The sequence below is a fragment of the Epilithonimonas lactis genome (assembly GCF_900110605.1).
GTDB lineage: Bacteria > Bacteroidota > Bacteroidia > Flavobacteriales > Weeksellaceae > Epilithonimonas > Epilithonimonas lactis.
Genome location: NZ_FOFI01000001.1, coordinates 173,015 through 230,685, shown reverse-complemented (window position 1 = coordinate 230,685; position 57,671 = coordinate 173,015). Strand labels below are relative to the sequence as shown.

At 37.2% G+C, this 57,671-nt stretch carries 54 protein-coding genes (2 of these 54 running past the window's edge); 29 read left to right on the top strand and 25 right to left on the bottom strand.

Annotation, left to right across the window (positions count from 1 at the left end; translation table 11 throughout):
- Positions 1–58 carry the 5' end (the start) of a helix-turn-helix domain-containing protein gene (locus tag BMW39_RS01075; protein WP_034976529.1) on the bottom strand. The gene continues 872 nt to the left of window position 1, outside the view, so only the first 58 of its 930 coding nucleotides appear in the window; its start codon is at positions 56–58; the stop codon falls past the left edge of the window.
- 102 nt (positions 59–160) lie between these two features.
- On the opposite strand from BMW39_RS01075, the gene BMW39_RS01070 reads away from it, so the two are divergent.
- The 10 genes from BMW39_RS01070 (at position 161) to BMW39_RS01025 (ending at position 11,020) form a co-directional block, all read left to right on the top strand.
- On the top strand, positions 161–727 hold the full coding sequence (locus tag BMW39_RS01070; RefSeq protein ID WP_034976527.1) for a hypothetical protein: 567 nt from the start codon (positions 161–163) through the stop codon (positions 725–727).
- A 17-nt stretch (positions 728–744) separates the two neighbouring features.
- Complete coding sequence (locus tag BMW39_RS01065) at positions 745–1,344, top strand: CDP-alcohol phosphatidyltransferase family protein (protein ID WP_034976526.1); 600 nt, start codon at positions 745–747, stop codon at positions 1,342–1,344.
- 176 nt (positions 1,345–1,520) lie between these two features.
- On the top strand, positions 1,521–2,969 hold the full coding sequence (gene asnS / locus BMW39_RS01060; protein ID WP_034976524.1) for an asparagine--tRNA ligase: 1,449 nt from the start codon (positions 1,521–1,523) through the stop codon (positions 2,967–2,969).
- Between the two features lie 80 nt (positions 2,970–3,049).
- Complete coding sequence (locus tag BMW39_RS01055) at positions 3,050–3,265, top strand: DUF2683 family protein (RefSeq protein WP_034976522.1); 216 nt, start codon at positions 3,050–3,052, stop codon at positions 3,263–3,265.
- Positions 3,253–3,546 (top strand): type II toxin-antitoxin system RelE/ParE family toxin, encoded by a 294-nt coding sequence (locus BMW39_RS01050; RefSeq protein ID WP_034976520.1) that lies wholly within the window; start codon positions 3,253–3,255, stop codon positions 3,544–3,546. The genes BMW39_RS01055 and BMW39_RS01050 overlap by 13 nt, the downstream gene beginning before the upstream one ends.
- A 105-nt stretch (positions 3,547–3,651) precedes the next feature.
- Positions 3,652–5,733 carry a M13 family metallopeptidase gene (locus BMW39_RS01045; RefSeq protein WP_034976519.1) on the top strand — a complete coding sequence of 694 codons (2,082 nt, stop codon included), beginning with the start codon at positions 3,652–3,654 and terminating at the stop codon, positions 5,731–5,733.
- 145 nt (positions 5,734–5,878) lie between these two features.
- Positions 5,879–7,345, top strand: a complete 1,467-nt coding sequence (gene rpoN, locus BMW39_RS01040) for an RNA polymerase factor sigma-54 (RefSeq protein ID WP_034976517.1) — start codon at positions 5,879–5,881, stop codon at positions 7,343–7,345.
- A 193-nt stretch (positions 7,346–7,538) separates the two neighbouring features.
- Positions 7,539–8,198, top strand: a complete 660-nt coding sequence (locus BMW39_RS01035; RefSeq protein WP_034976515.1) for a succinate dehydrogenase cytochrome b subunit — start codon at positions 7,539–7,541, stop codon at positions 8,196–8,198.
- A gap of 14 nt (positions 8,199–8,212) precedes the next feature.
- Positions 8,213–10,222: a fumarate reductase/succinate dehydrogenase flavoprotein subunit gene (locus tag BMW39_RS01030; protein ID WP_034976513.1), complete on the top strand. Its 2,010-nt coding sequence runs from the start codon at positions 8,213–8,215 to the stop codon at positions 10,220–10,222.
- 24 nt (positions 10,223–10,246) lie between these two features.
- On the top strand, positions 10,247–11,020 hold the full coding sequence (locus tag BMW39_RS01025; protein ID WP_034976511.1) for a succinate dehydrogenase/fumarate reductase iron-sulfur subunit: 774 nt from the start codon (positions 10,247–10,249) through the stop codon (positions 11,018–11,020).
- 357 nt (positions 11,021–11,377) lie between these two features.
- Here the strand turns inward: BMW39_RS01025 and BMW39_RS01020 are convergent, their stop codons facing one another.
- The 6 genes from BMW39_RS01020 to BMW39_RS00995 form a co-directional block, all read right to left on the bottom strand.
- Positions 11,378–11,614: a hypothetical protein gene (locus BMW39_RS01020; protein WP_034969986.1), complete on the bottom strand. Its 237-nt coding sequence runs from the start codon at positions 11,612–11,614 to the stop codon at positions 11,378–11,380.
- A gap of 15 nt (positions 11,615–11,629) precedes the next feature.
- On the bottom strand, positions 11,630–12,898 hold the full coding sequence (locus BMW39_RS01015) for a DUF2851 family protein (protein ID WP_034976509.1): 1,269 nt from the start codon (positions 12,896–12,898) through the stop codon (positions 11,630–11,632).
- A gap of 92 nt (positions 12,899–12,990) precedes the next feature.
- The gene (locus BMW39_RS01010) at positions 12,991–13,473 is read right to left on the bottom strand and encodes a hypothetical protein (RefSeq protein WP_034976507.1); all 483 of its coding nucleotides are present in this window, start codon (positions 13,471–13,473) and stop codon (positions 12,991–12,993) included.
- Between the two features lie 11 nt (positions 13,474–13,484).
- The gene (bshA, locus tag BMW39_RS01005) at positions 13,485–14,642 is read right to left on the bottom strand and encodes an N-acetyl-alpha-D-glucosaminyl L-malate synthase BshA (protein WP_034976505.1); all 1,158 of its coding nucleotides are present in this window, start codon (positions 14,640–14,642) and stop codon (positions 13,485–13,487) included.
- A 71-nt stretch (positions 14,643–14,713) separates the two neighbouring features.
- Positions 14,714–15,250, bottom strand: coding sequence for a hypothetical protein (locus BMW39_RS01000; protein WP_034976503.1), 537 nt, complete (start codon positions 15,248–15,250; stop codon positions 14,714–14,716).
- A gap of 12 nt (positions 15,251–15,262) precedes the next feature.
- Entirely contained in the window at positions 15,263–17,014 is a 1,752-nt protein-coding gene (locus BMW39_RS00995; RefSeq protein WP_083391862.1) for a glycoside hydrolase family 3 protein, read from the bottom strand.
- A 116-nt stretch (positions 17,015–17,130) separates the two neighbouring features.
- Between BMW39_RS00995 and BMW39_RS00990 the strand changes: the two genes are divergently transcribed.
- Both BMW39_RS00990 and BMW39_RS00985 read left to right on the top strand, forming a co-directional pair.
- Complete coding sequence (locus BMW39_RS00990) at positions 17,131–17,643, top strand: hypothetical protein (RefSeq protein ID WP_051879964.1); 513 nt, start codon at positions 17,131–17,133, stop codon at positions 17,641–17,643.
- 143 nt (positions 17,644–17,786) lie between these two features.
- Entirely contained in the window at positions 17,787–18,422 is a 636-nt protein-coding gene (locus BMW39_RS00985) for a peroxiredoxin (RefSeq protein ID WP_034976501.1), read from the top strand.
- A gap of 72 nt (positions 18,423–18,494) precedes the next feature.
- On the opposite strand, the gene BMW39_RS00980 is transcribed toward BMW39_RS00985, so the two are convergent.
- The 4 genes from BMW39_RS00980 to BMW39_RS00965 are packed head-to-tail and all read right to left on the bottom strand — an operon-like array spanning position 18,495 to position 24,306.
- Positions 18,495–19,292, bottom strand: coding sequence for a hypothetical protein (locus BMW39_RS00980; protein ID WP_034976499.1), 798 nt, complete (start codon positions 19,290–19,292; stop codon positions 18,495–18,497).
- Positions 19,293–19,332: 40 nt separating this feature from the next.
- Positions 19,333–22,296 carry a T9SS type A sorting domain-containing protein gene (locus BMW39_RS00975; protein ID WP_034976497.1) on the bottom strand — a complete coding sequence of 988 codons (2,964 nt, stop codon included), beginning with the start codon at positions 22,294–22,296 and terminating at the stop codon, positions 19,333–19,335.
- 17 nt (positions 22,297–22,313) lie between these two features.
- Positions 22,314–23,396 carry a putative type IX sorting system protein PorV2 gene (locus BMW39_RS00970; protein WP_051879963.1) on the bottom strand — a complete coding sequence of 361 codons (1,083 nt, stop codon included), beginning with the start codon at positions 23,394–23,396 and terminating at the stop codon, positions 22,314–22,316.
- Positions 23,397–23,406: 10 nt separating this feature from the next.
- Complete coding sequence (locus BMW39_RS00965; RefSeq protein WP_034976495.1) at positions 23,407–24,306, bottom strand: DMT family transporter; 900 nt, start codon at positions 24,304–24,306, stop codon at positions 23,407–23,409.
- Between the two features lie 293 nt (positions 24,307–24,599).
- On the opposite strand from BMW39_RS00965, the gene BMW39_RS00960 reads away from it, so the two are divergent.
- From BMW39_RS00960 to BMW39_RS00940, 5 genes are all read left to right on the top strand, one after another.
- Positions 24,600–26,228 (top strand): acyl-CoA carboxylase subunit beta, encoded by a 1,629-nt coding sequence (locus BMW39_RS00960; RefSeq protein ID WP_034977773.1) that lies wholly within the window; start codon positions 24,600–24,602, stop codon positions 26,226–26,228.
- A gap of 37 nt (positions 26,229–26,265) precedes the next feature.
- Positions 26,266–26,964 carry a hypothetical protein gene (locus tag BMW39_RS00955; protein WP_034976493.1) on the top strand — a complete coding sequence of 233 codons (699 nt, stop codon included), beginning with the start codon at positions 26,266–26,268 and terminating at the stop codon, positions 26,962–26,964.
- A gap of 146 nt (positions 26,965–27,110) precedes the next feature.
- Positions 27,111–27,386 (top strand): DUF2089 family protein, encoded by a 276-nt coding sequence (locus BMW39_RS00950; RefSeq protein WP_034976491.1) that lies wholly within the window; start codon positions 27,111–27,113, stop codon positions 27,384–27,386.
- Entirely contained in the window at positions 27,383–27,955 is a 573-nt protein-coding gene (locus BMW39_RS00945; RefSeq protein WP_034976489.1) for a YIP1 family protein, read from the top strand. The genes BMW39_RS00950 and BMW39_RS00945 overlap by 4 nt, the downstream gene beginning before the upstream one ends.
- A gap of 13 nt (positions 27,956–27,968) precedes the next feature.
- Complete coding sequence (locus tag BMW39_RS00940; RefSeq protein WP_051879962.1) at positions 27,969–29,630, top strand: serine hydrolase domain-containing protein; 1,662 nt, start codon at positions 27,969–27,971, stop codon at positions 29,628–29,630.
- A 68-nt stretch (positions 29,631–29,698) separates the two neighbouring features.
- Here BMW39_RS00940 and BMW39_RS00935 read toward each other — a convergent pair whose 3' ends face one another.
- The 6 genes from BMW39_RS00935 to BMW39_RS00910 form a co-directional block, all read right to left on the bottom strand.
- On the bottom strand, positions 29,699–32,599 hold the full coding sequence (locus BMW39_RS00935) for a reprolysin-like metallopeptidase (protein ID WP_034976487.1): 2,901 nt from the start codon (positions 32,597–32,599) through the stop codon (positions 29,699–29,701).
- Between the two features lie 97 nt (positions 32,600–32,696).
- Positions 32,697–34,688, bottom strand: a complete 1,992-nt coding sequence (locus BMW39_RS00930; protein WP_034976486.1) for a beta strand repeat-containing protein — start codon at positions 34,686–34,688, stop codon at positions 32,697–32,699.
- Between the two features lie 109 nt (positions 34,689–34,797).
- A complete protein-coding gene (locus BMW39_RS00925; protein WP_034976483.1) occupies positions 34,798–36,228 on the bottom strand; it encodes a GEVED domain-containing protein in 1,431 nt (476 codons plus the stop codon).
- 156 nt (positions 36,229–36,384) lie between these two features.
- A complete protein-coding gene (locus tag BMW39_RS00920) occupies positions 36,385–37,464 on the bottom strand; it encodes a tetratricopeptide repeat protein (RefSeq protein ID WP_131474330.1) in 1,080 nt (359 codons plus the stop codon).
- Position 37,465: 1 nt separating this feature from the next.
- Positions 37,466–38,950: a helix-turn-helix domain-containing protein gene (locus BMW39_RS00915; protein WP_034976479.1), complete on the bottom strand. Its 1,485-nt coding sequence runs from the start codon at positions 38,948–38,950 to the stop codon at positions 37,466–37,468.
- Positions 38,951–39,035: 85 nt separating this feature from the next.
- A complete protein-coding gene (locus BMW39_RS00910; protein ID WP_034976477.1) occupies positions 39,036–39,386 on the bottom strand; it encodes a winged helix-turn-helix transcriptional regulator in 351 nt (116 codons plus the stop codon).
- Between the two features lie 165 nt (positions 39,387–39,551).
- On the opposite strand from BMW39_RS00910, the gene BMW39_RS00905 reads away from it, so the two are divergent.
- On the top strand, positions 39,552–40,184 hold the full coding sequence (locus tag BMW39_RS00905; protein ID WP_034976475.1) for a nitroreductase family protein: 633 nt from the start codon (positions 39,552–39,554) through the stop codon (positions 40,182–40,184).
- Between the two features lie 67 nt (positions 40,185–40,251).
- Here BMW39_RS00905 and BMW39_RS00900 read toward each other — a convergent pair whose 3' ends face one another.
- On the bottom strand, positions 40,252–41,643 hold the full coding sequence (locus BMW39_RS00900; RefSeq protein ID WP_034976473.1) for a type III PLP-dependent enzyme domain-containing protein: 1,392 nt from the start codon (positions 41,641–41,643) through the stop codon (positions 40,252–40,254).
- 337 nt (positions 41,644–41,980) lie between these two features.
- On the opposite strand from BMW39_RS00900, the gene tssD reads away from it, so the two are divergent.
- The 5 genes from tssD (at position 41,981) to BMW39_RS00875 (ending at position 47,823) form a co-directional block, all read left to right on the top strand.
- Positions 41,981–42,388: a type VI secretion system tube protein TssD gene (gene tssD / locus BMW39_RS00895; protein WP_034976471.1), complete on the top strand. Its 408-nt coding sequence runs from the start codon at positions 41,981–41,983 to the stop codon at positions 42,386–42,388.
- Positions 42,389–42,584: 196 nt separating this feature from the next.
- On the top strand, positions 42,585–44,585 hold the full coding sequence (locus BMW39_RS00890) for a type VI secretion system Vgr family protein (protein WP_245750433.1): 2,001 nt from the start codon (positions 42,585–42,587) through the stop codon (positions 44,583–44,585).
- Position 44,586: 1 nt separating this feature from the next.
- Positions 44,587–45,693: a LysM peptidoglycan-binding domain-containing protein gene (locus BMW39_RS00885; protein ID WP_034976469.1), complete on the top strand. Its 1,107-nt coding sequence runs from the start codon at positions 44,587–44,589 to the stop codon at positions 45,691–45,693.
- Positions 45,674–46,234: a hypothetical protein gene (locus tag BMW39_RS00880; RefSeq protein WP_131474329.1), complete on the top strand. Its 561-nt coding sequence runs from the start codon at positions 45,674–45,676 to the stop codon at positions 46,232–46,234. Before BMW39_RS00885 ends, BMW39_RS00880 begins: the two co-directional genes overlap by 20 nt.
- Positions 46,235–46,470: 236 nt before the next feature.
- On the top strand, positions 46,471–47,823 hold the full coding sequence (locus tag BMW39_RS00875) for a hypothetical protein (protein WP_131474328.1): 1,353 nt from the start codon (positions 46,471–46,473) through the stop codon (positions 47,821–47,823).
- 140 nt (positions 47,824–47,963) lie between these two features.
- On the opposite strand, the gene BMW39_RS00870 is transcribed toward BMW39_RS00875, so the two are convergent.
- Positions 47,964–48,593, bottom strand: coding sequence for a thiamine diphosphokinase (locus BMW39_RS00870; protein WP_034976463.1), 630 nt, complete (start codon positions 48,591–48,593; stop codon positions 47,964–47,966).
- 42 nt (positions 48,594–48,635) lie between these two features.
- On the bottom strand, positions 48,636–49,208 hold the full coding sequence (locus BMW39_RS00865; RefSeq protein WP_034976461.1) for a cob(I)yrinic acid a,c-diamide adenosyltransferase: 573 nt from the start codon (positions 49,206–49,208) through the stop codon (positions 48,636–48,638).
- Positions 49,209–49,457: 249 nt separating this feature from the next.
- Between BMW39_RS00865 and BMW39_RS00860 the strand changes: the two genes are divergently transcribed.
- From BMW39_RS00860 to BMW39_RS00845, 4 genes are read left to right on the top strand one after another with little or no spacing between them, the layout of a single operon-like run.
- Positions 49,458–51,188, top strand: coding sequence for an ABC transporter ATP-binding protein (locus BMW39_RS00860; protein ID WP_051880018.1), 1,731 nt, complete (start codon positions 49,458–49,460; stop codon positions 51,186–51,188).
- On the top strand, positions 51,178–51,597 hold the full coding sequence (locus BMW39_RS00855; protein ID WP_034976457.1) for a peptidoglycan DD-metalloendopeptidase family protein: 420 nt from the start codon (positions 51,178–51,180) through the stop codon (positions 51,595–51,597). The genes BMW39_RS00860 and BMW39_RS00855 overlap by 11 nt, the downstream gene beginning before the upstream one ends.
- Before the next feature lie 10 nt (positions 51,598–51,607).
- Positions 51,608–52,564, top strand: a complete 957-nt coding sequence (locus BMW39_RS00850; RefSeq protein WP_034976455.1) for a helix-turn-helix transcriptional regulator — start codon at positions 51,608–51,610, stop codon at positions 52,562–52,564.
- A gap of 5 nt (positions 52,565–52,569) precedes the next feature.
- On the top strand, positions 52,570–53,670 hold the full coding sequence (locus tag BMW39_RS00845) for a linear amide C-N hydrolase (RefSeq protein WP_083391858.1): 1,101 nt from the start codon (positions 52,570–52,572) through the stop codon (positions 53,668–53,670).
- A gap of 41 nt (positions 53,671–53,711) precedes the next feature.
- Here the strand turns inward: BMW39_RS00845 and BMW39_RS00840 are convergent, their stop codons facing one another.
- The 4 genes from BMW39_RS00840 to lptB form a co-directional block, all read right to left on the bottom strand.
- On the bottom strand, positions 53,712–54,194 hold the full coding sequence (locus BMW39_RS00840; RefSeq protein WP_034976451.1) for a DinB family protein: 483 nt from the start codon (positions 54,192–54,194) through the stop codon (positions 53,712–53,714).
- A 96-nt stretch (positions 54,195–54,290) separates the two neighbouring features.
- Positions 54,291–54,608 carry a hypothetical protein gene (locus BMW39_RS00835; RefSeq protein WP_131474327.1) on the bottom strand — a complete coding sequence of 106 codons (318 nt, stop codon included), beginning with the start codon at positions 54,606–54,608 and terminating at the stop codon, positions 54,291–54,293.
- Between the two features lie 128 nt (positions 54,609–54,736).
- Entirely contained in the window at positions 54,737–55,258 is a 522-nt protein-coding gene (locus BMW39_RS00830; protein ID WP_034976448.1) for a hypothetical protein, read from the bottom strand.
- A 12-nt stretch (positions 55,259–55,270) separates the two neighbouring features.
- Positions 55,271–55,999, bottom strand: coding sequence for an LPS export ABC transporter ATP-binding protein (lptB, locus tag BMW39_RS00825; protein WP_034969887.1), 729 nt, complete (start codon positions 55,997–55,999; stop codon positions 55,271–55,273).
- A gap of 320 nt (positions 56,000–56,319) precedes the next feature.
- Between lptB and BMW39_RS00820 the strand changes: the two genes are divergently transcribed.
- Complete coding sequence (locus BMW39_RS00820; protein WP_034976447.1) at positions 56,320–57,090, top strand: TrmH family RNA methyltransferase; 771 nt, start codon at positions 56,320–56,322, stop codon at positions 57,088–57,090.
- Positions 57,091–57,140: 50 nt separating this feature from the next.
- Here the strand turns inward: BMW39_RS00820 and BMW39_RS00815 are convergent, their stop codons facing one another.
- The gene (locus tag BMW39_RS00815) at positions 57,141–57,356 is read right to left on the bottom strand and encodes a hypothetical protein (RefSeq protein WP_034976446.1); all 216 of its coding nucleotides are present in this window, start codon (positions 57,354–57,356) and stop codon (positions 57,141–57,143) included.
- A 165-nt stretch (positions 57,357–57,521) separates the two neighbouring features.
- On the opposite strand from BMW39_RS00815, the gene BMW39_RS00810 reads away from it, so the two are divergent.
- Positions 57,522–57,671, top strand: partial view of a hypothetical protein gene (locus tag BMW39_RS00810; protein WP_034976445.1) — the 5' portion only. 930 nt of this gene lie beyond the right edge of the window; the window shows 150 of its 1,080 coding nt (coding positions 1–150); it begins with the start codon at positions 57,522–57,524; its stop codon lies off the right edge, out of view.

The window sequence follows — 57,671 nt, the reverse complement described above, 5'->3', positions numbered from 1 at the left end:
TCAGAGATTTGTCTCCAATCTTGCTTCTGATTTGTTTCAATAAAAGTTCCTGATACATCTTTTGCGATTTTCACAAATTTAGAAAAAATATTAATTCTTTTCCGCATTGAGAAAGTTGAGTTTCGAATATAATTTTACATCATCATTAAAAGATAAAATTATGAAAACGAAAATATTAGGACTCGCCATTCTTCTGACAACGCTCACTTCTTGCGTCAGTTTTGACAGAAAATTAATCAAATACGATTTAACAAGGATTTCTGAAAACAACGGGAAGTCAATCGAAGGAAAGTATGAATTCAAAGGTTATGACAACTCAAGTTCATTAATCTCAAAACCAAGCGAATCCATAGGAATTGCCAGAATGTTGGATTTGAAAAATCAAGGTTTGGAAGATTGCGACTTGTTGGAAATCAAATCTAAAAAATTGGAACCCAAGCTTTACGAACTGGAATTGACATTATTCAAAAATGATTCGGTGAAACATTCTTACAAGCAGAACGCCACTTTGAAAAACGGCATCTTGACCTTGAAAAACAGAACGACAAAATGCACCGGAATCCCCTACTTCCTTGGCGGATGCGAAGTTTCCCAATCCAGAATCGGTTTGACGGCAGACAATAATCTTGTGATTCACAGCTACAACGATAACAACGGTTCTTTCCTTTTTCTAATGTGGGCCGGACGAACGATTAATTACGCAGAAAAATTCAAACGTATCCCATAATTTTTAAAACATTAATTATGAAAAAGTTACCATACATTCTCATCGCGACAAGATTTCTACTTGCGCCAATTATCTTCCTGCTGGCTTACTTTGAAATTGAAAATTCCCGGAATTTGATTTTAATATTAATGTACTTCGGATTGTTCACCGATATTTTTGATGGAATCATCGCCAGGAAAGTTGGCGTTTCATCAGAAAAACTGAGACGATTGGACAGCCAAACTGATTTGGTTTTTTGGTTATCGATTGGTTTCGCCACTTATTTTCTGAATCCCGAAATCATCCAAGAACACTGGAAAAGCATCGCTTTGATTTTCGTAATGGAAGCCTTGTGCTACATCGTCAGCCTTTGGAAATTCGGGAAAGAAACCTGCACGCACGCTTGGCTGGCCAAACTTTGGGGATTGAGTTTGCTTATTGCTTTCACTTCTCTCATTGGATTTTCTGAGGCTGGCTGGGCATTTTATCTTTGTGTGGTCTTGGGTTTCATCTCACATCTGGATGTCATTTTGATTATTTTAATCTTACCGAAATGGCAGTTTGATGTTCCAAGTTCCTACCACGCCTGGAAAATCCGAAACGGTAAATTGTTGAAAAAATCTGTTTTGTTGAATTAAGATATTTACTCTCGCTGATTTGGCAGATTGAGCAGATAAAAGCCTCGAAAAAAACCTGCGTAATTGGTGAAATCTGCGAGAAAAATCGATTCAAATTAAAATGGAATAGTTCTGTTGATAATCTCACAATAAATTACAACGTTTTTTCGTAAATTTGCGCACATTAATTTTGTACAATGAAACGACAGACAATTAAAGACCTATTAGCAGATTACAAAAAAGTATTACATCACGACATTACCGTTCAGGGTTGGGTTCGGGCTTTCCGTTCCAATCGTTTTATCGCGCTGAATGATGGTTCTACGATTAATAATTTGCAAATCGTGGTTGATTTTGAAAGTTTTGATGAGGAAACCATCAAGAAAATCAACACGGCTTCGTCTTTGAAAATTGTAGGTGAAGTGGTGGAAAGCCAAGGCGCTGGACAAACCGTGGAAATCATTGCGAAAAAAATCACGATTCTGGGCGACAATTTCTTTGAGGAATTGCAGTCCACGATTCTTCAGCCAAAGAAACACAGTTTGGAGAAATTGCGTGAGCAGGCGCATTTGAGATTCAGAACCAATGTTTTTGGAGCAGTTTTCAGAATCCGTCACTCGGTGAGTTTTGCGATTCACTCGTTCTTTAATCAAAATCAATTTTTCTACATCAACACGCCAATCATCACCGGAGCTGATGCAGAAGGTGCTGGCGAAATGTTCGGCGTTACGAATTTTGACCTTAATAATATGCCGAAAACCGAAGAAGGCGAAATTGATTTTTCTCAGGACTTTTTCGGAAAGAAAACCAACTTGACCGTTTCTGGACAATTGGAAGGCGAAACTGCAGCGATGGGATTAGGAAGAATTTATACTTTCGGACCGACTTTCCGTGCAGAAAACTCGAATACAACGCGTCACCTTGCTGAGTTCTGGATGATTGAGCCGGAAGTTGCGTTCAACAATCTTGAAAATAACATTGACCTTGCTGAAGATTTCTTGAAATATGTGATTCAATATGTTTTGGACAACTGCAAAGATGATTTGGAGTTCCTTGACAAACGTTTCGAAGAAGAGCAGAAATCGAAACCAGAGAAAGACAGAGCAAAAGAAGGCTTGATTGAAAAACTTCAAAACGTGGTGGCGAAGCGTTTCAAGAGAGTTTCTTATACGGAAGCAATTGAGATTTTATTAAACTCAAAAGAAAATAAAAAAGGCAAATTCCAATATCCGATTGAGAAATGGGGAACCGATTTGCAGTCTGAGCACGAAAGATATTTGGTGGAGAAACATTTCGAAACACCAGTTGTCCTTTTCGATTATCCGAAAGAAATCAAAGCGTTCTATATGAAACTGAATGATGATGGAAAAACTGTTGCTGCGATGGACGTTCTTTTCCCGGGAATCGGCGAAATCATCGGTGGTTCTGAGAGAGAAGCGAGACACGACGTTCTTCTTGAAAAAATGAAAGACTTCGGTGTTGATGAGCACGAACTTTGGTGGTATCTTGATACTAGAAAATTCGGTTCTGTGCCACACGCTGGATTTGGATTAGGTCTTGAAAGATTGGTACTTTTCGTAACTGGAATGACAAACATCAGAGACGTGATTCCTTTCCCGAGAACGCCTAAAAATGCAGAGTTTTAAGCATTAATCAAATATTAAAAAGCAAATTCCTTCAGTTTTAATTGAAGGAATTTTTTATTAACTTTACTTAAATTTTAAAAATGAGCACAATTACTTTACATAACGAATCTGAAAATCAATTAAAATTAATTGAAGCACTTTTGAAGGAATTGAATATAAAATTTGAGGTTTCTAAAAAGGAGAATTTAACAGATTGGCAGAGAAAACAATTGCAAGAAGGCATTGACCAAGCCAATCGAGGAGAATTTTTCACTGAAGGTGAGGCTGAAAAAATCCTTGATAAATGTTTCAAATAAAATGGACAAAAAAGGCTTTGCTATCTTTAGCGGAAACTTTAGAATATTGGAATACTCATAATTCATCTGAAACTTATTCTAAAAAATTGAGACTTGAAGTCAAGAAAAAACAATTAGAGCTATCTGAAAATCCTAAAATTGGAATAAAGACTGCCTTTGATGAAATATATAAAATTAAAATCCTTAAATATTATTCATTATTCTTCAGATTTCAAAATGATAAAATAGAAATTTTAGCTTTTTGGGACAACAGAAGAAACCCGGATAATCTGGAACTATAAATACAGCATTTCTTAAATCCCATTCAATCGAGTGGGATTTTTAATTTTAGAACATTAATGAAAAATTAAAATTCCCTACTTTTGAAAGTCTTAAAATAAATCTCAATGAAAAAAATCAGTGTTTACATCCTGACTGTTGCAGCAACATTTTATCTGGAATCTTGCTCTACCTCACAGAAAACCTCAGTGGAAGAACCGAAAAAAGAATTAGAAGCACCAAAGGAAATAAAAGAAGAAGGACTTAATCTTTCTTATATGGACAAATCCGTAAGACCTCAGGATGATTTCTACAATTACGTCAATGGAGGTTGGATGAAAACCGCCGTGATTCCATCGGACAAACCAAGTTGGGGTTCGTTCAACGCTTTGAGGGAAGATGTGGATGTGGCATCATTGGATATTTTGAACAAGGTACTTTCTGAGAAATTCGCATCTAACTCCGAAGGTGAAAAAATCCAGGCGCTTTATGGAACTTTCATCGATTGGAACAAGAGAAATGCAGAAGGAATCAATCCTATCAAATCTCAGTTGACAAAAATCGATGCAATTAAAAATGTAAAAGATTTACAGAAATATTTGATAGATGCAACACCTTCAGGAGATAATCCTTTTTACGGCTGGCGAGTTGGTGCGGATATGAAAAATTCTGTGATGAACGCTGTTTATCTTGGCGGACCTAGTTTAGGTTTGGGCAAAGATTATTATCAAAAAGTAAATGAGGCCAACACCAAAACATTGGCAGAATATAAAAATTATGTTACCAAACTTGAAACAGTTCTTGGAAGCAAAAACCCAGATGTCACAGCTCAGCAAATTGTGGATTTCGAAAAGAAACTGGCGCAAGACCTTCTAACTCTGGAACAAGGCCGTGATGCGAATTTACGTTACAATCCCAAAACTGTTGAAGAACTAAAACCTTTGGTGAAGAATGTCAACCTACCCGATTATCTGAAAACAGTTGGTGTCAATACCGACAAAGTCATCATCGGGGAATTAAAATATTATCAAAATATGGATTCTTGGATGACGGATAAAAATATCGGTCTCATCAAAGAATATATGAAATATGACCTGTTGAACAACAATGCGGGGAATCTCAGTCAGAATCTGGACAATATCCGTTTTGATTTCTATTCCAAATATCTGCAAGGTCAGCAGGAGCAACGTTCTATGGAAAAGCGTGGACTGGGCGTCATCAACGGCGTTTTGGGAGAAGCATTTGGAAAGCTTTATGTTGAGAAATATTTCCCGGCAGAAGCGAAACAAAAAATGGAAACCTATGTTGATTATATTAAAAAATCCTTCAAACTGCACATAGAAAATATAGAATGGATGTCTCCTGTGACGAGAGAAAAAGCTTTGGAAAAGTTATCAAAATTCAAAGTGAAGATTGCTTACCCAGACAAATGGAAAGATTATTCTAAACTGAATTTGCAACTGGCTTCCAACAATGGAACTTATTACAATAATCTTCAGAAAATCTCTGAATGGAGCTATGCTAAAAACCTTGACAAAATCGGAAAACCCGTAGATAAAACAGAATGGGGAATGTCGCCACAAACTGTAAATGCCTACTACAGCTCTTCTAATAATGAGATTGTTTTCCCAGCTGCGATTTTGCAACCTCCATTTTTCCACTTCAATGCAGACCCTGCGGTTAACTTTGGCGGAATTGGTGGCGTTATCGGTCACGAGATCTCGCACGGATTTGATGACAGCGGGTCAAGATTTGATGGCGATGGAAACTTAAACAATTGGTGGACAGAAAGTGACAGAAAAAACTTTGACGAAAAAGTGGGACAATTGGCTGCGCAATATGATAAATATGAACCTGTGACAGGAAGTTTTGTGAATGGGAAATTCACGAGTGGCGAAAATATTGGAGATTTGGGCGGCATTAATGTCGCTTACACCGCATTACAAATGTATTTGAAAGACCACGGAAATCCAGGAGAAATCAGTGGTTTGACACAGGACCAAAGATTCTTTATGAGTTGGGCAACCGTTTGGAGAACTAAATCTACCGACAAATATATGACCAATCAGGTGAAGACAGACCCACACTCGCCTGGCTACTACAGAAGTTTTGGACCATTGGTCAATATGGATTCTTTCCAAAAAGCCTTCAATATCAAACCTGGAGACAAATTGTATGTTGCTCCTGAGAAAAGAATAAAAATTTGGTAGAATAAACGCAAAAAACCTTCAGAAAAATCTGAAGGTTTTTTGTTAACTTTCATTAACTCATCAAAAATCGTGCTAAAGCTACTGTTTTTTGAAAATTATTTTTTAACTTCGTAAAAGTTAATCATAATTGATAAACGTTACCAATATGCTAAAGCAAAATCTACAACTTAGACTCGGACAAAAACTTGCTCCACAACAGATTCAACTGATGAAGCTGATACAACTTCATACTTTGGAATTTGAAGAAGAACTTGAAAGAGAGCTTGAGGAAAATCCTGCTTTGGAAAAAGTAAATGAAGAGGAAAGTAAAGAAGACGACTACACCGCTGCTGAAGAAGCCTACGAAAACGAAGGCACAGAAAGCATAGAAACGGATTTCGATGTCAATGACTATCTTTATGATGACGAGCCAAATTATAAAACTGCCAGCAGCAACTATTCTGCGGACGATGAGGAATTTGACAATCAGTCACTTTTGACGGAAGGGCAAACGCTTTACGATTATCTATTGGAGCAAATCAGATTGTCAACGGTTGAGGAAGAAGATTTGAAAATTTGTGAATATGTGATTGGAAACTTGGATACAGACGGTTATCTGAGAAGAGATATTAAATCTATCGTTGATGATTTGGCATTTTCACAAGGTATTTATACAACCATTGAGAGAGTGACCTATATTCTTGAAAATTACGTTCAGAAATTGGACCCGCCAGGTGTTGGCGCAAGAGATTTGAGAGAATGTCTTTTGCTTCAAATCGAGAAAAAGGTAAGCTCCAATAAAACTGTAATTCTGGCAGGAAATATTTTGAGAAATCAATTTGATGCACTTGCCAATAAGCATTACAACAAAATCATCCAGAAATACGACATCGAGGAAGAGGATTTGAAAGACGCCTTGGAAGAGATTGCAAAATTGTCGCCTAAAGTTGGTGGAAACTTTGACACTCAAACGATTACCATTAACCAAGAAATCATCCCGGATTTTGTGCTCCAAGTAAAGGACAATCAGGTTATTCCAACATTAAATAATAAAAATGCACCTTCGTTAAGAGTTTCTGACGAGTACAAGGAGATTTTGACAACATATTCTCACGATAAAAAATCTGCAGAGCACAAACAAGCAGCGCTTTTCATTAAGCAAAAACTGGATGCTGCAAAATGGTATATCGATGCCATCAACCAAAGACAGAATACACTTTTGCAAACGATTACAGCAATTGTAAAGCTTCAAAAAGATTATTTCATCTCTGGCGACGAGAAAAATATCAGACCAATGATTCTGAAAGATGTTGCCGATATCACAGGATTTGACATTTCTACAATCTCGAGAGTTGTAAAAAGCAAATACGCAGATACACCAAACGGAATTGTTTATTTGAAAAACCTATTCTCCGATTCATTGACCAATGATGACGGCGAGGAAGTTTCTACAAAAGAAATCAAACAACATTTGCAGGAAGCCATCGATAAAGAAAACAAAAGAAAACCTTGCACAGACGATGCTTTGGTAGGGATTCTTAAAGAAAAAGGCTACAACATCGCGAGAAGAACGATTGCAAAATACAGAGAACAACTCAACATTCCGGTCGCAAGATTGAGAAAAGAATTATAATAGACAGAATCCCGAATCAATTTCGGGATTTTTCTTTTCATATAATATAGATTGACCATCAGATTTGAAATATCGTTAACATTCCTTTAAAGTTATTTAGAAAGATTACAAACTGTATTTTTGTGACATTTCTCAATGTTAGTTGGGTCAACTATTTTCTAAATTTGTGGAAATTCAAATAACAAACAGAATTATGGCAGGGACTACGTCTTCGATAGGCAGAAAATATGCTATGGCACTTTCAGCAATGTTTTTGCTGATCTTCTTGGTAATGCATCTTTCCGTAAATTTATTATCAATTTTCGGAGAAACGGCTTACAACAATGCCTCTCAATTTATGGGATACAATCCCTTGATTCAATTTTTGATGCAGCCAGTATTGATGGTCGCAGTAATTTTCCATTTCGTAATGGGATTCATCCTTGAAATCAGAAACAACAGAGCACGACCTGTGAAGTATGCGATGAACAAAGGGGAAGCCAACTCTACCTGGATGTCTAGAAATATGATCATTACAGGTGCTGTGATCTTGGCATTTCTTGCTTTGCACATGTACGATTTCTGGTACCACGAGATGAATTACAAGTACATCGAAGGTCTTCCAGTAGAGGAAAATCGTTTCTGGGGAGATCTGCACGGTAAATTCAGTAGCATTTGGAGAGTTGTAATTTATATTATTTCTTTCGTCCTGCTAGGTCTGCATTTGGCACACGGCTTCCAGTCTTCTTTCCAGTCCATCGGAGCAAGACATCCTAAGTACACGCCTTTCATCAAAGCTTTTGGAAATTGGTACTCTGTACTTATTCCACTAGGATTCATCATCATCGCTGTTTATCATTTCGTTACTCAATAATAATAAAATAAATTATGGGTTTAGATTCCAAAATTCCTGCTGGTCCACTTAAGGACAAATGGAAAAATCATAAAGATCACATGAACTTGGTTGCACCAAACAACCGAGACAAAATAGATATTATCATCATCGGAACAGGATTAGCGGGCGGTTCTGCTGCTGCGACGCTTGCCGAGCAAGGTTATAATGTAAAGGCATTCTGTTATCAGGATTCTCCAAGAAGAGCACACTCTATTGCGGCTCAAGGTGGTATTAATGCTGCCAAGAATTACCAAGGTGATGGAGATTCAACTTACAGATTGTTCTACGATACGATCAAAGGTGGAGATTACCGTGCTAGAGAAGGTAACGTTTACAGATTGGCAGAAGTTTCTGCAAATATCATCGACCAATGTGTGGCACAAGGTGTTCCATTCGGAAGAGAATATGGCGGACAATTGGACAACCGCTCATTCGGTGGTGTTCAGGTAAAAAGAACGTTTTACGCAAAAGGACAAACTGGACAACAGTTATTATTAGGCGCATATTCTGCAATGAGCCGTCAAATCGGTAAAGGTAGAATCAAAATGCACAACCGTCACGAGATGCTAGATCTTGTAATTGTTGATGGAAAAGCAAGAGGAATCATCGCAAGAAACCTTGTAACAGGAGAAATTGAAAAACATTCTGCACACGCCGTTGTAATTGCTTCCGGAGGTTATGGAAATGTTTATTTCCTTTCTACTAACGCAATGGGATCCAACGTTTCTGCCGCTTGGAAGATTCATAAAAAAGGAGCGTATTTCGCAAATCCTTGTTATGTTCAGATCCACCCGACTTGTATTCCTGTTCACGGAACGCAGCAATCTAAATTGACCTTGATGTCAGAATCCCTTAGAAACTCTGGAAGAATCTGGGTTCCTAAAAATATTGAAGATTCTGTTGCCATCAGAGAAGGAAAATTGAGACCAGAAAATATAGCTGAAGAAAACAGAGATTATTATCTTGAAAGAAGATATCCTGCATTTGGGAACTTGGTTCCTAGAGATGTAGCTTCCAGAGCTGGAAAAGAACGTTGCGATGCTGGATACGGAATCGAAAACAACGATACGAAAGAAGGCGTTTACCTAGATTTCTCTACAGAAATCATGAAAAAAGGTAAAGAGGCCGCTATCGAAAAACATATTCATAATCCTACAGATCAGCAGATCTATGATCTTGGAAAAGCTTGGATCGAGGAGAAGTACGGTAACTTGTTCGTAATGTACGAGAAGATCACTGCCGATGATCCTTACAAAACACCTATGAAAATCTATCCAGCAGTTCACTACACCATGGGTGGCGTTTGGGTGGATTACAATCTTCAATCTACAATTCCTGGATGTTTCGTAATTGGGGAAGCCAACTTCTCAGATCACGGTGCCAACAGACTTGGAGCTTCTGCTTTGATGCAAGGTTTGGCAGATGGATATTTCGTTTTACCTTACACGATTGCAGATTATCTTTCTGCAGACATCAGAACTGGCGCAATCTCTACGGATACGCCGGAATTCAACGAAGCTGAGAAAGAAGTTAAGGATAAGATCAATTTCTTCTTAACAAATAAAGGAACGCACACGGTAGATCACTTCCACAAACAATTGGGTCACATCATGTGGAACAAAGTTGGGATGGGAAGAACGCCTGAAGGCTTGAGAGAAGCGATCAAAGAAATCGAGGAAGTGAGAAACAACTTCTGGAAAGATGTAAGAGTTCCTGGTGATTCTGACAATATGAATCCAGAATTGGAGAAAGCATTCAGAGTAGCAGATTTCTTAGAATTAGGACAATTGATGGCGATTGATGCACTGAACAGAAATGAATCTTGTGGAGGGCATTTCCGTGAAGATCACGCAACACCTGAAGGTGAGGCGGAACGTGACGATGTGAATTACAAATACGTTGCAGCCTGGGAATACAAAGGTATGGACATCAATCAATCGGTAGCGCACAAAGAAGACCTTGTGTACGAGAATATTGAAGTTAAAGCAAGAAGTTACAAATAATCTCCATTCAAAAATATATACAAAATGAGTGCAAAAAAAGGCTTAAATCTTACGCTGAAAATTTGGAGACAAAAAAATAATAAAACGAAAGGTCAGTTCGAAAGCTATAAATTAGCTGACGTTTCCACGGATTCTTCATTCCTGGAAATGTTGGATATCCTAAACGAGCAGTTGATCAACAACGGACAAGATCCAGTAGCATTTGACCACGATTGTCGCGAGGGAATCTGTGGGATGTGTTCACTTTACATCAACGGTAGAGCGCACGGACCTGATACAGGAATCACGACTTGCCAGTTGCATATGCGTCATTTCAAAGATGGCGAAACCATCCACATCGAACCTTGGAGAAGTGCTGCTTTTCCAGTGATCAAGGATTTGGTGGTTGACAGAAGTGCTTTTGACAGAGTAATGGCGGCCGGCGGATTCGTTTCTGTGAATACTTCCGGAAACACGTTGGATGCCAACGCAATCCTGGTTCCGAAAGAAGACGCTGACAAAGCGATGGATGCTGCAGCGTGTATCGGTTGTGGCGCTTGTGTGGCTTCTTGTAAAAACGGTTCTGCAATGTTGTTCGTTGGTGCAAAAGTATCTCAGTTCGCATTGTTGCCGCAAGGTCGTGTAGAAGCTAAGAGAAGAGTTCTGAATATGGTAAAAGCAATGGACGAAGAAGGCTTCGGAAACTGTTCCAACACTGGCGCTTGTGAAGTAGAATGTCCGAAAGGAATCTCTCTAGAGAACATCGCAAGAATGAACAGAGAATATGCATCTGCAAACCTTAAAACTGCAAATCCATAATCTAGATTTTAGAAGTTAGATATTAGAATTTAGACTAATATATCAAAATACAAATCCGGTTGAGTTTTTCAATCGGATTTTTTGTTTGGAAATGATTTGGGCAGCTATTCCGTCTTCCGTTCCCAATCTTTTTGCCACCGCCTTTCCAGCCACAAAAAAGGATTTCCACTCAAGCCGGGCTGCGGATTTCAGTACAAAACATCATTTGTCACAAATAAAGCGTTTGTCATTCCGTAGGAAACCTAAGGAAGTGGTTCGACGAAGTCAATCTAGATTGTTGAGATTCCTGCGGAATGACAATATGATGTTTAAGCTGAAATCTGCAAAATTTGCTAAATCTGCGAGAAATAAAATTATTTACAAATCAAAAACACTCGGTCTCTTCGTCACAATACAATCCTTAATCCAGAGCATAAAAGCCAATCCAAGATAAAACAAAAAGAAAATCCCAGCCGTCGCAAACGTAGAATAAATAAAGAAAACACGCAGTTTCGAAACAGGAATTCCGAGTTTGGTTCCGTATCTTGTGAGTACGCCAAACCATTCTCGTTCCATTTTGTGGCGCATTCCGTTGATTACAATTGGCTCTTTCATTTTGGATGTATTACTTTAATCGTGGCTCTTCAACAACTGAAAACCGATACTGCAATTTAAGCATTTTTTCTGACTGCAAAATGTTTTGTATTGGTAAAGAAAAGCCTGTGTCTGCAAAGCATTTTCAAATTTCACACCCAAGTTTTTCCATTCATCCAGAACAGAATTCTTCTCCGACTTCAGCTGTTTGTAGAAGTCAAAAATATCATCTACAATTTCCGGATTGTGATTCTTTTGATAAAAATATTTGATGGGTAGAATCGCATTAATGATAATCAAATCGATGAAATCTTTGCTCAACAATTTCTGACTTTCAACCGGTGAAATTTTCCCAAAATTAAAATGATGGTCCCAATATTCCGAAGCTGAAATATTGTCGAAAATCAAATACAAATCATCAATCATTTTCGCTTCAATAATCTTAGAAAAAAGATTGGGCTGAGAATGATAAAGATTCGTCAATTGGGAAAGCCGAATCGTAGGGAAATTTGGTGGACGGAGTTTTGAGAATTTTGGATTGATTCTAACTTCTGACAAATTGAATTTCACTTTCAGAAAATCAAATTCCCGTTTCCAGACTTTCATCATTTCATCTTTTGGCTCATCCAGAAAATTACAAATCCCGAATAGCAAAGCTTCCAACTGAACTTTATTCTGTTTGATTTTTTGAATGACAGAAAAGTCCAGACTTTCCGCCAATTGAAGAAAAATCTCCGCGTTGACTTTCAATCCAAACGTATAAGCCAATTGTTGAAACAGAACCGCTTCATAATTATTTTGATTTTTCTTTAATGATAATTCCAAAGCTTCCGATTTGAAATCTAATTTTTTCAGCAAAACTTCTTCTTCAAAAAACAATGGGATTTTATCTTTATCAAACAAATTCTCGCACGGAATAAATGAATGTTCTTCTCTCAAATTCTGATGTTTCTGAATCAAGGTTTCATCAATATAATCCTTGAGTTCCAAGGTCGGAATCTGTTGGTTTTCCAATTCAGGAATTTCGCAATCGTTGATGTAAACGGCGTGAAGAATCAGATTCCCAAACTCGGGATTTCCGGAATGGTTGTGGAAAAACCAATCCGATGCTTTGGTGTGAATCTCGATGTTTCCGGCGAAAATGATGTTGTCAATTTTAATCTTTGCAAACAAAAAATCCGGTCCCGAATTCTTATTCCATTCGCCGAATTCTAAGATTTCAATGTTCTTTCCATCGACGGAAACAAAATCGAAACTCCGGAATTTCTTAAAATTCCAGAGATATTGTAATATTTCTTCATTCATTTGTGTATTGACTTCTGTTAAACAAAAACCCTTTCAAAGTGCGTGACTTCGAAAGGGTTAAGTTATAAAATTCTTAAATCTCACAAAAACTTTTATTGAATTAACTTTCCTTTATTATCAAAAGCAATAGCATTAATCTTATAAACTTTATGTTTTTCAAAATCAAAAATATAAAAATAAGAACCAACTTCAGAACTACTAAAAGAATCTTCTAAAGAAAGTAAATATTCCAAATTTCCATCTAAATAATTTTGAAGAATAAAATCAAATTCTCTAAAATACATTGACGAATTATTCGAAAAAGTATATTTCTTTCTGTTTCTTTCTTCGGTCTTGATATAAATCTTTTCTCCCATTATTTTATTGAAAGTTAAACTTTCAAAGCCATTAATTTCTTTATTTAAGATATTATTATTAAAAGAATAAATATAAATTAAATCTTTATTTTTATTTGATATTGAAGTCTTCGTTTCAAAGTCTTTAGGCTTTAGTCTGTGAAGATTATAATAATTTTTGTATTTGTTGGAGCAAGAAATTACACTAAAAATCAAGATTAAAAAACCAATTCTTTTCATTAAAATTCTATTTAATTCCCAGCGCCAATCAACTTCGCTTCTTCAAACTTCGCAATCGTCGTTTCATACATTTCGATGTAGATTGGAAGGATGTTTTTGAGGTCAAATTTCAGTGCTTGTGCTTTCGCATTCTTTTTCATTTCTGCAAGAAGCTCTTCGTTGCTCAAAAGTTTGATGCAGTAATTGGACATCGCTTCCACATTTCCGATTTCAGCCAGGAAACCAGTTTCGCCTTGGATATTAACTTCGGGAATTCCACCCGCATTACTGCTGATTACCGGCGTTTTTGCTGCCATCGCTTCCAAAGCCGCCAATCCGAAACTTTCCTGCTCGGAAGGCAAAAGAAAGACGTCTGAAAGTTGTAAAATCCTATAAAGGTCGTTGACTTTTCCAAGTAATTTTATTTTACCAATCAATTCTGGATTTTCTTCCAAAAACTGGTTGATTTTCTCCATTTCAGGACCTTCTCCGATGATGACGAGTTTTGATTGTACCTTTCTATTGACATTTCTGAAAATCTCCAAAACATCCTGAATTCTCTTTACTGGACGGAGATTGGAAACGTGAATTAGGATTTTTTCGTCGTCGCTGGCAAACTGTTCTCTTTGGCAAGTTTTGCAATCATCGAAAACAGAATTATCAATAAAATTGGTAATTACCTGAATCTCTTTGTGAATATTGAAAAACTGGAGCGTATCTTTTTTCAAACTTTCGGAAACCGAAGTTATTGTATCACTCTGATTGATAGAGAATTCGACAGCGTGTTTGTAGCTTGGATGTTGGCCAACCAATGTTATATCTGTCCCGTGAAGCGTCGTCACCAAAGGTACATCTTTGTGTTCGGCCTTCAACATTTGCTTTGCCGTGAACGCGGCGTAAGCGTAAGGAATCGCATAATGCGCGTGCAAAATATCCAATTTGTAAAGGTTGACAACGCGGTAAATCATCGATGACAAGGCGATATCGTAAGGTTGATATTGGAACAGCGGATAAGTCTGAACATTCACTTTGTGGAAGAAAATGTTCGGATTGGTAACGTCCAAACGCGCTGGCAATGCTGAACTTATAAAATGTACTTCATAGCCTTTGTCGGCCAGACTCATTCCTAATTCTGTCGCCACAATTCCGCTTCCGCCGTAGGTTGGATAGCAAAGTATTCCTATTTTCATTTTTTTATGTACAATGTATTATGTAAAAAGTATAATGACTTTTTATTTGATTTATATTAATTATCTCAAAATTACTTACTCAAATCAATCTCATCCGACCAAATTATTTTGATGTTCTTTCCTGAATCCACATTTCTTAAATAATCGTCAAAATTATTATATACATCATTGGTTTCTGCTCTTATTACTAGACCCACTTTTGTTTTTGATAGTTCATCATTTATCTTTTTATCAATAATATTATCATCTTTCAAAATATAAAACTCAAAATCTTTAAATTCGTCAGGTTTTAGTAAATGAGTCATCGGATAATTGGAATCACAATTTGTAGGTAATAACGTTAACAGTAATTTGTTTTTGTTATTGGTTGTAAAATCTTGTACAAAAGAACAAGACATTGTCCAAAATTCAATTTCTTTATTTGTATTATTTTTGACCGTTGCCTTTACCTTGTAACCTATTTTTGATGGTTGATAAGCCAGCATATTTTCATTATTAAACTTAGTCAGATTTGAGTTTATTAATTCAACTTCGACTGTCAAATCCTTTTCTTTTTTTGAACAAGAAAGAACAATAATCAAAGTGAAAAAAATTATTACAAATCTCATTTTATTCCAAAATTACTCAATAACTTTCTTCAAATTCTTCGTTTCCGAACTATTTTTTCTATCGGTTTGATTGGCTGGGATTTTAGCGTCAATATCCATTCCCATTCCAAATTTTAAATTGTCATTGACCAAAACGGGAAGTCTTCCCCAGATTTTAGTTTGACCTAAAAGTCCGTTGGCTGTGGCTTTCATCGCATCGTCATTATTTTCGTAAGAAACTAAGACTGTGGAAACTTTAGAAATATCAATATCTTTCAAAGCGTATGGACTTCCGAAAACATCAAGAATGACAGTTTGATTTTTGCTTAAATCTGAAAGAATCTTTTTGCTTGAATCCGAAATTTTATAAGGTTTGTAAGCTGTCGAATTGTCTTTATGAAAACCAACAATTACTTTCGAATTCGCCGGAATTGAATTGATTTCCGAAGCTTTTTTTAGAATAATAGTTGTTCCTGTGTTTAATTGATTGAGGAAAGTTTCGTAAGGCGCTTCTTCCAATGGAACATAATAATAAGTCTCTTTGCAATCGAGAGGCAACAACTTTTTGTCATCTTTAATTAATGTCAAAGCGTTGGAGTACATTTTCTGAACAACTTCGGAATGTGAAGCGTTGTTCAAATCTTCATTGATATTTTCCGGATTGACGTTGGAATATTTATCTAGACCTAAAAAATATTTGGTCAAGAGAATTTTCTTCACGCTCTCTTCTACCCTACGTTGAGAAATTTCTTTATTATCAATCGCTTTTTGAATCAATCTTTTTCCGGTCGCAACATCCTGCGAAAACAACATAATATCATTCCCGGCTTTGAATGCCAACGCATCCAATTCTCCCGCTTTGAACTTGTTTGCAACCGCGCCCATATTGAGCGCATCGGTGATAATCAAGCCTTTGTACCCGTATTTTTCTTTTAATAATCCAGTGATGATTTTTTTGGAAATCGAAGCTGGAATTCCTTTTTCGCTTTCAAGACTTGGAACGTAGAGATGCGCAACCATTACGCCACCAATTCCTTTGTCCATCAATGCTTTGAAAGGTGCAAGTTCAGTTTTTTCCAACCGTTCCATATTGTGGGAAACGACTGGCAAATCCAAGTGGGAATCTTTGTCCGTGTCGCCGTGACCAGGAAAATGCTTGATTGCTCCCAGCACTTTGTTGTCCTGCAAACCGTTGGAATATGCCAAAGCGGAACTCACCACATTATTGACATCAGAACCGAAACTTCTGTTGCCGATGATTGGATTGTTTGGATTCGTATTCACATCCACAACGGGCGCAAAATCCCAATTGATGCCCATTCTCTTGCAATCTTCAGCAATTTTGGATGCCATATCGTGAATCAGATTTTTATCCTGAATCGCTCCCAACGTAATTGCCCAAGGATATTTGTGTGCTTTTGCAATCCTCTGGAAAACGCCCCATTCTGCATCCATCCCAATCATCAAAGGCACTTTTGACTTGGACTGAAATTCGTTGACCAAATTAATTTCTCTCGTTGCATCGTCTTGCATCAGAATCAATCCACCGATTTTATCATTCAAAACGATATTTCGGATTTGATTGATGTGTGCTTCGTCCTTGTTCGTGTAAAGTGCAACGATGAAAAGCTGACCGAGTTTTTCCTCCTGTGAAAGCGCATTGTAGGTTTTATCAACCCAATCGTTGGCTTTTTTGAGGTCGGAACTGGAAAGATTTTTTGGTTGGTATTGAGGGAAATAAAACTGCGAAATAAAAGTTATTATTATAAGACTTAACCTTTTCATTTTTTTGATATCTAAAATTTTAGAAACTTTCCATAAAGATATTAATTCCGCTGAAAATGGCTATTTTTATGGTCTGTTATTTGTAATAAAATTTATAACGTAAATACTTTAAACTTATGAAAAAGTTCCTTCCCCTTTTATTGATACTGATTTCCAGTATATTTATCTTTAGCTGTAAAGATGACGACGACGATTATGTAAATGTTGATGTGGAATATCCTGCAGTATATGACCTTAATGTAAATTTCAAATTCAATGCAACTGACGGTTGGTTCTACGATCAAGCATTCAACAATCCTTTATTGGACCAAGATTATGTTGTGATCTACAGACAAGCTGGTACCGAAAACGGTGCTGTAGTTTGGCAGCCAATCCCAAGAACACTTTACTTGGAGCAAGGAGAATTGGACTATGATTTCGATTTTACAAAAAATGATTTCTTGATTTACGCAGGTGGAACTTATGACATCAGCACGACACCACAATATTTGAACAATCAAAGATTCAGAGTGGTATTGGTACCTGCTGTTTTTGGAAAAAATGCCAACGTTGAGGATATCCGAAAAATGTCTTACGAGGAAGTTATTGCAAAATATAACATCGATGACAGTAAAGTTGGAACATTTTAATCCAGCTTTTGCCTAAAATATTAAAACCATTTAGAATTTTCTGAATGGTTTTTTTATTGTTAAAAATAAATAATACTAATCTAGTATGAATTGAAATTTTATTTATTAAATTTGTTATCCATTAATCAAAAAAATATTAAAATATGTCTATAAAACTTGGTGACACCGCTCCGGATTTCGATGCAGAAAGCAGTCTTGGAAAACTTAACTTTTACGATTACCTAGGTGATTCTTGGGGAATCTTATTTTCACATCCTGCAGATTACACACCGGTTTGCACCACGGAACTTGGTAAAACATCAGAACTGAAACCCGAATTTGATAAAAGAAATACAAAAGTGATTGCCTTGAGCGTCGATGGAATCGAGAATCACAAAGGTTGGATCCTTGACATCAACGAAACTCAAAATACGGAAGTTGAATTTCCCATCATTGCGGATCAGGACAAAAAAGTTTCTGAGTTGTATGATTTCATCCATCCCAACGCCAACGCCTCATTGACTGTGAGGTCCCTACTCATCATCGACCCAAATAAAAAAGTACGGTTGATCATCACTTATCCTGCTTCTACAGGCCGAAATTTCACTGAAATATTGAGGGTTTTAGATTCTCTACAATTGGTGGATGGCTACGGTGTTGCAACACCAGTAGATTGGAAAGACGGCGACGATGTCATCATTCCACCGGCAGTTTCTCAGGAAGATGCGGAGAAAAAATTTGTGAAAGGTGTGAAGGTCATCAAACCATATTTGCGCTACACACCTCAGCCAAATAAATAAATCTTTAAAAATAAAAAAGGTCAGAATTGCTTCTGACCTTTTTCTATTTTGTTAATTAAAATCTTACCCAAATTAATTAGCGGTAAAAATTTCGTTGGAAAATTCGCCGTTGCTTTTTGGCATTTCGATGATGATATTTCCATTTTCATAGTAAGCGATTGTGGATTCTCCTGAGCCTAATTTCACTCTGTAAACATCTTTCTTAGCAGTAGATTTGAACGTGGCAAAAGGCACAGAACTGTTTCCATCTACCAAAATGAATTGATCTTCTGCAATCTGGATCTTTTGTAAGGATAGATTACCTTTTGTATATCTTTGAGCAGTGGCGGTCTGAGAAGTGGTTTCTTTTGGTTTTGTTTCCGGTATAGTTTTGATGGCTTCCTGCGGTTTTACTGTTTCCTGTGGTTTGATGGTCTCTTGAGGTTTTACATCAGCAAGATTTTCAATTTTTGAAGATGGATTAGAAACAGGAATTTTACCTAAAGCCAACTTCAAAGCATCTTTGTACCCAGGTTCAAATTCTTTTATTGAACTGCTAGCTTTTTCCGCCAAAATCACTTGATTGTTACAATCTTTGAACTGCAGGATGATCTTGTTTCTGAACATACTTTTATCATTCAAAATATCAGCAGTCAAAACTTTGCAAGAATTTCCAAGGGCGTCTGCTGGCCAGGTGGATTTGTTCTCCGAAAGAATCGTATATTTTTTTCCTTTTAGAGAATTTTCAAGAATCGTATCCAAACCATATGATTTGTTCTCTTTGAAATCACTCAGTTCTGCCGGAACCAAAATATATCTGTAATCAGAAACGGCCTGTGCTTTTATCAATGTTATTAAAATAATCGATAATAAAGTGGCTACTTTTTTCATAATTGTAAGTTTAATGGTCAAATCCTAAATATGTTTCGACTTAATTTTTAATTAATTTTTGTGCGTATGATTGACCTGTTTTTGTTTTCACTTGAATCACATAAATGCCTTTGTTCAACATTGAAATGTTAATACCTTGATCTTCGCCTGTATATTTTCCTTCAGAAACCACTTTTCCAGAATAGTCATAGATTGCAAACGACTCTGCTTTGATTGCAGAAGCATCTTTTATCTTCACAAGATCTGAAGCTGGATTTGGATATAATAGAAGTTTTAGTTTTTGAACGGAATTTGTATCTGCATCGATCACATTAAGATAAACCGGCAATTCTGTGGTCACTGAATAAAGTTCTACACCTTTTTTTCTAGTATTCGCAGTAAACAGAAGTTTGTTATCAGACAAAAACAGATCTCCTATAAATTCATTTTTATCAGAATTGAAAGGTTCTTCGTCGATCACATCAATTGACAATGCGACATTTTCTGTTGTATTACCATTGGTTCTCCAGATTTTGCTGTCATTAGTTTTAGTAAAGTAAACATAATTATTGATGCATTTGAGATCTTTGATATAATCATCCATTCCTGACTGGTTCTGAACTTTATAAACTTGATTAGTATTGGTGTTCCCATCCGTTCTCCAAAGTTCATAGATCTTGTCATAAGTACCATCGTAATAACTGCTCTCTCTACTTCCAAAACCAATAAATAAATTATCTCCACACACCGTCATCCTATTATAGCCTCTATAAAAATCCGAAATTCCATTAGCAGAATATACCGTCTTCGTGTTTTCTGCGGTTCCATCTGTTTTGAAAACTCCACTTTTAGTAGTGTAGTAAAATTCTTCCTTAAACTGAGTTCCGATATCATTAATTGATTCAGGATTGAAATACTGCGAGGATTGACTTTTTAATAATGTTGTGTTTGACTGGGTTCCATCTGAGATGTACAATTCAGATTGATATTCTATCCCTTGATAATAGACACTTTTTGAAATCAAAATTTTGCCATCATAACTCCCTAATATTTTGGGATTACCGTCGAAATTGTTATCAATAAAACTAATTACACTTTGGGTATTTTCTGGTGTTCCATCGGTTTTCCAAATCGTTCTCAAATTATTTTCTCTGGCAATAAAATATAGAAAACCATTGACAATCACCGTCTTTGAATCTACATTATAAAGACCTCCGCCTTCATTTGTAGAGATATCTTTCAACAATTCTATTTCTGCCGAACCTTTTTTGATCCTGTAAAGTTCAGTCCCTTTAAGCGGCTCGTTTGCAGAAAACACGAGGTATTCATCATTTAGATTCTCAAAAATGTCTCCTATTGAGTTAAAAGTGTTGTTAGGATATTTGACAAAGTTTGTATTTTCAGCTGTTCCATCAGTTTTTGCAAAGAGTGAATAATTTCCGTTTGGCGTATTGACACCTAAAGTTCCCTTTTGATAAATATCGTTCCCCAATTTTATCAAACCTTTGTTGGAAAGCGTGGCTCTTTCTCCGCTTAAAGGATTACTCAATATTTTTATAAGCGTTTTCTCGCCTGTATCGGGGTTAATTTTATAGAATTGATTTCCAAAAACACCATCATCTGCAGCAACGATCAACCCGTTGGTATTTTTGATGAATCCCTGAGGATTTGCACTCTGACTGGAATTGACATCTGTAACCAAAGAAACTTCTCTGCTTTGCTTATTGATTTTAAAAATTTCTGCTCCATTTGCTTGGCCAACAGCTGTCATATAAACAAAATTATCTATATCAATAAAGTTATTGGCAGCCTCTGTATAAATTGTGGGTATCAGATTCGGGATTTTGGACAGTCCATTTTCGTCATCATAGATCCAAAAATTGTTTCCTGCATTAGCCGTTGTAATAAGAAGTTCAGTACTGTCAGTAGAAGCCTTGTAAAGTTTCGGACTCGTTAAAGTTGCATCCGTAATTACTATTTGTTTGGTTCCTGCGAAAGTTCCGTCTGTTTCCCAAATTTGAAAATCTCCAGAATTATTAATAATATCGAAAGCAATTTTATTTTTATACCTTACAACCTTAGAATTGATCCCGATACTTCCCCACACACCCGGCACAACATCTTTTATCAACTTAGTACCATCGACTGTTCCATCGCTTATCCAAGGTTCCATGCCATTCGCCGAGTCTCTACCGCCAAAGACAAAATTATCACCAAGAGCAAAACCTTGTATAAAACTGCCATTGACTTTATTAGTGAATTTTTTGGTACCATTTACAGTCCCATCAGATTCCCAAAGTGCAGACTCTGTATCGTAAGCGTAGAAATAAAATTTATTATTAAAGACTACGATATCGAAATCATTTCCGATACTGCTTCCGGTAGCTGATATTTTTTTCAAAAGGAAAGTTCCGGCTGTTGTTCCATCAGAGATCCAAGCATGTTTTCCATTGATGCCGTCATCAATAGCAGTAACAATTTTGTTTCCAAAAATCCTCAAATCAACAGATCCACTGGTATATGTTCCGAAGGTTTTTAACAATTTAGTGCCTGTGCTTGTTCCGTCGCTTACCCATAATTGATAATTCGCCAAGATAAAAATCTTATCTCCTGCCATCACTACTTTATCAATATAGGATAATTCTGCAGGGAATGTAAAAACCATTTCTGTTCCTGCTTCTGTTCCGTTGGTCGAGAATAATCTGTAGTTTGAAAAGCTCGTTCTTCCGACAAAATACAGCTTGTCATTCAAAACATTGAAGAAAGGATCAGAATCTATCCCACTATTACTGTTAGGGAAAATATCCTTTATCAATTTAGATTTCCCACTACCCAGATCATAGCCCCAGAGTTCTCTACCAGTATCTGCATTTTCGGCAGTGAAAATCAATTGACCTTTATATTTTACAGTGAAGTAAGGCATGCTTGAACCCTGAAAATTGATCTCATTGAGCTTTGCCGTAATGCTTTGAGCAGGATGAAGGATTATCACCACAAAAGAGACAAATAGTAAAAATTTTTTCATAAAGTAAAAGTGATTAATTAGTTTCTAAAACCCTGCATATCCAATTTCAAAGAAAAGAAATTGGAGTAGAAATTGGAACCGCCGATTCCAGAATTGGTGATCGCATAGTCCAACGTTAGACCTTTATATTTGATCCCAATTCCTGCGCTTGGCTGGAAAGAAACTTTACGTTTTAGATCCTCGATATCGGAAATCGTTTGAAATCTGTTGAAACCCAATCTTACGAAGATCATATCCTGAAAGATCAATTCGCCACCTGCATAAGGTGTGATACTTGCAAAATCAGTAGAAACCAAAGCCGCTGTTTTTGCAAAATCTATATTGACACCAGCTTCTGGTAGCAACTTCAAATCTCTGTTGAACTCGAATGTTTTACTGATCCCGACATTCAATTTTGGCATTGTGATCTCCATCTTGTCCGTTGGCGCCGGGTTGAACTCTTCGCCATTCACCACTGCGGATAATTCTTTTTGATTGATGGTCCAGAAGTTAACTGTCGTAGTCGCATCTCTCAGCATGAAACCGTAATTCCAATCTGTATCTGAGTGATAGATCGCGCCCACATCAAAACCGAAACCATAGCCGCTTGCAAATTTCCCGACATTTCTGTAAACGATCTTTGCTGTTGCACCAACATCTAATTTCTGATTCCCGTTCGGGTGAAAAGCGTAGGAAAATAAAGCCGCATAATCTGAGGTCGAGAAGGAACTGATCTTATCATAATCAATATTCCCTTCTGAGTCAATTAATTGTGTTGTATTAAGAATGTTATCAACACCTAATCTTACCAATGAAATTGCGAAAACACCATTCCCATAATCCAAGGGTTTGGCGTAAGATAAATAGTCATATTTGGCAATAGATTCGAAGTATTCTGCGTGCATGGCGGCAACTTGCCAGTCCCTGTCGATCTTCATCAAACCTGCGGGATTCCACATCGGTGAATAGACATCATCCTGATTGGAAACCACTGCACCACCCATTCCAAGGCCTCTAGCGCCTGCTCCGATATTCAGGAACTCATTGGAATATTTTCTGATGATCTGTGCATCAGAGAATTGGGTTGAAATGATCAGTAAAAAAAATAAAATTCTTCTCATTAATTCGTGTTTACAGAGTTTCGGTTTCTGTAATGGTAACCTCCTTTTTTCTTCTTGATTTGATGATCCCGTTGACCACAATCGATGCGATCATGACGAACGATGCAATATAAAAAACAGGACTCATATGCTCAGATGCTCCAAAGATAAAAAAAGCTAGGATAATCCCATAAACAGGTTCCAAATTCACAGTCAGGATCAATGTAAAAGGCGAAATGAATTTCATCAATTTCACACTTTCGAACATCGGGTAAGCGGTGAAAACAGAAGCCAGCAATAGTACTAACGCAATATCGGTATAACTTATTTCGCTGACATAAGAAATTTGTCCTGTAAAAAGAAAAAACAAGCTGATAATTAACCATCCACCAGCAATCTCATAAAAAATAATATTTCCAGAACTGGTTTTCCCAAAGATCTTTCCATTGAAAACTGAAAATATTGTCCCACAAAACGCACAAAGAATTCCGTAGATGATTCCTTCCTTATATTTAAGTTCCGCATTGAAGATCATAGAAATACAGACCACAATGATAAGTCCGATGACAACTTCTACCCAATCGGGTTTTCTGCGGTACACCAAAGGTTCTATCAAGGATGCAAATAGGGTTGATAATGATAGACATGACAACGCGATAGAAACATTTGAAACTTTAATGGATTGAAAAAAGAAAAGCCAGTGAAAAGCCATGACGCTGCCAATCGCTACCAATTGAAGTAGAAGGTTTTTAGAAACTTTGATGCTTTCTTTTTTGATCAGTCTGATGTATAAATAAAGAAAGATCGCAGCGAATAGCATTCTGTAAAAGACCAGAACCTGAGCTTCCGCCAAGATCAATTTTCCAAGAATTGCTGTGAAACCCCATAAAAACACGATAAAATGTAACCTCAGCAAATAAGAATTCTTCATTGGAATGATTGATTTTCAGTCTGCAAAATTAGGATAAATATTGCAGATTTTATGTTTAAAACTGAGATTTGCTACGAAATTGAGCATAAAAAATCCGCATAATTGGATTATACGGATCCTTTAATAAAGAACTTATTAAAATAACATAAACTAACTAAAAATTTATTGTATTTGGATTAATAACGGAAAAAAGGCAATTATATTTTAAATCAAATTCTAAAGTGCAACAATTAGCATTTCTGCTTTGTGATTATTTAAAATATTTTATCTTTAGAGCCAAAGAAAAATCAAAAATGGATTTAGAATTCAACAAAAGAGAAGATATCAACAAACTGAAATATTCTGACATCAAGAAAACCTTGGCAAAGATCAAATTGGGTGGCGGCGAAAAATCGCTCCAGAAACAACGTGATCAAGGAAAAATGACTGTCCGAGAAAGATTGGAGTATCTCTTCGATAAAAATTCTGAATCGATAGAAATTGGTGCTTTCGCAGGCTACGAGATGTACGAAGAGCAAGGCGGATGTCCTGCTGGTGGCGTAGTTGTGATGATAGGTTATGTTTCCGGAAGGCAATGCATCGTAGTCGCCAATGACGCAACGGTGAAAGCGGGCGCTTGGTTTCCGATCACCGGAAAGAAAAATCTGAGAGCTCAGGAAATCGCGATGGAAAACCGTTTGCCAATCATTTATCTCGTAGATTCCGCTGGTGTTTTCTTACCATTGCAGGACGAGATCTTCCCAGACAAAGAAATGTTTGGAAGAATTTTCCGAAACAATGCGAAGATGAGTTCCTCTGGAATTGTTCAGATCTCTGCGATCATGGGAAGTTGTGTGGCTGGTGGCGCCTATCTCCCGATCATGAGCGACGAAGCAATGATCGTGGACAAAACGGGAAGTATTTTCCTAGCGGGAAGTTATCTTGTGAAAGCAGCCATCGGAGAATCAATTGATAATGAAGCCTTAGGCGGCGCAACCATGCACAGCTCAATTTCTGGCGTCGTAGATTACAAAGCCAAAGACGACAAAGATGCCTTGGACAGGATCAAGAACATCATGAAATCCCTTGGAGGCTTTGACAAAGCTGGATTTGACCGAATAGAAAGTGCGCCTCCAAAAGAGAATCCAGATAATATCTTTGGAATCATGCCAGCCATTAGATCTGAACAGTACGACACTTTAGAGATCATCAAATGTCTGGTCGACAATTCCGAATACGAAGAATACAAGCCAGATTACGGAAAAAGCATCATCTGCTGCACAGCCAGAGTTGATGGCTGGAGCGTGGGAATCGTTGCCAACCAGAGAAAACTGGTAAAAAGCGGCAAAGGCGAAATGCAATTCGGAGGTGTGATCTATTCCGATTCTGCGGACAAAGCGACAAGATTCATTGCCAATTGTAATCAGCGAAAAATCCCGTTGGTTTTCTTACAAGATGTTACAGGCTTTATGGTTGGTTCCAAGTCTGAACAAGGCGGAATCATCAAGGATGGTGCAAAAATGGTGAACGCCGTGGCGAATTCTGTGGTTCCAAAGTTCACGATCATTACCGGAAATTCATACGGTGCAGGAAATTACGCGATGTGTGGAAAAGCCTATGATCCTAGACTGATCGTTGCATGGCCGTGGGCAGAACTAGCGGTGATGGGCGGTTCGCAAGCTGGAAAAGTATTGCTTCAAATTCAGGAATCTGCGCTTAAAAAACAAGGAAAAGAAATTACCGATGAAGACAGAAAAGAATTGCTGGACAGAATATTGAAAGATTACACGAGACAAACACAACCAACTTATGCGGCTGCAAGGCTTTGGACAGATGCCATCATCAACCCAGTCGATACCAGAAAATGGATCAGCATGGGAATCGAGGCCGCGAATCATTCTCCAATCACAGAAAAATTCAATCTGGGTGTGATCCAGGTATAATATTTGAGCTATCTTTGTATGAAACACATAGATAGCAATGAAAAAATACTTAATTGTGGCTGCCGGATCTCTGGCAACCATTTCCTTTGGGCAATGTACTATTGCCGGGAACAGCACCATTAAAATCAACGAAACAGCCACTTTTTCCGTAGATGCGAAAGCACAATGTGAAGAATGCTACTCCTGGAAAATGCCCTCTGACCAAAACTTGACAGTTGATGGCAATACAAAATCGAATACAATAAAAGTCAAGGCATCAAGTCCTGGACAAAGTACAATTTCCGTGTCAATCCTGAACAACAAAGGATTGTTGCAATGTGAAAAGGTCATCGATGTGGTGGATAATAAGCAAGAGTTAGCAGACAAAAATTGTGGCGTTTTCATTAATGACTTCAAAGAGGTGAAGGTTTCGGAATCTGTCATTTCTTTTTTTCCTAATGAGAATTTAGACGACTATCTGTACAAATGGATAGTGACCTACATCAATGGTGATACGCAGGAATCAAAAGAGAAGATCCCTCAGTTCTTTTTCTCTGACATCAATTACATCACATCGGTAAAACTGAAGATCATGACCAAAAGTCCGTTATGTTCTTTAACGCTTTCTAAAAAATTTGAGCAAAATTACTGGAAACCAACTGAAACAAAGTTGGGAATCGTAGAACAAAAGACCTATTCGCAAGGAAGTTACAGTGATTATGTAAAGAAGGAAAATGTCGACAACAGCCAAAAATAAATAGATAAAATTCTCGCAACGAGTTTTAAAACTTCCAATCGTGGGAGTTTTTTTTATGTCTTTAAATCAAATACATTTTAATAAAACTAAAATAATATTTAACTTTATTAAAATAATTATTACATTTGTAAAACAAAATTAAAGAAATGAAACTTCCAATCGTTTGTCCAAGCTGCGATCATAACCTGAATGTTAGCCAAATGAAATGTCCATCATGCGCTACCCAAGTGAATGGTGATTATGAACTTCCCGTCCTTTTGAAACTGAGCCGTGAAGATCAGGAATTTGTTGTCAACTTCTTACTTTCCAGCGGAAGCATCAAGGAAATGGCGAAACAGGCCGAACTCTCCTATCCCACCATGAGAAACAAAATGGATGACCTCATCGAAAAAGTGAAAAAACTTCAAAACCAAAAGCTATGAACTGGAAAACTATATTCAATCCGTTTGGACGATTTGATGAGAAATATTTGCTTGGTTTAGGACTCATTTCTCTGATAGCAATTATATTGATCAATCAATGGACCAGCTCTTATTTTACAAGCATCTACAGGATCGATCGTATGGAAAATTTTGATTTCCAAAAAGCGACGATTTCCACCATTATCAGTTATGTTTCTATGATTGCAGTCTTGTTTGTATTAGGGAAAATATTATACAAGAAAACAAGGATCATCGATATCATCAATACAGTTTTGATTTCTCAAATTCCTTTGATCATCATTTTACCATTTGAAAAAATAGAATACACGAAGGTAGTTACGAAGCGGGTCATCGCCTATCAAGATCATCCTTCTGGTACTTTTCCGATCCTCGATTTCATCTTCATGTTTTTGACCATAGCAATCGCAGTTGGAGCGTTGGTTTACAGCATTGTTCTTTTCTATAACGGCTTCAAAACGGCAACGAACATCAAAAAATGGCAGCACGTGACGCTATTTTGCATCGTCACTTTTCTCACGGTCATACTTTGTCAGATCTTCAATAAATAAATACTAAATCATTATGAAAACCAAACTATTATGGGTGCTGATTTTATTAGCACAGACTTTTTACGCCCAAGATTTAACAGGTTCTTGGAAAGGCGAACTCGACCTTGGTGGAACGCAACTGCCTCTGATCTTTAATATTAAAAAAGAAAATAACAGTTATACTTCTTCCGCAAAAAGTCCAAAACAAAGTGACAAGATCATTACGGTTGATAAAACAGAGTTCACCAATAATGAACTTGTTTTTGAAATGAATGAATTGGGTGCTTCCTACAAAGGACAATACAAAACAGATCATTTCGAAGGCACTTTTACCCAGAATGGTCGCTCATTCCCAATGAATCTTTTCAAAAATAATGGTACCGAAAAATCAAACCCGAAAGATGAGAAACTAAAAGACATCGGAAACCGTGAGATCAATACGGCGAAGTTGGATGATTATTTCAATTATCTCACTCAGAACAAACAAGGTATTGGGAGTATTTCCATCTTCAGAAAAGGAAAAGAAGTTTACAAAAGAGACTTTGGGCAAGATCAATTGCCAAATGTAAAATGGGATTCTGACACGCGTTATCAGATCGGTTCTGTCAGTAAGTTATTCACTGCGATCATGCTGATGCAGCAAGTGGAAAAAGGAAAACTGAATCTCATAGACAAGCTTTCCAAATATTTTCCAGACGCTCCAAATGCGGATAATATCACGATAGAAACAATGCTGAATCACACGAGCGGATTAGGCGATTATGCCGGCGAACATTACCAATGGCTGTTCAAAAGATCGGTTGGTGACAAAGCTATTCGTGATACGATCAACGCTCAAGGTGTGGAATTTCAACCTGGTGAGAAAACCAGATATTCCAATTCTGGCTATTATTTATTGAGCAGGATTTTGGAGAAAGTGGCAAAGAAACCTTACAATGTTTTGTTGAAAGAAAATATCACAAGCAAAGCAGGAATGAAAAATACTTTTTCCGTGCTTGATGATCCGAAAAATGTCTTTGGAGGATATGAAAATGAAAACGGAACCTGGAAAGAAGTGGAGGATTTCGACTTTCATAATTGCGTTGGTGTGGGCGATATTGTATCTACTCCAAATGATCTGAATATCTTTATCAATGCCTTATTCAATGGGAAATTTGTGAAGAAAGAAACTCTGGATAAGATGATGCCGAAGCCTGGCGCTAAGTTGGCCTTTGGATTGGGAATGATGGCTATACCTTTCTACAATCAGGTTTCATTTGGTCACGGTGGCGACACGGCTGGCTCACACGCTGTCACGTCTTACAGTAAGAAAGAAGACTACTCGATATCGATGATCATTAATGGCGAAAATTATCCGCACAACACACTATCCATCGGCGTTCTGAATATCATTTATGACCAAGATGTTGAATTTCCAAAATTTGAAAATGACAAAGAAACGGCGGCTTACAATGGAGAACTTAAAAAATACATCGGAAATTACACTTCACCAGATATTCCTTTGGATCTGATGATCTTTGTGAACGACGACAAACTATTTGCACAGGGAAAAGGCCAAGCAGAGTTTCCTTTGGAGATGGTGGAGAAAGATCAATTCACATTCGAAAAGGCTGGAATCAAGATCAATTTCTTCCCGGAAAAGAATGAGATGCAGCTTTTGCAGAATGGCAAAACATACAATTTCACAAAGAAGTAACAAATAAAAAAACGAGGCTTTTCCAATTGGATCAGCCTCGTTTCGATTAAAAAACACAATTATAAAAATTATTTCCTGATGACTTTGAAGGTTTGTATCTCACTTCCAATATTTGTCTTAATAAGATAGATTCCAGTAGATAGCGTACTCATATCGATCGTATTGGAACTGTTATTTGTTTTGAGCAATTGTCCAGCAACATTATAAATTGAAATCGAATTGACTTTGTCGCTACTTGTAATTGTCAAAATATCTTTCACGGGATTCGGATAATATTTGAATGAAACGTTATTGACATCCGAAACAGCCAAGGTTCCAACATTCAAACTGTAATCTTCCACCTGACCATAATAGGAATTACCACACGGTGTTGTATTCGGATTTGAGATCGCGCCGTAAAGCCTCACTCTCATTTTTGTCCTTCCAGCTTTGATTGTTGATGGAATCGTAATGACACCTTTCCAAGGCGAAGTATTGAAATTGGTGGTCAAAACCTTCTCGCCAGCATCATCAAAATCGCCATCCTGATTGAGGTCGATCCAGACGATCACTTGGTCATAATCCCCAGAACCCGTGGTGGAAGATGCTGTGAAATTGTAGATCTGACCTGGCGTTACATTTCCGATGACATTAGAAAAATCTTCATAACCTGCATTGGAAGTGGAATTATTGTTAATATCAGCAAACATCACATTGGCAATTTTCTCAGACATGAGATAAGTGGAACCTGCTGCACAATAATTGTAAGCACCCGTGAAAAAGGTAATGTTTGAATAATTTCCAACTGTACCGCTACAAACCGCCGCAACATTTACATCGTACGAAGTATTGATTGCTAATTGCGACAACGCATATTGATTTGTAGTGATGTTATTGACAACGGTCCAATTACTTTCTGTCGATTTTTTGTATCTCAATGTATAAGTCGCATTGGCGATCATATCCCAATCTATATTCGCTGTAGTCTGTGTGATATTATTTGCTAATAAACTTGTTGGCGCAGTTCCATCACAAGCCAAAACATTTGAAACAGCGACTTTGCCTAAAGCATAAAACACATTATCAACAGCCGAAATTCTAACCACAATATTCTGATTGGCAGAAACCGCTGAGAAATCCAACGTTTCAGATCCATCATTAGGAGTTGTAGCTGCTAAAACATTCCAGGTCAAACCTTGGTCTGAAGAATAATCGATTTTGACATTCGAGACATTGTAAGGTGCAAGATTCGTGTTCACAACATCCCAATTGATGGGACTTGCGACATTATTATAAACTTTTGCAGTTGTCATTTTAAAAGGACCATTATTGCCAACTGTTATCGTCTGAGAACCAATGGAAGTCTGCTGCTGCGTGATATCAGGATTGTTATCTCTGACCAAAACTTTGAAGTTCATAGTTCTTGCAACATTGGAAACCGCTTCCCAGTCTGTGGCGCTGGATAAGTTTCCATTAATCACATTACTCAATCTTGGGAAATACCTGCTTGGTGACTGAGAAGCTACACGAGATCTGAATTTCGGACCTGTTGTGTTATCTCCTGTGACCGTTGTAATTGCTGAAGTAGCCAGATCGTATTGCTCCCAATTGTAGGTCAAAGGATCATTCTCAGCATCTGTGGCATTGGCCGTTAAAACAAAGGCAGTTCCTTTTGGGATGGTCTTGTTTGGCAAAGCTGCTACGACAGGTGGATTGTTATTTATATTTGAAATTGTTCCACAACTTTGAGAATTGATATAGGTCTGAACCTGCTCTATACTTCTCGTATGATAATATGCATCGCGGTAACTTTGAACATCCACATTGGTAATTCCAGCATAACTCATGATCGTAGAACCAGAGCCCGGTTCCATATGCGCCGTTTGATTGGGTGACTGCTGAATATCAAAAGAATAAGTGTGATCGGCACCAAACTGATGTCCCATCTCGTGCGCTACCAGATCGATGTCAAAAAAGTCACCTTGCGGACCACTACCTGCTCTTGGCGCACTGTACGCTGCTCCTTTTGAGGTTGTATCATTGCTGTTGGACGGATTTCGGCACACATTTCCTACGTCTCCGGCATTGCCAGAACCGCCAGCTCTTGTGAATAGATGACCAACATCGTAAGCGTCATTCCCGACAAGGGAAGTCAAAGTCTGTTGCACTTCACGATTCCAAGCGCCGCCGACGCCTGTATTGGCTGTAGAATATGGATCTGTAGATGGATTTGTGAAGATCAATTGTGGAAAATCCTGCAGATCCAAGTGGATCGCGAAATCCTTTTCAAAGACCGCGTTGACACGTGTAATGGTTGCATTGATCGCAGAAAAAGCTTGGGGTACGCCACCAAAATACTGCGTGTACTCTCCAGTGACGGAGATTGCCAGTCTGTAGGTTCTGTACTTTTGGTCACTTGATTTGCTGAAGTCGGTTGCTATATTAGAAAAATTTGACCCTTTGGATAATTGGTCAATTTCATTTTGACGTTGAGGAGATTCTGACGTTGAGCAGGAAAAAGCATGGTCTCCACTTTGTTTTTCACTTTTTGGGAAAACGCCGTAGACTGTTTTTTCTTTGTTTAATGGTTCAATGAATTCGTAATGGCCATTTCTAAACATCATCGATTGCAGATCATATGGCGAAACGCTAAATCTAACGTAAGTTGTAGGATCGCCGACTTTCGATCCAACATAAGAACCCAATTGATAACGCTCTGCCAAAGATTTCGCTACGACTGGTAAACTGTAAACTTCAAATTGTTCTATTTGTCCGTTCAAAGTTGGCAACTCAATGATCGTCGGTTGATTGTTTCTTCCCGTTGGCTGTGCTGTTGCAAGTTTTATTCTGATGACATCAAGGTCGAGAGAATAGAAATTGGTCGATTTCGTTTCCTTGGACCTTGTCCCTTTGAAGGTTGTCGGATTCCAATGGGCGGAACTCAATATCAGACCAAATGAAACCGCTAGAATGGTGAAAATTTTCTTCATATTAATTATATAAACTGTAATGATCATCAAGAATAAAAACGAGACCTTTCAATCCGATCAGTCTCGCCTTCAATTAAAAAATTATGATGAATTAAATTTATTTTTTGATCACTTTGGTCATTTCGACTTTCCCTTCCACAACTGTTTTTACGAAATAAACACCTGAAGGAAGCTTATTAAGGTTGATGACATTAGAATGATCAGCTTCCGAGATCAATTGTCCTCCAACATTGTAAACTGAGATGTTGCTTACTTTTTTGTCAGAAGAAACTGTCAAAACATCATTTACAGGATTAGGATAAACTTGGATCTTTGATTTGTTGGCAGCGTCATTCACAGCCATTGTAACGACAGTGAATTCGTCTGCTCCGATATCTGGAGTTGTTTCGCTTCTTGTTGCTCCATCAATATCCGTTGGAACCTCTGTCAAAGCAACGCCTTTATTATCAATCGCTAAGTTTTCAGAAGTTTCTGTAATGTGAAGATCTGTATCAGAAACAAATTTTGGGAGCGCTCTGAGAGAATTGGCATTACTTCCGTAGGTCGTTTGCAGCTCAGTCATATTAGTTAAAATCGTAGGCGTTGTTGTGACCGATAGAATAGCCAGATTGCTGCTGCTGTAAAAAATATTATTGTCAAAATTAGAAAAGATGATCTTCGGGTCTGTGTTGGCAAATGTTGTACTGAAATATACTGATGCCGCATAAGCCGGTACAGAAGAATCTGCAAGATTCGTTACAAAAATATTATTTCTAAGGTCTATCGCGCCCGTTGCTGTAATACTGGCAATGCTAAGTGCAATCGGAAGACCTTTGCTTGTTCCGTCGTTTTGAGTTTCTGTCAAATAAACCGAATTATTGTAGATCTTATATCCAGTACCTGCGTTGATGAGAATTCCGCCCGTACTTCCAGAAAATGATGCTCCAAAACTCGAAACCTTTGAGATGAAGTTGTTACTCACCAAAGTATTGGAAGCCGTACCAGTATTCAAGGTGATGCCTTCTGCTCCCAGTCCTGTTGATGATCCTCCTTTTGTATTCAGAAGATTATTGATGGTATTTTGGCTAATGACCGTTCCAACCGTACTTCCACCCAAACTGATTCCAGTAACAGAACTATTGAGTCCGCTGCTGAAAAGGTTTGTAATTTTATTTCTAAGGATCTTGTTTGCCGAAGGTACATTTCCTGCTCCTGCATTGGTAAAGATCTGAATTCCTGTCGCGCTGCCTCCTGCCAAATTATTTACCCCAATATTATCAATGATATTATCGCTCACCGTGGAATTCATTGTATTGACAGCCAGCCAAATTCCTCTTTTTGATTCATTAACGGTAGTATCGAAGTTTCCAATTTTATTATTAGAGACCGTTACGCCATCTGTACCTCCCAAATAAATTCCTAATAATCTGTTGGAATTATCTCCACTTGTAGAGAGGTCATTCTTGTTGATCACAGATCCTGACCCATTTCCTACAGCGGAAACTGCAAGAAGATAGATCCCATTAAAAGATCGTTGGATCAAGTTGTTTTCGATATTGATATTTCTGAAATAGCCAGCTGTTGCTGCTCCTGCATTATTACTAACGACAATTCCATATCCTGAAGTTTTAACACCGTTGACCAGAGTCGTATTTTTAATCGTCACGTTGGTCAATGGATTTGCCACGTCAGATGAACCCATTGCAACAACCTGAGCTCCTGCTGCATTAGCATTAATGACAGTTAAATTCCTGCTATCTGTTCCGTTATTACTTCCATCGATAGTGACGTTGCTTCCAAGAATTCTGAAAACGGGACCAGTTGCAGCGCCAGTAATGGTTGCGGATACATTTGCAGCAGGTTTTAAAGATACCGATGTAAAGTTTGAAGTTCCTGTACTTCTACTAAGCGCTGCAGTAGCAGTTTCATTTGTATTGGCCGTAATTATTATGTTGATGACACCTTGATGCGTCCCTGCATTGATGGCATCAAAGGCACCTTTCACCGTAGTGTACGTTGCGGTTGCTGTTCCGGCAGTTGCTGCCACATCGACTTGTGCGAAAGCCGAAATACCCAGTAGAATGGATAGAATTGATAAAGATTTTTTCATATAAGTTAGTTAGATTGATAGTTAAAATTGGGCACTAAAAAACCGGCTATTGAAAAAATAGATATTGAACAATAGCCGATAAAATAATTATGGTCTTTTTTGAAGTCTGTTACTTCTTGATGACTTTAGAAGTTTCGGTTTTACCTTCTACATCGGTTTTCACCACATAAACACCTGCAGAAAGATTGCTCATATTCACCGTGTTTGCATTTTGAATCGTTTTCACCAATTGTCCTGCACCATTGTAAACAGAAATCGAGTTTACTTTTTTGTTAGAAGAAACCGTCAACACATCTTTCACAGGATTTGGATACAATTGTACTTTGTTGATGGATGCGTCATTGACAGCCAAAGCTTCTTTCACGGCTAACGTGTAATCTTCAATCTGTCCATTGTTGTAACTTCCACAAGCACCTGTTGGCCAGAACATTGCAAATGTAGAAGGTGAATTCACTTTCAGAAGTCTCAGTCTTGTATTTCCCAACACAGCATTCTCTGGCACTCTGATGGTAAGTTCTGCTGACATATCATCCATTCCAGTGCTTCCTTTTACAAAACCAATTCTGTAGATCTCGTTCTCATTATCCAGAGTCCCGTTTTGGTTCCAATCGATGAAAGCGGTGAAGGTGCTCACTTTCCAAGAACCTGCTGCATTACCTTTCACGGTCATTTTGTACTCTTTTCCTCTTTCTATATTTCCAACTTTGGACACGAAGTTTTCATAAGAACTTCCGGCATTTGGATCAGAATTATTAGCAAGGTCAGCAAATGTGACAGACGTGATCGGCTCAGAAGTGATTGCCGAAGCGCCACAATATGATGATGTGCTAGGATTATTTGGTAACACTCGTATTTTTGTGCTTCCCTTCAGACCTTCTCCAGACCAGTCATTATAGCTCAAGGTCCAGTTGCCTTCGATAGGCTCAAGAGGGATCATTCCTGCTGGAGCAAAAAGTCTGGAGTTGCTGTTTAATTCTATATCCAGCTCTCCGTTTCCGTCAGCGTACATTTCTTCATCTTTATTCAGCTCCCAAGCACCTGACGCCGGATTTCCGACATTGATCTTGACCTGTCCGTAAGGCACCAGATTTTTAACCTTGATCGTAGAACCAGAATCAAAATCCATCATCTTGAATTCTACAGGTGTTGCAGTTCCTGTAATGACACTTTTTGGATCCTTGATCACGGTGTAGTTTCCAGTTGCTGTCTTACCAGAAGCGTCTTCAACTTTCAAAGTGTAATATCCTAAAGGAGAAACATTGGTCCAGCCATTGAACTGGAAAGTGATATTTCCTGTAGCATCTGTAGTAGAAGATAAAGACCTCAAACCACCTTGAGGATCTACGGATGTAAACTTGATGGCAGAGTTGGCCGCGAAACCACTTCCTGTCACTTTGATCCCGTAAGCCCAATACCAATATTCCAGGATACTGTTTTCAGCAGCAGGATTATTAGGAACGGTTGTATCTATAGCAATGGTCTGTGCGGATAACATTCCAGATAAAAGTAGGGATGCAAAAAAAGCGTTTTTCAATTTCATATTCTTGATTTTAAATTATAATCAAATGTAACTACGAAATTGTTTAAAAGAAAACTTTTACTGTTTGGAATCAGCGAATTTACACGAATATAAACACTGAATTATACACCTCAAAGCATTGAATTACAAAACATTAAAGACACCAATAAATAAATTCTAAAATTTTACTGATTTTAGTCCATTAATCTTTTTTCTGATGTAAAATAAACTAAAGATGTTAAATAAAATTATCAAAACCGCAAATAAATAAAACAAATTTTGATTATTCTCAAATTCTGAATTTTGCGTTTCTATGTTTTTTCTGAGCAATTCGGAGAAAGATTTTTCCTCTACATTATCATTTGTCAGCAGATTTTTTTCCAGCTTTTGGTTGTAAAAAAAATATTGAGGAGCGTTATTTTGATTGAGATAATTTTGACTCAGCGCATCATAGACCTCGGTCAGAAGTCCAATATTTCCCGTCTTCCCAATTCTCTTCTCAGTCTCCAACAAGATCTGATTGGCCTTGATAAAATCCTTTTTGTTGTCATAGGTAATTGCCAAACCCACTTTCGCATAGTCAGAAACCTCAGCCATTTTGTAACGGTCAGATTCTTTGATGACCTCAAGGAAAAGTTGCTCCGCTTCATCCGCTTTACCAATATCTATCAAGGAATAACCTTTCTGGATCTTGGTGATATTTTTGTTGAGCAAACTACTTCGGTCATTATTTTTATTATACTCAAAGATCGCTTTATCAAAATAAGTGATCGCAAATGCGGGATCCAAATTATCCTTGTAGATCAAGGCCTTCACAAAATAAATATTTGCGCTCATCTGATCCAGAGAACCATCCTTCAGAAAATCGATGATCGTTTCTGCCCTGTTCAGATAATTGATGGCTTTCTTATTGAGTTTAAGGATATAATATTGATTACCGATGAATCCCAACGTATTGACCATCATCAGAGAATCCTGCGATTTCTGCGAAATATCCAAGGCTTCAAAACCTGACCTCAACGCCGCTGACGACAGATGTTTGACAGAATAGGCGCTACCTTTTGCGAGCAACAATTTGCTTTGCAACTTATCATCATCGATCTTGGGTTCCAGCTTTTTGACCATTACCAAAGCAGAATCCGGATCTACAAAAGCCATCCTATCAACTTCTGTGATTTGCTTCTCCAAGTTGGCTTCGGACTGTGAGAAACCAAACATTGAAAACATCAAAAACAAGAGGTACAAAACTTTCTTCATATCATTTGTTTTTAAGTTCATCTATAAACTGCGACGGGCTTTTCCCGGTCACATTCTTGAAGATCGTCGTGAAGGTCGTGCGCGATGCAAAGCCAGCCTCTTCTGCCAGATAACTGGTTTTATATTGCAGATATTCAGGGTTTTGAGTTAATTTTTCCACGATATAATTCACCCTGAGTTCATTCAGATAATTATTGAAGTTCTTGCCTTTGTGTTTGTTGATCACCTCGGACAAGTATTTGGAATTCGTATTCATCCGCTTTGCAAGAACGGATAATGACAGAGATGGATCTCTCACATCTTTGCTTTTTTCAAACGTTTCAAGATTTGCAAGTATTAGATTTTCCGTCTTTTCTGGAATCGTAAAGACGTGACTTGCCTGGAAATCTTTCAGCTGGTCGCTCAGTTTCCTTTCGTATTCTTTGGAAATATTCTCTTTTTCGTATTCCATCGTCGCAACATTCGTTCTGTTTTTTATGATGAAATAATAGATCAGACTGATGACCAAAGACAATGCAGCAATAGCAGCCAAAAGAAATAAAATTTTATTTTGAAATTCTTTCTGATTGTGGATCTTAGAATTTTCCTTCTGATCGATGAGGTTGATGATATTCACTCTCGCTTCCTGCTTGTCCGCAAGTGTCGATTTTAATATTTTAATATATTCTTTCCTTGAAGTAAAACAGTCGGCAGAATTACTACCACAAGCAGTTTTTGACCATTCTCGGTAAACATCGGCAAAAAAAACGCCATCATTGAATTGCGGAAATCGATTCTTTAAAGTAATAAGATCAGCTTCTTTAAAGTTCATATTCTTAACCTCAGATCTCAGATCGGCCAATTGTGCCAGAAACTGAAAGTAACTTTCGGAGCTTTGAAAATTGCTCGTTTTGTTATTTGCGACATTTAGTTTAATGACCTGTAAACGTGAACCATAAGCCGTATCCAAATCTGACTTACTATTAATTCTACTTTGAATTTCATTAAGACATTCTTTATACTTTCCTTGATGGTACAACTTCAAAATTTCCAGTTCTTTCTTCCAAAGCTCTACGCAGGATTTTTCTTCCTCTTTCTTCAAAGATCTGGAACGTGCATCGATAGCGTCAATAGCCTCTTGATACTCGTCAAGAAAACCAAGCTCTAGATAGAGCTTTCCAATCAGATACTCATTTTTAGCCTTGAGAAGATCATCATCAACATTGCCAGATATTCTGTCTGCAGAGATGAGCTTTATGACAGCGTCATTGTATTTTTTTAAATTAAAATAGATCTCGGACTGGAGAAGCAAGGCATTATAAACATCATCTGGCGTTCCAAAGCTCTGATTGGAAACGATGTACTGCGCCGTCTTGATCGCCTTTTCCGGATCACTGTACATCAAAGACCTGACATCCTTTGTCAGGTTTTGAGCATCATTGATCTGGGCATTCACATTCACTGCAAACACCAAAAATAACAGCAAAGAAAAAATTCTGAACAGCATTATTTGAAAAATCAAAGACAAGCATTAAAGATAAAAAATTCTTAGATCAATCCAATTTAAAAGATCAATTTAGATCAAAATAAGATCAGCCTTCCAACACCTTTCCAACAATCCTTTTTCGGTGCTGGATTCCCCAATCGGCGAGATTTTCTATCACTTTTTTTAAAGTGTAACCATACTCTGTCAGTTCATATTCAACACTGATCGGCTGGGTTTTCAGAACAGTTCTCTTTAGCAATTGATTGACTTCGAGATCTTTCAATTCGCTACTCAGCATTTTCGCCGATATGCCTTCAATTTCTTTTTGAAGGTCGGAGAACCTCATTTTATCATAGCACAGAGCGGCGATGATATGGATCTTCCAGCGGCCTTTCAAAACATCCATTGTATCTTGAACAGCCATCATATTGGTTTTACAACATTTTATTTTCATCATTTTATTTTTTTAATATCATATGATAAGAAATCACATTCCAATATTAGTTAACAATTTAATTATCAATCTTATAACTTTTTAGTAATGCTAACTTTTGGTAACTTCATTACAAAAATAAACTTTTCTTAATTAACTTTGTACTCTCAATTTAAAAAATCATTGACAATGAGCTTATTAGAAGATTTGAACTGGCGGTACGCAACAAAGAAAATGAACGGCGAACCAGTTCCTCAAGATAAAGTAGATTACATAATAGAAGCGGCAAGATTGGCGCCTTCATCATCTGGTCTGCAACCTTACAGATTATTCGTTATCACCAACAAAGAATTATTGGAAAAAATTCAGCCAATTGCTTACGGTCAAGCTCAGATTACAGATGGTTCACACCTTTTGGTTTGGGCAGCTTGGGACGGCTATTCTCACAACAGCATTTCTGAAGTTTTCGAAAAAACGACTGCAGAAAGAGGAATTCCAACCGAAACGATGGACGATTACAAAGCAAATCTTTGGGGATCATATGAACCACTCGGTACCGAATGGCACGCAACACACGCTGCAAAACAAGCTTACATCTCCTTCAGACTAGCAATTGCTGCTGCCGCTGAACAAAAAGTGGACGCAACACCAATGGAAGGTTTTAACAACCAAGCTCTTGACGAATTGTTAGGACTTGCAGAAAAAGGACTGAAAAGCGTTGTCCTGTTACCTTTAGGCTACAGAGACACAAGCGGAGATTGGCTGGTAAATCTGAAAAAATACAGAACACCAAACGACGAATTCATTGCAGAAATCAAATAAAAAAAAGCGGAAATTAATTCCGCTTTTTTTGTCTATTATCTTTTATCCAAAAGTCTATTCTCTAGAATTAATATCCTAAAAGTTTAAGGACATCTTCAGGTCTTTGCTCCTCACGGAAAAGCTCGTAAGTCAGATTCCCATCTTCGTCTTTATCAATCAAAATATGCTTTGGCTGAGGCATCAAACAATGGTGAACACCGCCGTATCCGCCAATCGTTTCCTGATAAGCGCCTGTATGGAAAAATCCGATGTACAAAGATTTTGTCTCATTGAAAACCGGAAGATAAATTGCATTCGTATGTTGCTCAGAATTGTAGTAATCATCTGAATCACAGGTTAATCCGCCCAGAAAAACCCTTTCGTAAGAATCTTCCCAACGGTTGAGTGGCAACATAATGAAGTGACGGGAAATCGCCCAAGTGTCCGGCAAAGTCGTCATAAAAGATGAATCAATCATATTCCATTTTTCTCTGTCGTTCTGACGTTTCTGAGAAATGATTTTATATAAATGTCCGCCACTTTCTCCAACGGTAAAACTTCCGAATTCCGTGTAGATATTTGGTTCTTCAACACCTTCTTCCTCACAGAATTTCTTGATTTGAGACACGATTTCATTGACCATATATTGATAGTCATAATCGAAATTAAGCGAAGTTTTGATTGGGAAACCACCACCAATATTCAATGAATCCACTTCCGGCGCAATTTTTTTCAATCTTGCATACACGCGGAGACATTTGTACAATTCGTTCCAATAATACGCCGTGTCCTTGATTCCGGTGTTGATGAAAAAGTGAAGCATTTTCAGTCTCGCATTCGGATGTTCAGCGATTTTCTGGCTGTAATATGGGATGATATCTTTGTATCCGATTCCTAATCTTGAGGTATAAAATTCGAACTTCGGTTCCTCTTCCGCCGCGATTCTGATTCCGATGTCGAAAGTTCTGTCGATGCTTTCTGTCAGCTTATCGAGCTCTCTGTAATTGTCAAGAATCGGCGTGATATTTTCGAAACCGCTGTTAATCAGGTCAGAGATTTTTGCTAAATAATCATCAGTTTTGAAACCGTTGCAGATCACTTCGATGTCTTTTGTTACTTTTCCTTTGTCATAAAGCGATTTCACGATGTCCATATCGTAAGCGGAAGACGTTTCCAGACTGATGTCATTCTTCAACGCTTCTTCCACAACGAAGGCAAAATGGCTGGACTTCGTGCAGTAGCAATATCTGTAGGTTTTTTGGTAATCGTTCTTTTCAAAAGCTTCTTTGAACCAGAATTTTGCCCTTTCAATATTCTGAGAAATCTTTGGTAAATAATTGAACTTCAAAGGAGTTCCGAATTTTTCCACAACTTCCATCAGGTTGATATCGTGGAATTTCAGATTATTCTCTTCTACATTGAATTCTTCTGTAGGAAAATAAAGCGTTTGGTCAATTAGTTCAGAATATTTTATTTTCATTTCCGGCTAAAAAAAGTTAATTGTTTTACGGTACAAAAATGATTAAAAAAACTGAATTTCTACGTTAATAATTCTATAAAAAATGATGACAAAAAACTTAATGAAAAATTGCTTGAAAATTTACATTATCGTAAAAATACAACCACTGAAGTTTTTTCAGATATTTAAATAAAACAGGTATTTTGAAATACATTAAGCTATTATTGTTAAATGCTATGTCTCTGATTTGCCAAGAATTGTAGTAATTCTACGACCGAAAAAATGAGTTTCCGGTTCTATCTTTGGTATATTCAAATCAGGAAATAAATTCATTATTAATATTTAAAATTTAGAAATCATGGCAAACAATTCACGAGCGATCCTAAAATTCAATGGTGGATCCGAACAAAAAATTCTTAAACTGAATTACGGCGTATCAAGAAACACAGATGTGTCAGGTCGAGTGGCATCCGATCCTTCTAATGCATTAATCAAAATTACTGTGGAAGCTACAGAAGATTCTGGTATTTTGGAAAGTTTACTGAATGGTAAATACAAACCAACCAGTGGTGAGGTAACATTTAACAAATCTCACGAAGAAGGAACATTGACTACATTGAAATGGGAAAATGGCTATGTGATACAGCACGAAGTAGATTATGATGCTCTGAATGAGGATAATATGTTTATCAGTTTTATCGTGAGTGCAGAGAAAATCGAGTACGGTAATTCTGCTTACGACGGAATCTGGCCGGGAGCAAAATAGCCCCTTGGATATTTACTATTCTAAAAAAAACTGCAATTAATACTAAATCCTGATGAATGTACTGAAAAGTAATTGCGTCAGGATTTTCTCTTAAAAGCAGGTTCGGAATTGCAAAATTTGCATAAAAATTGCTACTTACTTACAGAGTAAAGCCAACATTCCCAAGTTACTTGTCTAAATCACAAAAACAGAAGTTATGTTTCAAGATTCAAAAAACCTCAATACCGCAAGCCAATCGTCGACTACAGCTGACCAGGAAGATGGCTCTATGCAAAATGATGAGCTTTTGAAAAAGCAGCCAACGTCAAAGATTTACAATTCCAATGCAATAGACGTGCATCAAATTTTTGGAATCAACCGAGTTGTGGGACTCAAAATTATTGTCGAGGGAACAGTCATCAATCATTACAATCATTTTTCTCTGAATCAAAGTGCTTGCAAACACCATTCTTTTGAGCTCAAACTGCCACACGATGCTTTAGAAAAATCGGAAAATCATGAACTGAATGAAGCTCAAAATTTTCTTGGGAAGAGACTTACGGTCGTTTTCAGTTATAAAGGTATGCCTGATGGACCCGAAAGAACATTTGTTGGAGTCATCCTAAGTGTGGAATACGAACAGGAAGAAGGAAATTTAGGGATCATCGTACTTTCCGGATACAGTCCTACGATTCTTTTGGATGCTGCACCACACACGCAAAGCTTTGGAGGTTCATCTTCCGTAAGCCTGAGCACGATTGCCGATGCCATTATAAAAGAAGCGCTCAACAACAATTATGACTTCCGTATCGATTGCGGTTATGTGAAAAACATCAGCTACTCATCTCAATACAATGAAACGCATTACAATTATCTTGCTAGAATGGCGGAGGCATACGGCGAACAGTTCTTTTATGATGGTGAAGTGTTGCATTTCGGAACATTACCGCCACCAGAAAATCCGCTTCGTTTGATCTATAAAAGCAACATCTCAGATGTAAAATTAAAAATGAAAGCGACGCATGTCAATCCTACATTTTATGGCTACAACAGTAGTAAAAACGAAAAATTGACCACAGGCAAATCTACTGTAAAACATGTTTCGGATATTGCAAACCGAGCGCAACAGATTGCAGAAAAAACCTTTACCACACCATCACTCCGCATAGCACCCATAAGATCATCAACTTCTATGGATATCGCTGCTTCACAAAAAGGAGCAGCAGGCAGCAAAGTTGCAGAAGTTTTTGTAACGTCAGGAAAAACATCAATCCCTTTTCTTTATCCCGGCTGTACAGCAGAAATTAATATGAGAAAGAAAGACAGCAGTCAAACATCTTACTTTACGAAGTTGATCGTTACAGAAACCCAACACGAGGTAGATGGTAAGGGAAACTACCAAGGAACTTTTGAAGCAGTTGCTGCAGACAGTGGATTTTTGCCTCGTCCAGAATTTGAATATCCAAATGCAGAAACTCAAATGGCGACCGTAATTTCCAATACAGATCCTCAAAATCAGGGCAGGGTTCAAGTGCGCTTTGACTGGCATATGCACGACACTACGGACTTTATCCGTGTGATGACACCAGATGCCGGAAGCAGTGATAAAGTAAGTAAAAACAGAGGATTCATGGCTATTCCTGAGGTTGGCGATCAGGTAATGGTCGATTTTATACACAATCATCCGGATCGTCCTTTTGTTATGGGAGGACTGTTCCATGGTAAAGTTGCTGGTGGAGGTGGAAACGGGAACAATATTAAAAGCATTAGCAGTAAAAGTGGGAACATTATCCAATTTAATGATGTCTGCGGAATTGAAATCAAAGACAGAAACGGTAACTACGTCACCCTGAGCGGTACTGGCGATGTGACTACCTCAGTTAGCAATAATGCAACAGAAAATGTTGGCGTAATGCATTCCATCAAGGTAGGAAGCAAAGAAGACGGAGGCTCTAACGCTGTACTAAAACTTGATAACGAAGGTAATGTAAGTATCACCTGTGACAAAGAAATAACTTTTAAGACCGGAGACAGCTCTATCACGATGAAGTCCGATGGCACTATAGATATTTTAGGAAAAAAAATAAATATTATTGGCGAAGAATCGCATTTTGGAGGAACAGCTTTGGCTACAGTAGGATCCAGTGGCGAAGGAAGTGTGGAGATAACGGGAGGAAAAGATGTTACCATAAAAGCAACAAAAGTAGATATCAACTAGCATGGAACATAAAAGATACGCCATAAAGAAGGATGACACTTTGGAATCTATTGCGCTAGAGCATAAGATAGATGTTGAAGATCTGTTGAATTTTCATAATGCCAATGCCTCTATAACACAGCAATTTTTTGGTAGTACAATTCCAATTCATATTAATGAAATAATATTACCAGTACATTCTGAAAAGAAGAGCCAAAACTTATCAGACACCATCAACTTTGAGCAAAAAGCAAGATATAGATGTGAGCAGATCAATACTTCAAAAGTTGATGGAAAAACTGTTCATTTTGTAGAACAAAAATTTCAGTATTTATTACTACAATCTCTTGAAAACAGAATTGCCCATGTCAAATTGGAAGAGCATTTATACAATTTCAATCCCGCAGTTCTGAATCTGTCATTCGAATTTATATCAAAAACAGAATTTATTAAGAATAATGTTCTGTGCAGTCTATCAGAATCAAACGGACGTGTGCAGGAAGTATTGAACAAAAATGAAATACAATCTGAATGGGAAAAATTTCGAGATGAAGATTTTGAAAAATCCAAATTCATCCAAAAACTACAGCAGACCAATACAAAAGCTGTTGAGGACCTCAAAGGTTTAGGAGACAAGCAATTTTCTGTTGATTATAAACTGGCAGAGGAAGAATACAGACGAAACCTCTTTTACTTCTGTTGCTTTGATTCCTTTTTAGTAAAAAAAACTGAAAACATTCTGCCCGAAGATTTTCCTTTTATGTCTACTATTGTCCCGCCAGTTATTGTACCATTAGAGTTTAAATATGACAAAATATCAGAAGAGAATGGTATTCTTAAACTTAGAAAAGTAGGAACTGTAAAATTAAACCCAGAATTAGTTTCTGAAATAGAGAAAAAATATGATGAAATTCACAAGCCCAATATCAAATACAGTTTCACAGAATACAAACTGGAATTCCGCACAAGGATAGAGTACAATACCGAAGAAAAAATAATAGAAACTGCAGACGTTTTTATTATGGAACAAATTGCAGATAATATTGACAATACCTGTGAGTTTCATCTCAAAAAATTAGAGAATTATGTTCCATCAGAAGATGAAAAATATGAAAGAGCGCAAATTTGAATTTTACGGTGTTGATTCTAAAACAGAATTGTCCATAGCACTCATCGCAGGCCTAGCACTCATTGTCGTCTGGTTTGGTCTATTGCTGTTTTATTATGAATATTTCCAGTTAGATTCTATAGTACGTATTTCCAAAAGATTTTTTTTCCTATGTCTCCTCATTGGCTTTTCTGTCTCTGTCTTATTCATAAAGGTCTTGAGTCATAGGTATAAAAATCTTTGGACCATCATAGCTCTTGAAGATCATTTGACAATCACTTTCAAAAATGAAAAATGGAGATTGGAAAAAAGGGATATCCAGAAGATAAGCTATCTAGGCAATGAAAATTTTCGCTATTTATCTTTTTTTACCAATGAGCAAAAAATTAAAATAAGGGTAGGAACAAATTTTTTAACTCCATTTTCAACAAAAGAGGATTTGCGATTAACAGATGAATTCGTAGAATTTATTTCTCCTTTTTTGAAAAATAATTTTGATAATAAAGTCAAAAAAGCGATTCATTTTGAAAACCAAGGCATTTATTTAAAAAATATTAAATGAAAGAATATAATTTCAAAGGTTTAGACAATAGGCAAATATAAAATCAGGAATTGTAGTAGCAATTATAATTACAGTGCCATTTGGCCACACTTTTTTAATGAGAAAATAAAAACCTGTTTTTCAGCTATTTTTTCATTCAGTGCTGAATTTCTATTATTAGTAAAACCTTTTTCAAATCAAACAGATACCTATAATCAAGGATATAGAATCATTAATTTATCAAAAAACAATTAATTATGGGAAGTTATTTGCCGGATAAAGTATACACTGTTTGTATGAACCAACTCGGTACAGAATACAAACAGCTCACAATTGACAATGAAATGAGACCTAAAGCTAATCAAACCGTAAAATTAGGTTCGCAAAATAGAGTTTTTCTGGTCGTTTTAGATAAAAAATTGACAGCTGATTTTAAATGTAAAAGTGGGTGGAGTTCCGGTGCAGGAACTGTTGCATTCGGCGCAGGTATCGCAGTGGGAATGGCAGCTACAGTAGGTGTGGGAATTGCAGCAGGACTTACAGTAGCTGCAGCAGTTGCAGTGATCCCTGTCGCAGGATGGATTGTGGGTGGTGCTATCGCTATCGGCTGTTTGATTTGGGGAGCTGTACAAATGATGCAAAGTCCAACTTGCTCCGAAATGATTGGTTATGAAGAAAGTAAATGGGTAATGCATCACCAAACAGTGAGATTTGATAGTCAAAACGTCTCTATCAAAGAGAAACATTTGGCATTGGTGAAAAATTCAAAATTAGTTTGTAAAGAGCCGGGAGGCGTATTATTACCTTTTATCAGCGAAACTTTGGCCGCACAAGCCGCAAAAGCTATTGGAGAAAACAATCAGACTGAGATGAAATGGGGTGTTGCAGCGGGTTTCATAAGTGGTTTTATGTTGGGAAATGGTTTCGGATGGGGTGCTTTGGGTCAATATGTTGTTTGGATGGGAATCGGACATTACGCTTTGAATCCAGCCGCTAATTGGTTTGGAGATACTACCGGCGCTGCACTTGGAAATGAAACTTACGACGAAATAAAAGAAAATGCATATCAGGATCCTGAATGGTGGGAAGATCCGACGGAAAATGCGGCAACAATTAATCCTAATGATGAGTATAATGCACCAGACGACATTAATGATATCAAAAATCTGACGGACATTAGAGACAATCTTATCAAAAACAAAGGTAATGCTAATCACATTGCACAAATCAACGCAGCGCTGGAAAGAGCAAACGCAAACGGAGGCTCGCTGTCAGCAAGAAACAATCCCGAAATGAAGGCTGTCTTGGCAAAAATAAAAGCCGGAGAATTTGGTGAAGAAGTGCGGCGGATCTACACCAACTCGAGAGGTACAATGGGCGGGATGAACACCACAGCAAATGCACAGGAAGCCATAGATTCCAAACAGAGTAACATCCGAGCCAACAACAGAGCAAATTTGGCGACGGGTGCGAAAGCTATCGGAGGTGCAATCCAAATCCTGCAACCGTTCGTGTGCGCATATTATGGCGAAAGAGCAGTCAGATTAGCGGCAGAGATATTTGATCAGGACGCAACAAATTCAGTTTCTGTGATTTCGAAAGATTATTAGGTTATATCAATCGCCTAGCAGGAAAAATTCAGATTTAATATTTCACCTAAAACTACTTCGCAAGCAATCGCCTAGCAGGAAAAATTCAGATTTAATATTTCACCTAAAACTACTTCGCAAGTGTATCTTGTTCGAAAAAATTAAATACCTACAAAAATCAGCAAATCACCTTCTTTATATTTAATGGAAACTTCCTGATTCTCTGCAATATTCCTCGTTCCAATTCTTTCACCAAGAATCAAATCTTCTTTGTACAAAGGCCATTTCAACCCTTTAGTTTCAATATTTTTGGCAATTGGAAAAGGCATTAATGAAATCATTTTGTCCTTCACATCAGAAATCGTGAATTCTTTTGGAATAAAATAATAGGACGAATAATTATCAAAAAATCTAAGATTCACTTTATCTTTAAGGAAAAAAGCAACGCTCAAGTTTCCTAAGAAGTGGTCTTGTTCTCCTCCACTCGCGCCGTAAACATCGATATTATCAAAGCCTTTTTCAAGAATAATTTCTATTGCTTTGTGGAAATCAGTTTTATTTTGGTCTGGCGTTTCGATAATTTCAAAACCGTGAATTTTAGATTGAAGAATTTCCTCGTCATTTGAATGAGAATCAAAATCGCCGGAAATAAAATCCAGTTTTTCCAAAGGAAAATTTAATTCTTTTAAATAATGAAATGCGCCGTCTGTACAAGCAATCAACTCATAATCTTCCAGATTTGGAAATTCTTTTGGTGGTTCTCCGTTGACGAAAAGAAGTGCCTTTCTCATTAATGAATCTTATTTTCTAATCTAACTTCTAACATCTCATTTCTAACTTCTATCATTAGGATTCCAATATTCCTCCGGCTCATTATTCAATTTCGAAACATATCTCGCCAAAACAAAAAGATAATCCGACAAACGATTGAGATATTTGATTAATTCCGCTCGCACTTCTTCGGACTGATTCAGGAAAACCAAACTGCGCTCTGCACGTCTGCAAACCGTTCGCGCCACGTGAAGAAACGTCGATGCTTTTCCTCCGCCAGGCAAAATAAAATATTGCAAAGGCTCCACTTTCTCTTCCATCGCATCCATCCAGGTTTCCAATTCTTCGATTTCTTTATCCGAAATTACCAACGGCAATCTGGCTTTTCCATTAGCCAAAAATAATTTATCAATCGGTGTTGAAGCCTCAGAACCGACCGTAAACAAATCGAACTGAATTTTTTTGAGTTGATTAATGACATCTTCATCATCAATATGAGATTTTGCAACGCCAATGTTCGCATTCAGTTCATCGATGTTGCCGTAAGATTCCACTCTTGCGCTGGCTTTGGAGATCCTGCTTCCGCCGTAAAGTCCGGTTTCACCTTTGTCGCCGGTTTTTGTATATATTTTCATTCTGAAATATTATTGGATAAAATTAATCTTTTTATTTTTTAACAACATAGGCACAATAGAATTTTAAAACAATTTTTTCTAAAAGTTCAAATAGCTATGTAAACTTAATTCTGCTAAGCATTTTCTATTTGTCTATGTGGTTTTTAAATTAATTCTTAAATTGTACAAATGAAAAAGCCTTTTCAAAAAACCACCAATCTCATTCATATTTATCAGCAGTTGCGACGTTTCATCAAGCCTTACCGAATGATGATTTTTGTGACTTTATTATTGACTTTCATCGGCGCATTGTTCGCTCAGGTCAATCCTTTGGTTTTGAAATATACGGTGGACGAAGTGACCAAACTGACGCAACTTCCAAATCCAATGGAACAAGGAATTCACGTTTTAACCTTAATTTCAATCATCCTTTTAGGAAAAGAACTAGTGAATATTTTCATTCAGTTTGGACAGAAATTTTATGGCGAAAAAATCAGAATTAATGTCAGTTCCGAACTCGCACAGGAAGCAATCAACAAAATCCTGACTTACCGAATCGCCTATTACAACGACGAAAATCACGAATCTGGGAAACTTCAAATCCGAATCGACCGAGGAATTGAGAGCTTAACGAAATTGGTTCAGAATTTCTTCATCGATATTCTTCCACTTTTTTCAACGGCGATTATTGCGCTGATTGTGATGTATATGCAAAATGTTTACGTCGGTTTGGTCTCAACTTTTGTGATTCCGATTTATTTTTATGTCACATCAAGACAGGCGAAAAAATTAGGAAATGTAAGACGAACACTCAGAAATCAACGGGAGCAAAAAACGTCCGGACTTTTGAATTTGATTAATTCCATAATGGTCATCAAAAGTTTTGTCCGAGAAAAATTTGAAGGAAGCAAGCAATACAATCTTCAGATGAAGCTGATGGAAAGCCAACTCTACACTCGACGAACCAGTTTTATCTATGACGGTTTGAAGACTTTTATCGAGCAATTCGGCGTTGTTTTGATTATCCTTTTGACGGTTTATCTTGTGCTTGACCAACAGATGACAATTGGTGCAATTATGCTTCACATTATGTTATTCAACAACGTTTCTGCGCCTATTCGCCAGCTTCACAGGATTTATGATGATATGAATGATGCCTTCATTTACGCCGAAGGTTATTTTGAAATCCTGAATGCCGACGAGGAAACCGAACCAAACGGAACCATCAACAATATTCCAATCAAAGGAAATTTCGAAATCAAAAATGTGGATTTCACTTATCCAAACGGGATGAAAGCGCTTCACAACGTTTCGCTGAAAATCGAAAATGGAAAAACGACCGCTTTGGTTGGACTCAGTGGCGCAGGAAAATCGACAATCATTAATTTGCTTTGTAAATTCTACGAACCAGATTCCGGCGAAATCCTTTTGGATGGCAACAATCTGAATGATTTTGATAATGATTATCTGCGTGATGACCTTGGATTGGTGCTTCAAAAAAATCATATTTTCAAAGGAAGCATCGAGGATAATATCCGCTACGGAAATCTTCACGCCACGTTTGACGAAATAAAAGAAGCCTCGACAAAAGCTTATCTCCACGAGCAGATTATGGATTTGCCGGAAGCTTACAACCACGACGCCACACAACTTTCCGGCGGTCAGCAGCAAAGAATTGCCATCGCTAGATTGTTCCTCAAAAATCCACCCATTATTTTTCTTGATGAACCAACCGCGAGTCTGGACGCCATCGCCACAGAACAAATTAAAAATTCTCTTGATGCAATAAAACAAGGACGAACGGTTGTGATAATTTCGCATTCGTTGTCGCAGATTTTGGATTCGGATATGATTTATGTGATGAAAAAAGGCGCAGTTGTGGAAAACGGAACGCACGAAGAATTGTATGAAAAAGACGGAACTTACCGTGAAATCTTCGATGCATCAGCCAGAAGTCTGAATCTTGATAGACTGGTGAAAACTTATAAAGATGAAAACTAGAATTTTAATATTATTGCTCTCAATGTCTAGTAATTGGGCATTTTCTCAACTGTATAAATGTCCTTTAAAGCAAGGAATTATCTCTCATCCGAAACTTGGTAGAAACTCAAATCCAGATTATACTACAATTCGGTTATTATCAAAACACAAAAAAGTAATTAGCATATCAGAAGGTTTTGTAACAAAAATTTCACTTTTAAATTCTAATTATATAGTTTTTATTCGAAATGAGAGAGATGAATTTTTCATCTATTCAGATTTGAATAAAATATATTTAAAAGTGGGTGATAAAATTAAAGTCAATCAAAAAATCGGAAATGCTATGAGCGAAGACGATGGCAATAGTTATACCTTTTCAATTCAGCATTATGATAAAACAGAACCAACAAAGATTGAAATAGACTGTTAAGAACTTAAAGATGAATGAAGACCATTACATTAAAAAAATAGACCGCGTCACCTCGATTTTGGTGCAATTGCAAAGCAAACCGATTGTTCGTGCGCAGGATTTGGCTGATAAATTCGAAGTGAGTGTCAGAACTATTTACAGAGATATTAAAACTTTGGAAAACGCTGGCATTCCGATTTTTGGGGAAGCTGGTTCGGGTTATTCTTTGGTGGATGGCTATAAACTTCCGCCTGTGATGTTCTCGAAAGAGGAAGTTCTCAGTTTCATCACGGCAGAAAAACTGATGCAGAATTTCTCCCACGAAAGTCTCGATTCGCATTACAATTCGGCGATGGAAAAAGTGAAATCTGTCCTTCGGAATTCAGAGAAAAATCTGGTGACCGATATTGAAAATCAAATCAACATCTATTCTTATCAACCGGAAAAGACGGATTCGATTAAAAATATTATTCCGACCATTCTGGAAAGTATTTCTGAGAAAACACAACTGAAAATCAATTATGAAAGTGCAAAAACCGAAGCTTCAGAAAGGATAATTGAAGCAGTTGGGATTTTTTACGAATTCAATTATTGGTATGTGATGGCCTTTTGTACGATGCGGAAAGATTACAGACAATTCCGCGTTGATAGGATTTTAAAAATCATTAAAACAGAAAATCCATTCCATCAAGAATATGGAAAAGTTGCTGACTACAAGCAAAAATCAAATACGGAAAAAGTTCAGGTCAAACTTTTGGTCGAGAAGAAAATAATGCCTCACATTATGAATTCGATGAAATATTACGGCTGGATTTCCGATGAAGAAACGGAAAACGGAATGCTCATCACCTTTGAAACCAGCTGGATTGATGAGGGTTTTCCGCGCTGGTTGATTACATTTGCAGATTATGCGGAAATTATCGAACCAGAATATCTGAAGGATACGATGGCCGATTTAATCCAAAATATTTCAAAAAAATTAAAATAAAAAATATGAAGTCTTTACTTTTACGAAGTTTTCTATTGATGACAATCGCTTATTCTACGGCACTTTCCGCGTGTTCTGCTTTTCTATTGCGGGGAAAAGACCATTGTGTGGTTGGCTTCAATGAAAACTGGAAAACGATGCCTGGAATGATTGTCGTGAACAAACGCGACGTCCTGAAAAGAAATATCAGTTGGGAAAATCTCACTACTGATAATTTGAATTCCAAAAAACAATGGACTTCGAAATATGGTTCCGTGACTTTCAATCTTTTGGGTTACGATTTCCCTTGTTATGGCGTGAACGAAAAAGGACTTTTCCTGGTGGAACTTTATCTTGAAGAAACTTCGAAAGTTGTAAATCCAAAACAGCCCAATATGTTCTGGGCGCAATGGATTCAATATCAATTGGATAATTATAAAACTGTAAAAGAAGTCGTTGACAATCTGAACAAAGGTCCGAACATCGATTGGTGGCCCAATGCGCCGGGAAGTCATTTTTTTCTTACCGATGCGAAAGGAAATGCAACGACGATTACTTTGCTTGATGGAAAGTACAAAGTCCTGACTGACAAAGAAATGCCGATGCCACTTTTGTGTAACAATCAATATAAAAAGGATTTTGATAAGGCTAAGAAATTTGATTTTCTGGGCGGAAATGAGAAATTTGAGTATGAGAAAAGTGGAAATTGGGACGACCGATATAACCGCGCTTATTATATGCTTCAAAATTACAAATACGACGGAAAACCAGTGGATTACGCCTGGAATATTCTGAATTCTATCCACGCCGGCGAATGGCAAACCGTGATTGATGCTAAAAATATGAACTTATTTTTCCGTTCAGATTTAAAGAAAGAAATCAAGAAAATCGATTTGACAAAACTGGATTTCTCCAAAAATTCTACGGTGAAATATCTGGATATTCATACCGAAGAATTGGGCGAAGTAAATCAGGATTTCCAACCTTTGACATTAAGTAAAAATAATGAATATGTAGAAAAAGGTTTCCCGATTGGTTATGATAACAAGGAATTCGGAACTTCGGAAACGTTTGCAAAACTCAAGGAAAACATTGTGAAATTCTTCAGTAATATTTTACCAAACTAAATAAAAAGAGCTTTCAGAAATCCTGAAAGCTCTTTGCTTTTTTATCTTTCTCTTTCCCAGAAAAATGGTGGCTCGATTCCCAAAGCTCTCAGGTAAACGTAACCTTGGCCTCGGTGATGAATCTCATTATCAACAAAATAAAGAATATTCTGATAAACCGGAAATTCATATTGGCCGAATAAATTGAAAGTTTCCTGAAAACGTTCTTCAGAAATCTGACTGAAATATTCATTAATCACTTCCGTCTGCTCGTCCCATTTTGAAAGGAGTTCTGCTTTGGTCGTTGGCTGGAAAGCTTCTTCGTCGAAACTATTTTCCGAACCGTCAACAATGGCTTTCAAAGCTGGTCCGGCGATTGCCAAAAGTTCGAGTGCTAATTTCGAAAATGGTCTCATTCCACCGATTGAAAATTCGAATAAATCTTTTTCAGGAAAAGCTTCTAGCACTCTTCTGGTTAGATTTCTGTGGCCTTGCCAATGGATTAAAAGTTGTTGTGAGTCGAGGACTTTGGCTGTTGCATTCATAATAGTTTGTTTTATTTGATACAAATGTACAGCGAGGTTGTGACAATCGTTTGTCAGGAGAAAATTAAAAAATGATTTTATTTTGAGAAATCCTGATTAGTTTTTAATTCCTAACCTGAGTTTTCCGATAACATTATTTTTCACTTCAATTTTTTGTTCCTCAGTTAAGAATGAAGAATAATACAACTTTTGGATTTCACATTTCTTTATGGCTGTAATTTCAAATAAATCTTCCTCTATGGAAATGAGTTTTAACAATTCTTCTATTACGTTTTTATTTTCCTCGTTTTTATCAATTGGCAATATTATTAATCCATTATAATAATTTACATCTTTATCACTCGCAAAGTAATTTTTAGAGATTAATGTATATTTATATTCAGTAGAATTTAATTCAAGTTTTTTCCAATTCAACTTTTCGTTTTGACAATTAACAAAAATATTTTCGTCATACACATTTCTCTCTTGTGAATACAAAATATTAAAACTTAGCATAAAAAAAATACTGATGAACGTTTTCAATGTAAAAATACTATATGATATTATTGAACTTTAGTTTTAAAATAACCAAACATCTTTTTGGATTTCGCAGAATCAACCACACACTCAAAATTCAAATATCCAAATAAAGAATCGCCTCTTTTAAAAGCAGTCTTATCAAGAATTAATTCCTGTGTTTTAAGTTCGTAATTCTCAAACTTAGTTCCCTTAATAACTTTTGGAGTAACTGATTTAATTCGAAATTTATTACCGAAAACTTGAGCTAAAATTCCATTTCCAAAGTAGCCATTGTAGTTGTTAATCCAAATATTCAATGTGTCATTTTCAATGATTGACGCATTACAAATATAGTTTTCATTGTAAGAAGGATATTTGTAAGGAGAAATCGCTAATGATTGTTCAGAAACAATAGAATTATTTTTTTGAACTAATTTGTGTGAAATCGAATCTGGAATTACACTTTGACTGACTTTAAATTTATCGAAATTCTCAACATCAACTTTCTCTTTATTACAACCTACAACCAGGCAAATAGCAAAGAAAATCAAAATAAAAAATTTCATATTTAAATTCAATTATATCTTCTCAAACCTAAAATTCTCCCCAAGATAAGCCTGTCTCACTTCCGGGTCGTTCGCCAAATCCTCAGGAATTCCCTCTTTCAGGATTTTCCCTTCGAACATAATATACGTTTTGTTGGTAATCGCCAAAGTCTGCTGAACGTTGTGGTCGGTAATCAAAATCCCGATATTCTTCTCCACCAAAGACCTTACAATCTTTTGAATATCTTCCACCGCAATCGGGTCAACACCAGCAAACGGCTCATCCAAAAGAATAAAATTCGGACTCGTCGCCAAGCAACGCGCAATTTCCGTACGACGTCTTTCACCTCCCGAAAGCAAATCGCCACGGTTTTTACGAACGTGTTCCAGGTGGAATTCCTCAATCAACTCGTCGCATTTTTTCTGCTGTTCCTTTTTGGAAAGCTTCGTCAATTGCAACACGCCCAGAATATTATCCTCCACAGACAACTTTCGGAAAACCGATGCTTCCTGCGCCAAATAGCCGATTCCTTTTTGCGCGCGTTTGTACATCGCATCCTGCGTAATATTTTGATTATCAAGAAAAACGTTCCCCAAAGTTGGCTTCACCAATCCAACAATCATATAAAACGACGTCGTTTTCCCCGCACCATTTGGCCCCAAAAGTCCGACGATTTCGCCTTGCTGAACTTCCAACGACACGCCTTTCACCACCTTTTTCGGTCCGTATTCCTTGATTAAATTTTCTCCTCGTAAAATCATAAAACAAAGATATATATTTTTTGCTGGAAGTAGGAAGCCGGAAGTTCATCTCAATGCTATTTTGCACATAACGAGAAATTTCGCCCTCCAAAACTCAATTCACGGTAAACATTTGGGCGTGTCCCTCGCCAGCTCAACGGCCACCGCTCGGGTCAGGCTTTCCGTTGCAAGTCCTCACTCGTTGCCTCGCTCCGGGCTTTCCACTGCAATCCTTCACGCGCTTCGCCTCGATTGAACATTCTCTTTTTACATTGTACTTTTTACATTATACATTTTACATTATACTTTATACATTGTACATTTGTGAAAAATTTCCAAAAATGCTCATCGAAAGCCTTCAAAACGAAAAAATCAAAAGACTGACCAGACTTCTCACCAAAAATCAGGAAAGAAGAAAAGCCGGCGTTTTCATCGTGGAAGGTCAGCAGGAAAACGAACGCGCCTTGGAATTCGGGAATCTGCCGGAGGAATATTACATCTGCGAAAATATCTTCAAAGGGAAATTACCAACGACAAAAATCCATTACGTGTCAGAAAAACTGTACGAGAAAATCGCTTATCGTGGAACGACAGAAGGAATTATCGGCATTTACAAATTGGAACAAAGAAACTTAGACGAGTTTAATCCGAAAAATGATTCCGCCATCATCATTTTAGAAAGTGTGGAAAAGCCAGGAAATCTTGGAGCCATTTTGAGAAGTTGCGAAGCTTTCGGAATCAATGCATTAATTGTCACCGATCCAAAAACAGATTTTTACAATCCAAATGTCATTCGTTCCAGCGTTGGCTGTCTTTTTGGTATGAATATTTTCCAAGCATCAAACGACGAAACTTTGGAATTCCTTAAAATCAATGAGTATCAAATCTTCACCACTTTTATGAGTGAGGACGCAAAACATATTCAAGAAAAGGATTTGAAAAGCAAATCAGCCGTTTTATTCGGAACGGAACATTCCGGTTTGAGTGACTTTTGGAAACAAAAAGGAGAAAACGTTCTCATCCCAATGGCAGGAACCATCGACTCTTTGAACTTGAGTAATGCCGCAGCGATTACCTGTTACGAAATCCTGAGGCAGAAATTAGAGAAATAAAAAAACCGCTTCTCGAAAGAAACGGTTTCATATATCTTAAAAGTTTAAGATTATTTTACTTTAGCAGCAGCAGAATCAACTTTTACAGCAGCAGAATCAACTTTTACAGCAGCAGAATCAACTTTAGCAGCAGCAGAGTCAAGAGTTGCAACAGCAGTTGAATCAACGTTAGCAGAATCAGCAGAAGTAGTTTCTACGTTTTCAGTTTTTTTACAAGCTACAAGAGCAAAAGCAGCGATAGCAGCTACGAATAATGACTTTTTCATAATAATAAAATTTAAATTGTTAGTTAATAGATGTTCTCTTTTGAACGGGACAAAATTACATCGATAAATAAATTTTGTATTTGAATATTAATTGTAATATATTTGTAAAATACGATTTACAAATTAATATATCTGAAAATCAACAATTTAAACAATTACACGACTTTGACCGATATAGAATTTTTATATTTCCAAAACTTAAAAAAGGCTGTTCAGGATAAATATCTTGAATCGCATTCACCATCTTTTGATGACATTTCCAAATGGAAAGGCATTGATATCATCTATTTCCAAGAAGATCTAAGACAAAAAGCG

Bases quoted from the DNA above. Each gene is read 5' to 3' on its own strand.
- BMW39_RS01070 (WP_034976527.1), top strand. From the start codon at position 161: ATGAAAACGAAAATATTAGGACTCGCCATTCTTCTGACAACGCTCACT.
- BMW39_RS00850 (WP_034976455.1), top strand. From the start codon at position 51,608: ATGAATGAAGACCATTACATTAAAAAAATAGACCGCGTCACCTCGATT.
- BMW39_RS01050 (WP_034976520.1), top strand. From the start codon at position 3,253: ATGTTTCAAATAAAATGGACAAAAAAGGCTTTGCTATCTTTAGCGGAA.
- BMW39_RS00880 (WP_131474329.1), top strand. From the start codon at position 45,674: ATGAAAGAGCGCAAATTTGAATTTTACGGTGTTGATTCTAAAACAGAA.
- BMW39_RS00945 (WP_034976489.1), top strand. From the start codon at position 27,383: ATGAACTGGAAAACTATATTCAATCCGTTTGGACGATTTGATGAGAAA.
- BMW39_RS01015 (WP_034976509.1), bottom strand. From the start codon at position 12,898: ATGAATGAAGAAATATTACAATATCTCTGGAATTTTAAGAAATTCCGG.
- BMW39_RS01035 (WP_034976515.1), top strand. From the start codon at position 7,539: ATGGCAGGGACTACGTCTTCGATAGGCAGAAAATATGCTATGGCACTT.
- BMW39_RS00920 (WP_131474330.1), bottom strand. From the start codon at position 37,464: ATGAAGAAAGTTTTGTACCTCTTGTTTTTGATGTTTTCAATGTTTGGT.
- BMW39_RS00855 (WP_034976457.1), top strand. From the start codon at position 51,178: ATGAAAACTAGAATTTTAATATTATTGCTCTCAATGTCTAGTAATTGG.
- BMW39_RS00910 (WP_034976477.1), bottom strand. From the start codon at position 39,386: ATGATGAAAATAAAATGTTGTAAAACCAATATGATGGCTGTTCAAGAT.
- BMW39_RS00905 (WP_034976475.1), top strand. From the start codon at position 39,552: ATGAGCTTATTAGAAGATTTGAACTGGCGGTACGCAACAAAGAAAATG.
- BMW39_RS00915 (WP_034976479.1), bottom strand. From the start codon at position 38,950: ATGCTGTTCAGAATTTTTTCTTTGCTGTTATTTTTGGTGTTTGCAGTG.
- bshA (WP_034976505.1), bottom strand. From the start codon at position 14,642: ATGAAAATAGGAATACTTTGCTATCCAACCTACGGCGGAAGCGGAATT.
- BMW39_RS00870 (WP_034976463.1), bottom strand. From the start codon at position 48,593: ATGAGAAAGGCACTTCTTTTCGTCAACGGAGAACCACCAAAAGAATTT.
- BMW39_RS00930 (WP_034976486.1), bottom strand. From the start codon at position 34,688: ATGAAAAAATCTTTATCAATTCTATCCATTCTACTGGGTATTTCGGCT.
- BMW39_RS01020 (WP_034969986.1), bottom strand. From the start codon at position 11,614: ATGAAAGAGCCAATTGTAATCAACGGAATGCGCCACAAAATGGAACGA.
- BMW39_RS00890 (WP_245750433.1), top strand. From the start codon at position 42,585: ATGTTTCAAGATTCAAAAAACCTCAATACCGCAAGCCAATCGTCGACT.
- BMW39_RS00860 (WP_051880018.1), top strand. From the start codon at position 49,458: ATGATTTTTGTGACTTTATTATTGACTTTCATCGGCGCATTGTTCGCT.
- BMW39_RS00940 (WP_051879962.1), top strand. From the start codon at position 27,969: ATGAAAACCAAACTATTATGGGTGCTGATTTTATTAGCACAGACTTTT.
- BMW39_RS00845 (WP_083391858.1), top strand. From the start codon at position 52,570: ATGAAGTCTTTACTTTTACGAAGTTTTCTATTGATGACAATCGCTTAT.
- BMW39_RS00985 (WP_034976501.1), top strand. From the start codon at position 17,787: ATGTCTATAAAACTTGGTGACACCGCTCCGGATTTCGATGCAGAAAGC.
- BMW39_RS01055 (WP_034976522.1), top strand. From the start codon at position 3,050: ATGAGCACAATTACTTTACATAACGAATCTGAAAATCAATTAAAATTA.
- BMW39_RS00965 (WP_034976495.1), bottom strand. From the start codon at position 24,306: ATGAAGAATTCTTATTTGCTGAGGTTACATTTTATCGTGTTTTTATGG.
- BMW39_RS00885 (WP_034976469.1), top strand. From the start codon at position 44,587: ATGGAACATAAAAGATACGCCATAAAGAAGGATGACACTTTGGAATCT.
- tssD (WP_034976471.1), top strand. From the start codon at position 41,981: ATGGCAAACAATTCACGAGCGATCCTAAAATTCAATGGTGGATCCGAA.
- BMW39_RS01010 (WP_034976507.1), bottom strand. From the start codon at position 13,473: ATGAAAAGAATTGGTTTTTTAATCTTGATTTTTAGTGTAATTTCTTGC.
- BMW39_RS01025 (WP_034976511.1), top strand. From the start codon at position 10,247: ATGAGTGCAAAAAAAGGCTTAAATCTTACGCTGAAAATTTGGAGACAA.
- BMW39_RS00925 (WP_034976483.1), bottom strand. From the start codon at position 36,228: ATGAAATTGAAAAACGCTTTTTTTGCATCCCTACTTTTATCTGGAATG.
- BMW39_RS00815 (WP_034976446.1), bottom strand. From the start codon at position 57,356: ATGAAAAAGTCATTATTCGTAGCTGCTATCGCTGCTTTTGCTCTTGTA.
- BMW39_RS00875 (WP_131474328.1), top strand. From the start codon at position 46,471: ATGGGAAGTTATTTGCCGGATAAAGTATACACTGTTTGTATGAACCAA.
- lptB (WP_034969887.1), bottom strand. From the start codon at position 55,999: ATGATTTTACGAGGAGAAAATTTAATCAAGGAATACGGACCGAAAAAG.
- BMW39_RS00970 (WP_051879963.1), bottom strand. From the start codon at position 23,396: ATGAGAAGAATTTTATTTTTTTTACTGATCATTTCAACCCAATTCTCT.
- BMW39_RS00990 (WP_051879964.1), top strand. From the start codon at position 17,131: ATGAAAAAGTTCCTTCCCCTTTTATTGATACTGATTTCCAGTATATTT.
- BMW39_RS00830 (WP_034976448.1), bottom strand. From the start codon at position 55,258: ATGAAATTTTTTATTTTGATTTTCTTTGCTATTTGCCTGGTTGTAGGT.
- asnS (WP_034976524.1), top strand. From the start codon at position 1,521: ATGAAACGACAGACAATTAAAGACCTATTAGCAGATTACAAAAAAGTA.
- BMW39_RS00995 (WP_083391862.1), bottom strand. From the start codon at position 17,014: ATGAAAAGGTTAAGTCTTATAATAATAACTTTTATTTCGCAGTTTTAT.
- BMW39_RS00935 (WP_034976487.1), bottom strand. From the start codon at position 32,599: ATGAAGAAAATTTTCACCATTCTAGCGGTTTCATTTGGTCTGATATTG.
- BMW39_RS00865 (WP_034976461.1), bottom strand. From the start codon at position 49,208: ATGAAAATATATACAAAAACCGGCGACAAAGGTGAAACCGGACTTTAC.
- BMW39_RS00950 (WP_034976491.1), top strand. From the start codon at position 27,111: ATGAAACTTCCAATCGTTTGTCCAAGCTGCGATCATAACCTGAATGTT.
- BMW39_RS01065 (WP_034976526.1), top strand. From the start codon at position 745: ATGAAAAAGTTACCATACATTCTCATCGCGACAAGATTTCTACTTGCG.
- BMW39_RS01045 (WP_034976519.1), top strand. From the start codon at position 3,652: ATGAAAAAAATCAGTGTTTACATCCTGACTGTTGCAGCAACATTTTAT.
- BMW39_RS01000 (WP_034976503.1), bottom strand. From the start codon at position 15,250: ATGAGATTTGTAATAATTTTTTTCACTTTGATTATTGTTCTTTCTTGT.
- rpoN (WP_034976517.1), top strand. From the start codon at position 5,879: ATGCTAAAGCAAAATCTACAACTTAGACTCGGACAAAAACTTGCTCCA.
- BMW39_RS00980 (WP_034976499.1), bottom strand. From the start codon at position 19,292: ATGAAAAAAGTAGCCACTTTATTATCGATTATTTTAATAACATTGATA.
- BMW39_RS00975 (WP_034976497.1), bottom strand. From the start codon at position 22,296: ATGAAAAAATTTTTACTATTTGTCTCTTTTGTGGTGATAATCCTTCAT.
- BMW39_RS00960 (WP_034977773.1), top strand. From the start codon at position 24,600: ATGGATTTAGAATTCAACAAAAGAGAAGATATCAACAAACTGAAATAT.
- BMW39_RS00900 (WP_034976473.1), bottom strand. From the start codon at position 41,643: ATGAAAATAAAATATTCTGAACTAATTGACCAAACGCTTTATTTTCCT.
- BMW39_RS00840 (WP_034976451.1), bottom strand. From the start codon at position 54,194: ATGAATGCAACAGCCAAAGTCCTCGACTCACAACAACTTTTAATCCAT.
- BMW39_RS00820 (WP_034976447.1), top strand. From the start codon at position 56,320: ATGCTCATCGAAAGCCTTCAAAACGAAAAAATCAAAAGACTGACCAGA.
- BMW39_RS01030 (WP_034976513.1), top strand. From the start codon at position 8,213: ATGGGTTTAGATTCCAAAATTCCTGCTGGTCCACTTAAGGACAAATGG.
- BMW39_RS00955 (WP_034976493.1), top strand. From the start codon at position 26,266: ATGAAAAAATACTTAATTGTGGCTGCCGGATCTCTGGCAACCATTTCC.